Genomic DNA, 50,397 nt, shown 5'->3' on the forward strand with positions numbered 1-50,397 from the left:
GTTCTACCCGGTCTATATCTGGTGGCTGGTCGGCAGCGGGGTGGCGGCTTCGTTGTGGACGCTGTTGGCGATGCCGGCTTTCGCGGCCATCGTGCTCCTGGCCCCGCGCTATCCGCTTGTCGCGCGCGCCGGCGTGCCGGTCGTCGGCACGATCGATACCGTGCTGGCGACGAAACTGTTCGGCCCGAGCGCGGCAACGGAATTGTTTTTCGCGCCCTGCATGATGCTGGCCGCCTTGTCCTTTCATGCCGGGGAAAAATGGTGGCAGCGCGGGTTGATCGCCTTCATCTTTGTCGTCTTCGCAGTCAGCCATGGCAGGTTGGGCCTGCCGTTGCATGTCTGGAGCGACGCCGACCTTGCGACGCTTCTCAATCTCAATGCCTTCGCCGTCGCCAGCCTCATGGCCTTCATCGCCCTGCGCTGGCCGGCGGCGCGGCGATGAAATTCTGAACCAGCCTATTTCGCGGCAGGCGAATTAGTTTTATAGACATACCATTATGTCCATCGCAGCAGAGCCATCCGAAACGCGGTCCACACCCGTCAGCCCCAGATTCATCGCCCTCGTCGTCGCCCTCTCCTTCTTCATGCAGCTTCTGGATTCGACCATCGTGGTCACCTCGCTGCCGCAGATGGCGAGGTCGTTCGGTATTCAGCCGGTGGCAATGAGCGTCGGTATCACCGTGTTCATGCTGACGCTTGCCGCCTTCATTCCGGTGTCCGGCTGGCTGGGCGACCGGTTCGGGGCGCGCAATGTCTTCCTGGTGTCGAACGGCATCTTCACCATCGCTTCGCTGTTCTGCGGCCTCTCCGGCACGCTGACCATGTTCATCATTGCCCGCGCCTTCCAGGGGCTCGGCAGCGCGCTGATGAATCCGATCGGCCGCGTCATCGTCATCCGCAGCGCACCGAAATCGGAACTGGTCAGCGCCGTGGCGATGATCACCTGGCCGGTGCTGATCGCACCGGTGCTTGGCCCGGTGATCGGCAGTTTCATCACCACCTATTTCAGCTGGCACTGGAATTTCCTGATCAATGTCCCGATCGGCATTGTCAGTCTGGTCCTCAGTTGGCTGTACATTCCGGACGAGAAGGCGGACAGTGTCGGCCGGCTCGATATCATCGGCTTCATCCTGAGCGCACTCGGCATGACGCTGGTGCTTGCCGGCCTCGAACTGTTTGTCGATGGCGCGGCGGCGGCACCCTATATTGTTCTATCGCTGGTGCTCGGCACTTTGTTTTCGGTGCTTTCCGTGCTGCATTTCCGCAGGGCGAAATCGCCGCTGCTCGATCTCACGACCTTCCGCGTCCAGAGCTTTGCCATTTCCACGCTTTCGGCCGGCACGGCGCTGCGCCTGTCGATCAATGCGACGCCATTCCTGATCCCGCTGCTGTTCCAGGTCGGCTTCGGCATGAAGCCGATCGAGACCGGCGTCTATGTGCTGGTCTATTTCGCCGGCAATCTGGCGATGAAGACGGTGACGACGCCGGTGCTGCGGTATTTCGGGTTCCGCAATGTGCTGACGGTCAACGGCATGATCGCCACCGGCATGATCGCGGCCTGCGCCGTGTTGTCGCCGTCGACGCCGACGCTGATCACCTATGCGCTGCTGTTCATGGCCGGGCTGTCGCGCTCGATGCAGTTCACGGCGCTGACGACGATCGGCTTTGCCGATGTGCCGCATAGCCAGCAGAGTTCAGCCTCGACGCTGTCAAGCATGTTGCAGCAGGTTTCCATGCTGCTCGGCGTCGCCGTCGCCGCGGCTGTGCTCAATATCTCACGCATGGCCCATGGCCATGCGACGCTGACGCTTGTCGATTTCCGCTGGGCCTTCGCCATTGTCGGCGGGATCGGTATTGTTGCCTCGCTACGCTTCCTCACCCTGCCGCGCGATGCCGGCGCGGAAGTGTCGGGGCATCGGCGCTTTGCCCGGTCAGGCTGAGACTTCGGCGATCGCCTGGCGCACGAAGGCCGGCGATTGCGCCGTCGCCTGGGCGCAGGTCGTGGCATTCAACTGGCCGACGCGGATCGAATAGCCGCCACGCGCATTGGCGACGGCGAACATCGACTCATCCGTCAGGTCGTCGCCGAGCGCCAGCGGTAGCCGATCGGTGAACGGGGCTTCGCTGAGAAAACGCTCCAGCGCATCGCCCTTACTGGCGCGCGCCGGTCGCAGTTCATAGACGAATTTGCCGATCTGCAACGCCCAATGCGGGCCGGCGGCATGGGCATAATCATGCATTCGCTGGCCGAGCCGCTCCTCGAATTGCGGCGCCAGCCGATAGTGCGCGGCGACGGCGCCGCCCTTGTCCTCGATCAGCACGCCGGGCATGCTTTCCGCCTCGCGCATGAGCGCAAGCTTGAGCGCGGTGAACTCCGGCGATGGCGGCGCATGCAGTTCATATCCGTCTGGACCACGCATCTCCGCGCCGTGCAGGCCAGCAATGGGGAAACGGAACGGTTGGAACAGTTGATCGGCATAGTCCAGCGCGCGGCCGGTGACCAGCGCGACGGCGCCGCCGAGCTTTTGTGACAGCCGATCGATCTGGGCAGGCAGGGTTTCCGGCACGACGATACTGTCGGGCGTCGCCGCCAGGTCCAGAAGCGTGCCGTCAATATCGAGGAACACCGCCCATTGGCCGGGCTGTTCGAGCGCGCGTTGCAGCGCCCGCTTGGTTGTATGATCGCTGCCGACTTCGACTGTCGCGCTATTGCCTGTCTCGACTGCCACGATTTTCGCCTCCAGTGACCGGTAATGAAACGCGCCCATGAAAGCGATGGTTCCTGCGCACGGCGCGGAACAGGCGAGGCGTGGCGCGCGTTTTCATCCGGGCGCCGGCGCTCGTGATCCGGCGAGAAGGAGCTCCCATGGCAAAAGCCAATGCTGCAAAGAAATCCGATGCGAAGAGCGGCGTGCCGCTGACGCATGGCGCCGCCGATCTGCCTTCCGTAACCGTCGATGATTATAATATCGAGTTGCGCGACAAGGACGGCTTCATCGGCGACAAGGCCAGCAAATCCGCCTTCCAAGCAAGGATCGACGAATGGCGCAAGCGGGTGAAGGCCGGCGGGGAAGATCCAATGGGCGACACACCGACACATGAACTGTCCAAGAAGCAGATCGACGCCATCATGAATGGTTCCGACAAGGAGGCGTCGGCGCTGATCATCACGGCTCTGGACGACTACGCCAGGGATCTCGCAAAAGTGCTGTCGCGCTACCTTGCCCGCGAAGACTGGAAGAAGACAGAGAAGATTGCGGTTGGCGGCGGCCTGAAGGAAAGCGCCGTCGGCGAAATGGCGATTGCCCGTGCCATGGTGCTGCTCAAGGCAGAGGGGCACAAGATCGAGCTCGTGCCGATCGCGCATCACCCCGACGATGCCGGCCTGATTGGCGCTACGCATCTCATGCCGTCCTGGATGTTGAAGGGCCACCAAGCCATCCTTGCCGTCGACATCGGCGGCACCAATATCCGGGCTGGTATCGTCAAGCTCGACATTGACGAGAGGCCTGATCTTTCCAAGGCCAGCGTCTGGAAGTCCGAAATCTGGCGGCACGCGGACGATTCGCCCAAGCGTGGCGCGACGATCGAGCGCCTTTGCGAGATGATCCGCAAGCTCGTCGCCAAGGCAGAAAAAGCCGATATCGTGCCGGCGCCGGTGATCGGCGTCGCCTGCCCCGGCATCATCAAGCCGGACGGCTCGATCGATCGCGGTGGGCAGAACCTGCCCGGAGGCAATTGGGAGAGCGAGCATTTCAACCTGCCCGACGCGCTGACAAAGGGAATTCCTGATATTGCCGGCGAGCCGACCTTCGTCATCATGCACAACGATGCGGTGGTGCAGGGCCTGTCGCAGGTGCCCTTCATGCAGGATGTAAAGAGCTGGGGCGTGGTGACGATCGGGACGGGACTTGGAAATGCGCATTATACGAACAAGGGAGAGCGGAAGAAGGAGTAGCCGCAAGCTGTGCTACTCGGAAATTCCTTCACCGTCAGTCATGGCCTCATCGATGCGCCAAACAGGGAGTTCCTTAGTTCGCTCTCCTCAACTCACCTTTCAATATCGCGGAAAAGCGCGGATCGAAAGCACGACTGATTGGCTCGGCTGCGGCCCCCAGCGCCACCGACCAGGGGTCGGTCATGCCGAGTTGCAGGCGGGGCAGCGTCCGCTCGCGGCGCTCGGCATTGGACGGCAGCAGCGGCGCGATGGCCGCAATCAGCCGGCGCGCCAGTGGCGCCGGCGTGCCGCCGCAGAGTACGACCGTCTGCGGATCGAACACGGTTTCGATCATATGCACGCTCCAGCGCAGGTCAGTAGCCGCCTCGGTGATCCAGGCTTCCAGCCGAGGATCGTCGCGTTCGACCAGGAGCGATAGTTTGTCGCCGATCTGCGGATCGGCCGGATCGAGCGCGAGCTGCTGGTAGAGCGAAGCAAGCGAGGCACGGTGTTCGAGCGGCGTGGCGCCAGCCCCGGGCGACATCAGCGCCATGCCGATTTCGCCGGCATTGCCGTTGGCGCCGCGATAAAGCTCGCCACCGAGGATCAGGCCCGCGCCGATGCCGAAACCGAGATAGAGGCAGACGACGTGATCGAGGCCGTGGGCGGCACCGAGCATGCGTTCGGCCGTGGCGCAGGCGGCGGCGTCATTCTGCAGGTTGACGACGAGGCCGGTGCCGGCGGAGAGCGTCTGCACCAGCGGGAATTTCTGCCAGGCCGCCATCATCCAGGGATCGTCGTCGACGGCGTCCAGCCCGAACGGGCCGGGCATGGCAGCCCCCAGGCCCACCAGCCGCTCTTCCGATTGCGTCGACATGGCCGCCAGTTCGGCGCGGACATGGCCGATCTGGTCGAGAATGACGCGCACGCCATCCGATGGCCCGCTCAGCGGCAGGTTGGCTTCCGCCCGTGCAAGCACATTGCCGACGAGGTCGACGGCGATGGYGCGGGTCACGTAGCGGTCGATCTGCAGGCCGATGGCGAAGGCGCCCTCCGGAACAAGCCTATAGGGTGTAGAGGGCTGCCCCCTGCCCTTGCGGATCGTCTCGCCCGAAGTCACCAGCCCGTCGTGTTCTAGCTCTTCGATGATGTTGGAAACCGTCTGCTTGGTCAGCATGGTGGCGCGCGCCAGGTCGGCACGCGAGAGCGCACCGTTGACCCTGAGCGCGTCAATCATGACGCGCCGGTTATGGGCGCTTGTGCCTTCGTGATTGGTGCCGCTCTTGGCGCGGATCGGTCGGATGTCATTCATGCGCGATTACCTCTTGACAGCAATAGAATATTGAACAAGAAATAAGTCAAGACATTTGACTTAATAGGAACCAGAGAGTTCCGAGGGAACCATCACCGGCCCGAAGGGCCTGGACAGAATTGGCAGCGGCCAGCCGCTGCTTCCGAGACCGGGACAGGCGTAAAGCGCGCCGCCACGGACATGCTGACGCTCAAACTGGAGGCAAGAATGTTGAAATCGTTTAATAAACTTCTGCTGGGTGCTGCGCTCGCGAGCGCTGCCTTCGCATCGCCGGCCTGGTCGGCCACCAAGATCAACGCCCTGTTCATGGCCCAGGCTGCCTATAGCGAAGCCGATGTGCGCGCCATGACCGCCGAATTCCAGAAGGCCAATCCGGACATCGAGGTCAATCTCGAATTCGTGCCGTATGAAGGCCTGCACGACAAGACGGTGCTGGCCCAGGGCGCCGGCTCCGGCTATGACGTCGTGCTCTTCGACGTCATCTGGCCGGCCGAATATGCCACCAACAAGGTGCTGGTCGACGTCTCCGACAAGATCACGCCCGAGATGAAGAAGGGCGTCCTTCCCGGCGCCTGGACGACGTCGGTGTATGACGGCAAGTATTACGGCCTGCCTTGGATCCTCGACACCAAGTACCTGTTCTACAACAAGGACATGCTGGCCAAGGCCGGCATCAAGGAACCGCCGAAGACCTGGGAAGAGCTCAACGCCGATGCCAAGATCATCAAGGACAAAGGCATCGTCAAGCAGCCGATCGCCTGGAGCTGGTCGCAGGCGGAAGCGGCGATCTGCGACTACACCACGCTGGTCAGCGCCTATGGCGGCGAGTTCCTCAAGGACGGCAAGCCGGTGTTCCAGAGCGGCGGCGGGCTGGATGCGCTGAAATACATGGTCGACAGCTACAAGTCGGGGCTGACCAATCCGAACTCCAAGGAATTCCTGGAAGAAGATGTCCGCAAGGTGTTCGAGAACGGCGACGCCGCCTTCGCACTGAACTGGACTTATATGTACGCGATGGCCAACAATCCCAAGGACAGCAAGGTGGCCGGCAAGGTTGGCGTCGTGCCGGCTCCGGGTGTCGATGGCAAGTCCCAGGTGTCGGCCGTCAACGGCTCGATGGGCCTCGGCATCACCGCCGTCAGCCAGCACAAGGACGAAGCCTGGAAATATATCGAGTTCATGACCTCGCAGAAGGTGCAGAACGCCTATGCCAAGCTCAGCCTGCCGATCTGGGCCTCTTCCTATGACGATCCGGCTGTGACCAAGGGCCAGGAAGACCTGGTCGCCACGGCCAAGCTGGGTCTGGCCGCCATGTATGCCCGCCCGACGACGCCGAAATACCAGGAACTTTCGACCGCGCTGCAGCAGGCGATCCAGGAAGCATTGCTCGGGCAGGCTTCGCCCGAGGATGCGCTGAAGACGGCCGCGGAGAATAGCGGGCTCTGATATAGGTGGCAGATCGGAGCTTTTGCCCCTCACCCCAACCCTCTCCCCGCTTGCCCGGAGAGGGACGTCAGAGGCGCCGACAGTGCCACACACCCCTTCTCCCCGTCGCCACGGGGAGAAGGGGTCGCCCTTCGATAAACTCAGGAGGCCGGATGAGGGCAGGTCACAGCCTCTCCGATATAGTTTGTCGCCGCCGACCACATCATCAAACTAGGAACCATTCATGTCCGGCACCTGGCTCACGACGCGCGCCTGGCTTCTGATGCTGCCGCTTCTGGTCGTCATGCTTGCCGTGATCGGCTGGCCGCTTTACGACACCATTCGCCTCTCCTTCACCGACGCCCGGCTTGTCGGCACCGGCGGCGACTATGTCGGCACCGCCAATTACGTCAAGAATCTTTCCGGATCGAATTTCCAGCGCGCGCTGGTCACCACGACCTGGTTTGCCGTCGTCTCGGTGGCGCTTGAAATGGTGATCGGCGTGCTTGCCGCCCTGCTGCTCAACCAGAATTTCCATGGCCGCGGCGTGCTGCGGGCGCTGTTGATCCTGCCCTGGGCGCTGCCGACCGTCGTCAATGCCACGCTCTGGCGGCTGATCTACAATCCCGAATATGGCGCGCTGAATGCGGCGCTGACGCAACTCGGCCTGATCGATGAATATCGCTCATGGCTCGGCGAGCCGGGTTCGGCGCTGGCTGCGCTGATCATCGCCGATTGCTGGAAGAACTTTCCGCTGGTGGCGCTGATCGCGCTCGCCGCCCTGCAGGCCGTGCCGCGCGATATCACCGCCGCCTCGCTGGTCGATGGCGCCGGGCCGTTCTCGCGCTTCCGCTTCGTCATCCTGCCCTATCTCGCGGGACCGCTGATGGTGGCGCTGGTCTTGCGCACGATCGAGGCCTTCAAGGTGTTCGACATCATCTGGGTGATGACGCGCGGCGGGCCGGCCAATACGACGCGGACGCTGTCGATCCTTGTCTATCAGGAAGCCTTCTCCTTCCAGCGTGCCGGATCGGGTGCGTCGCTGGCGTTGATTGTCACGCTGCTGGTGACGCTGCTGGCGCTCGCCTATGGCGCGCTCGTGCGCAAGACCGCGGGGAGTGCCGCCTGATGGAACGCCGCAATCCCGTTTTCACCGTCTTCGTCTATATCTCCGCGATCCTGCTTGCCGCGGTCATCCTGGCGCCGCTCGCCTGGCTGTTCATCATGAGCATTTCGCCGGCCGCGGAACTGTTTGCCAAGCCGCTGCACTGGTGGCCGGATGCGGTCGATTTCTCCCGCTACGAGCAATTGTTGACGGTGGCCGAGAACAGCGCCGGCGCGGCCTTCCTCGCCGCCTTGCGCAACAGCGTCGAGGTGGCCGGCATGGCGACCATTGCCGCTATCGTGCTTGCCATTCCCGCCGGATGGGCGGTGTCGCGCACGCCGTCGGTCGGCTGGTCGCTGTCGATGGTGATCGCCACCTACATGCTGCCGCCGGTGGCGCTGGCCGTGCCGCTCTATATGAGCCTCGCCTATTTCGGCCTGCTCAACAATGTCTTCGGCCTGGCGCTGGTCTATCTGACGATCCTCGCGCCCTTCACCACCTGGCTGATGAAATCCGGCTTCGATTCCATGCCGCGCGAGATCGAATCCGCGGCGATGATCGATGGGGCCAATCTGTTGCAGACATGGCGAATCCTGACGCTGCCGCTGGCAGCACCTGTTGTCGCGACATCGGCTCTGTTCGCCTTCCTGCTCGCCTGGGACGAATTCTTCTATGCCCTGCTCTTCACCTCTAATGAGCAGGCGAAGACGCTACCGGTCGAGATCGCCGATCTCGCCGGCGGTCGCGTCTCCGACTATGGCCTGATCGCCACGGCCGGCGTGCTGGCGGCATTGCCGCCGGTGCTGGTCGGGCTGTTTACCCAGCGCGCCCTGATTTCCGGGCTCACCAGCGGCGGCGTCAAGGGATGACAATGACACCGGGAAAAACACGGCCGCTGGCCGTCATCGGCAATCTCAATGTCGACCTGATCATCGGGCCGGTCACGCCTTGGCCGAAAGCCGGCACAGAGATCAATGTCGACCATGACGAGTTGCGCGTCGGCGGCCAGGCCGGCAATTCGGCACTGGCCTGGGAAGGATTGGGTGTCGACTATGCGCTGGCCGCCAATGTCGGCGACGACCAGTTCGGCCGCTGGCTGGCGGAGCGTTTTGGCGCACATGGCGCGACCCTGCCGGTCAGCCCGGAAAAGACGACGCTGTCCGTCGGCATCACCCATCCGGACGGAGAGCGGACCTTCTTCACCACACGCGGCCACCTGCCCCGCATGAGCCTTGCGGATGTCTTTGCCGTCCTCGATGGCGAACAGTTGGCTGGTGGGTACGCGCTGCTGACAGCCGGCTTCCTCACCGACGACCTGACACAGGATTACTCCACCTTGTTCGACTGGGCCGACAGGCACGGTATCAGCGTCGCGCTCGACACCGGCTGGCCGCTCGATGGCTGGACGGAAGCCAATTGCGAAGCGACTCGCCAATGGCTGTCGCGATCGCGCATCGCGCTGTTCAACGAGATTGAAACGACGACCCTGGCTGGTCTCGCCGATCCGGTCGAAGCAGCGCGGGAACTGCGCTCCCATATGCCGGATGGCTCCGTCTTCGTCGTCAAGCGCGGACCAGAGGGAGCAATCGCTATCGATGTCGGCGGCAATGTCGTCTCCGCGACCGCGCCGCCCGTGAATGTCGTCGACACGATCGGCGCCGGCGATGTCTTCAACGCGGCCTTCCTTGCTGCGCTGGCCGAGGGCAAACCGCTCGACGCCTGCCTCGAAGCCGGTACCACCGTCGCCTCGCGCGCCATATCCACCCTTCCCCGCAGCTATGGCGGACCACTTACCGAGGAAATGCGATGAGCACGCTCGAAATCATCGATGTCCGCAAGCGCTACGCCGCTGTCGACACCCTCAAAGGCATCAACATTTCACTCGCCGATGGCGAATTTCTGGTGCTGTTGGGCGCCTCGGGCAGTGGCAAGTCGACGCTGCTCAACATCATTGCCGGCCTCGCCGAGGCCAATTCCGGCGATGTCAGGATCGGTGGCCGCTCGGTGCTCAGCGTGCATCCCAAGGACCGCGACATCGCCATGGTGTTCCAGTCCTATGCGCTTTATCCGAACCTCAACGTGCACAGGAATATCGGCTTCGGGCTGGAAATGCGCAAAGTACCGCTCGCCGAACGCGACAAGGCGGTGCGCGAAGCGGCGAAACTGCTGCAGATCGAAAATCTGCTCGAGCGCAAGCCGAGCCAGCTTTCCGGCGGCCAGCGGCAGCGCGTGGCAATCGGCCGGGCACTGGTGCGCAAGCCGGAAGTGTTTCTCTTCGACGAGCCGTTGTCGAATCTCGATGCCAAGCTTCGTATGGAGATGCGCGGCGAGCTCAAGCGCCTGCACCAGATGCTGAAGACGACGATCGTCTATGTCACGCATGACCAGATCGAGGCGATGACGCTCGCCACCCGCATTGCTGTCATGAAGGACGGCCGGATCGAACAGCTTGGCACGCCGGAAGAAATCTACAATCAGCCGGCCACGCTCTATGTCGCTACCTTCGTCGGCGCGCCGCCGATGAACCTGCTCAAGGCCAAGGTGTCAGGTGGATTGCTTGTGCTGCAGGGCGGCGAAGGGTCGCTGCCCCTGCCTGCAAGTATTGCGGCAAAGGTCGCGGAAGGCCGGTCGGTCGTCGTCGGGTTGCGGCCGGAAAGCTTCCGGCGGGATGACGAGGCGGCACTATCGATTGCCGCGCGGGTGGAAGTCGCCGAACTCACGGGTCCGGAGCTGATCGTGACCGCAATCGCGGGCGGCGAGCGCATTCTGGCAGCACTGCCGCCGCGGACGCGCGTCAACCCCGGCGAGACGCTGAGGCTCGGCTTCGATGCTGAAGCGATGCATCTCTTCGATGCCGGCAGCGGCCAGCGGCTGGCGGGTTGAGGTTCAGGCACGCTGCGCCGTCGACTGCCGCACGACCAGCTTCGGCTGGAAAGTCGTGCGCTCGCCGTTCGGCGGCATTTTGCGGCCGATTTCATCAAGCAGCGCCGTGATCGAGGTCTGGGCCATTTCCAGCACCGGTGCTGCAACCACGGTGGGTGGCGGGTTCATGATCTGGGCGAAGTCGAAATCGTCGATGCCGATCACGGAAATGTCCTGCGGCACGCGAAGCCTGAGCTCCGAAAGCGCGTTCAACGCGCCGAGCATCATCATGTTGGACAGGGCAAAAATCGCCGTCGGCGGGTTCGGCTCGCGCATCCGCCGCGCAATGCTGTCATGCGCCGTTGCCTGGTCGAAACGACCGGTGACGAGCAGGCTTTGATCGACCGGCAGGCCATGGGCTGTGTGGGCGTCGAGATAGCCCTGCAGGCGATCCTCGCCGGTGGCGATATTGCTGCGGCCGGTCGTCGCGGCAATGCGGGTGTGGCCGAGGCCGATCAGGTGCTCGGTGGCGATGCGGCCGGCGGCGACGTTGTCGAGCTTGACGACATCATAGGGAAGACCGTCGACAAAGCTGTCGAGCAGGATTGTCGGCACATGGATCTGCTTAATGATCCGCCCGCCATGTTCGGCGTCGGAACGGGTCGGGATGATGATCAACCCCTCGACCCGCTGCATGCGCATCATCCTGAGAATCTGTCGTTCGCGATCGAAATCCTCGCTGGTTGAGTAGACCGCGGCCATATAGCCGGCGTTCAGGCAGGCGGACTCGACCACCTTGGCAACCTTGGCGAAATGCGGATTGGTAATGTCGGGCAGGATCAGGCCAATCAGCCGCGACTGCCCCATTCTGAGGCTGCGCGCGCCGCCATGCGGCACATAGCCGATCTCGCGCACGGCCGCCTCGACTTTGGCGATAACCTCTTCGCTGACCGGTGCCGAGCGGCTGAGCGCCACCGACGCGGTCGACACCGCAACCCCTGCCCGCTTTGCCACATCCTTGATGGTGGCCATTCCCCCTCCGACTGTTTTTAATTACGCCCTCTTGCCAAACAGGGCTGTCTTTGCTGTTATACGAAACGTTTCGACTTGGCAAATTGACGTCGCGGGATTTGGGGAGGACCAGACCGCGATTTTTTGAGACCCGAACACGAAACGTTTCGACAATTCGAATGAATGGAAACGCGCCGGCAGAGGCGCATGGGAGGATGATATGCAGGATATTTCGCGGCGCACGCTGCTGGCTACATCTGCGGCTGCGCTCGTCGGCGCCGGCGTCGGACGTGCCTTTGCGCAATCCGATCTCTCGGCGACACTGAAAGTGCAGGGTTTCGGTGGCGACGCCGAAATGGCGGCGATGACCAATGCCATTGCCCGCTTCAACAAAAAATACCCCAACGTCAAGGTCGAACTGGCCGTCGACCCGATCTCGACCGGCTGGGGCGACTATGTGACGAAGGTGTTCGCGCAGTTCAATTCCGGGCAGCAGGCGGATGTCTACGGCACGGCGATCGAGACTTTTCGCGCTTTCTCGTCGCGCGGGATCTGGTTGCCGCTTAATGATTTCGTCAAGGCCAATTCGGGCTTTTCCGATTTCGCGCCGAGCCTGTTCGACCAGGCGAGCTATAAGGGCCAGATCAACTATATTCCGATCGGCTGGAACAACATCATGATCAACTACAATCGTGATCTGTTCGACAAGGCCGGCGTCAAATATCCCAAGGACGGCAAGTGGACCTGGGACGAGTTCCGCGGCGTGGCCAAGAAGCTGACCGTCAAGGACAATTCCGGCAATGTCAGCCAGTTCGGCTATGAAGTGCCGAACCAGAATTTCTTCATCCAGCCGTGGTTCCTGTCCAACGATACCAGCACGCTCAATGCCGACTGGACCGCGTCCAACATGCTCGATCCCAAGGTCTCGGAGAGCCTGCAGTTCCTCTACGACCTTATCCATGTCGATGGCGTGTCGCCGATCCCAGGCAAGGATACAATGGACAACCAGTTCATGGCCGGCCAGGTTGCGATGATCAGCCGCGGCCACTGGATCATCCAGAGCGCCAAGACCAACAAGGTCAACATGGACATTGCGATCCCGCCGAGCAAGCTGTCGGACACGACCGTGATCGGCTTCGGCGGTTATGCCGTGGCCAAGACGACGCAGAATGCCGACCTTGCCAAGGCGCTGGTGCTGGAAATGACCAGTGCTGAGACGCAGAAGGAAGAAGGCGAAAAGGGTGGCGGCGTGCCTGGCCGCAAGTCGGCCGCGGAAACACCCGGTTTCCTCGCTTTCCCGCCGAGTGCCGCACTCTATTACCAGACCCTGCCGCACACCAAGGCAGTGCCGTCGCCAGCGAACTTTCAGGAAGTCGAGAAGATCTTCATCCGATACTACACGGCGATGATGGCCGGCGAAGTGTCGATCGCCGATGGCGTCAAGCAGTGCGATGGCGAACTCAACGCATCCTTCGCCCGGCTGAAGAAGCAGCAGGGTGGCTGATCGTTTCCTCCCCCGGCGTCGCGTTCGGAATGCGGTGCCATGATGGCACGCGGTGTTCCGGATGCGGCGCGCGACCGGGGCTTACCCCCCTCTCGCCTGCCGGCCATCTCCCCCTCAAGGGGGGAGATTGGCAAGAGGCACGACCTCCGCCCCAAGCCAACGTCGAGTGCCGAGCACGCAGTGTTCGAGAGGTGCCGGGACAATGCCGCTCCCAATCTCCCCCCTTGAGGGGGAGATGGCCGGCAGGCCAGAGGGGGGTGCGACGACCACGATCGCAATGCGAATTATTCAAGTGATGCCATGACCACCATCGCCGAACGACGCCCATCCTCCCAGCTTGCCCGCGCGCAGGCCATGACCGGTTATCTGTTCGTGCTGCCGACGTCGGTGCTTTATCTCACCTTCGTCATTGCGCCGGTGATTGTCACGACGATCCTTGCCTTTGCCTATTACGATCCGATGATGGGCTCGCAATGGGTGGGCTTCGACAATTTCACCCGTTTCTTCACCGAGGCGCGGTCGCTGCAGATTCTATGGAACACGTTGCGCTTTGCCTTCTTTGCCGTGACTTTCAACGTCGCGATCGGGCTACTCCTGGCGCTGGCGCTCAATCGCACCATGCCAGGCTGGTTGCTCTATTTCTTCCGGCTGGCTTTCTTCCTGCCCGTCATTATCGCCGCTGCCTTCGTCTCGATCGTCTGGACTTTTTTCTACAGCGACGATCTCGGCGTCATCAATTACTACCTGCGGCTCATGGGCCTGCCCGCAGTGCGCTGGCTCACCGATGCGCATCAGGCAATGACCTCGATCATCATCATGGATGTCTGGAAGAATACCGGATTCTTCATGGTCATCTTCATCGCCGCTCTTCAGGGCGTGCCGAAGAATATCCTTGAGGCCTCCGTGATGGACGGCACGCCGGCTTGGCGGCAGTTCTTCCGCATTATCCTGCCTTATATCTCGCCGGTGGTGTTCTTCTGCATCGTCTATGCCTCGATCGGCGCGCTGCAGGTGTTCGAATCCATCATCATTCTGACCCAGGGCGGGCCGGGTGACGCGACGCGATCGCTCTCCATCGAGATCGTCGAGGAAGGCTTCGGCTCGTTCCAGCTCGGCTATGCCGCTTCGATCTCGGTGGTAATGACGGTGATCATTCTGGTCATCACCGCTATCCAGCAGATCCTGTCGCGCAAATGGGTGCAGCAATGAACGACATGATGCAGACGCGCGCGGCGAAACGCTGGGTCGACTGGTCGATCATCGCCGTCATGGTGCTGCTGGCGATCTGCATGCTGCTGCCCTTTCTGTGGCTGTTTTCCATGTCGTTCCGGCCGGTCTCGGACGCCTATAAGATGCCGCCCAGCTTCTTGCCGGCGAATTTCAACGTCACCAACTATCAGCAGGTTCTGGCCTCGCGCGTGCCCTTCCTGCAGATCTATCTCAACTCGGTGGAGATCGCCGTGATCGTCACCATCGGTCAGATGATCACCTGCACGCTCGCCGCCTTCGCCTTTGCCCGGCTGAATTTCCGCGGCCGCGATACGCTGTTCTTCATCCTGCTCGTCGGGCTGATGTTTCCGGCGCAGGTGACGATCCTGCCGATCTATCTCGGCTATGCGCATCTCGGCCTGCTCGACAAGCCGATCGGGCTGGCGCTGATGTATCTCACCTCCTCCTTCGGCGTCTTCCTGGTGCGGCAGTTCATGCTGAGCCAGCCGAAGGCGCTGGAAGAAGCCGCGCTGATGGATGGCGCCGGCTACTTCAAGATCTTCTGGCGCATCTCGCTGCCACAGCTTCGCCCGGCCCTCTCCGCACTCGGCATCATCACCTTTACCCAGACCTGGAACTATTATTTCCAGGCCAAGGTCCTGCTCAGCTCAGACACCTCGCTGACCCTGCCGCTCGCCATGGATATGCTGCGCGGCTACATGGCGCGCGGCAATCTCTCCGTGGTCATGGCGGCGATGAGCATGTCGGTGCTGCCTGTCGTCCTTCTCTTCCTCATCGCCCAGAAATTCGTGATCGAAGGCATCACGATGAGCGGCATCAAGAACTAGTCATCAGAACAGGAATACCTCAATGTGGGATGATCTCGCCTCCATCGACCCTCGTTTTGCCTATAAGGGCGCACGCACGCATTACCTCGCCTTCCCGCTCGGTGGTGTCGGCTCCGGTGGTTTCTCAGTTTCGGGAAGTGGCCGGCTGATCGACTGGTCGATCCGCAACCGGCCGGCGCTACAGGGCTATAATGGCTATTCGCACTTTGCCATCAAGGCGGAGAAGGCCGGCAAGCTCGTCGATGCGCGCGTGCTCAATGGTCCCTATGATCTGAACCCGTCCGGCGCGCCGGGCATCCGGAAGAATGCGATGTTCGACGGCTTCGGCCATGGCGCCAATCGCCAGACGATGGTCGGCGTTCCGCATTTCCGCGAGGTCGATTTCTACGGCCGTTTCCCGACCGCCGATCTCCTCTTCAAGGACGACCGGTTTCCGGGCGGCGTGCGGCTGACGGCGCTCAGCCCGTTCATTCCGCATAATGACCGCGACTCCTCCATGCCGGTCGCCATGTTCGAATGGGAGATCGTCAACGATACGCCGGACGAGCTGACCTATACGCTCGCCGGCACGCTGGGCAATTACGGCGCCAATAGCGGCGAACACATGTTCAGCCAGAAGGACGGCATCAGCAGCCTGCATCTGACATCGACGGACAAGGCCCTGCCGCTGACCCAGCGCGGCGACCTGACCATCGCCACCGATGCCGAGGCCGTCGAGCATACAGACCATCATTTCCGCGGCCAATGGTTCGACGACCTGGCCGTCTACTGGAAGGAATTCGCCCGGCCCGGCGCACTGCCCACGCGTCATTACGACCAGCCACGCGCCTCCAAACATATGGGCGAACAGCCGGAGCACGGCACGATCGGCGCGCGTTTCACCATTCCCGCCGGCGGCCGCAAGACGGTTCGTTTCGTCATTTCCTGGAATTTCCCGAACGGCGATATCTACTGGGCGTTCCGTGACAAGCCGGATGGCGCAATCCCGGACAAGCAGACCCCGAGCTGGAAGAATTACTATGCGACGCAATGGGCGGATTCGACCGCCAGCGCGACCGATGCGCTGAAGCGCTGGGACGAATTGCAGTCCGCCACCAACGCCTTCCGCGACGGCCTGTTCGGCACGACGCTGCCCTCTGAAGTCATCGACGCGGCAAGCTCGACGCTGGCGCTGCTGCGCACTGCCACCTGCATCCGTCTCGAGGGCGGCGAGCTCTGGGCCTGGGAGGGCCAGCATAAGAGCGATGGCTCCTGCGAAGGTACCTGCACCCATGTCTGGAACTATCAGCAGGCGGTATCGCATCTTTTTCCGGCGATCGAGCGGACGCTGCGCGAGACCGAATTTACCTATAACCAGCTGCCGAACGGCGGCCTGACCTTCCGCCAGAAACTGCCGCTCGGCAATGGCTTCGACATTATCGGCCCCTGCGCCGACGGCCATTTCGGCGCCATCATCAAGACCTACCGCGACTGGAAATTTTCGGGCAATCCCGACTGGCTGAAGCGCTACTGGCCAAACGTCAAGCGCGCCATGGAATATGCCTGGTCGCCGGAAAATCCCGACCGCTGGGATCCGAAAGCGTCAGGTATTCTCTCCGGCCGCCAGCACCAGACGCTCGATATGGAACTGTTCGAACCGAATAGCTGGCTGGCCTCGATGTATGTCGCTGCCCTGCTCGGCTTCTCGGAAATGGCGGCCGCACTCGGCGAAACCGCGCTCTCTGAAAAGACCGGCAAGATGGGCAAAGCGGGTGCCGATTACATCAACACCGAACTCTATAACGGCCGCTGGTTCATCCAGAAAATCGACCTTTCCGACAAGGGCGTCCTGACACCCTTCGACGTTGGCCGCAAGGCGGGCGTGCTCGCCGATGGTTTCATGGAAACCTACTGGTCCGACGAGTTCCAGGAGCTCAAATACCAGATGGGTGAAGGCTGTATTTCAGACCAGATTCTTGGCCAATGGCATGCCGAAGTGGCCGGCATCGGCGGCTTCCTCGACAAGGCCAAGGTCGAGACGGCGCTGAAATCCGTGCACGACAACAATTTCCGCTCCTCGCTTGCCGACCACTTCAACCCCTGCCGCAACTATGCCTATGAGGACGAAGCCGGCCTGCTGATCGCCACCTATCCCCAAGGCATCCGCCAGCCGATGGTCGCCGCACCCTATGCCGAGGAAGTCTGGACCGGCGTCGAATATATGTCGGCCTCGCATATGATCATGCATGGCCTGATCGAAGAGGGCCTGGATGTCGTCCGCGGCGCCCGCGACCGGCATGACGGCGCGCGCCGCAATCCGTGGAACGATATCGAATGCGGTTCCTATTACGCTCGCTCCATGTCGGCCTGGCAGTTGGTCAATGCCTTCTCCGGTCTCAATGCCGATTTCGTCAAGGGGACGCTCAGCTTCGTGCCGAAGGCTTCTGGTGACTACAAGCTCTTCTGGTCGGCCGGCACCGCATTCGGCACATTGACGAATGCGGCGGGCAAGATCACTCTCGACGTGCTGGGCGGCAAACTTACGGCCAAGCAGGTTCTGGTGAACGGCCAGGCGATCCAATTTGGAGCTCAGGCGTAATGGCCGGCATCGAACTCAAATCCGTCCGCAAGGCGTTCCAGAATCTGGAGGTCATCCACGGCATCGACCTCGTAATTGTGGACGGCTCGTTCACCGTGTTCGTCGGCCCCTCCGGCTGTGGCAAGTCGACCCTGCTCCGGATGATGGCCGGGCTCGAAGAGGTAACGTCGGGCGAGATCCGCATCGACGGCGCCCGCTGCGACCACCTGCTGCCATCGGCCCGCGGCATGGCCATGGTGTTCCAGTCCTATGCGCTCTACCCGCACATGAATGTCGAGCAGAACCTGAAATTCGGCCTCGAAAATCAAAAACTGCCGAAGACGGAAATCCAGGCGCGTGTTGCCAAGGCCGCCAATATCCTGCAGATCGAACACCTGCTTGCCCGCCGGCCAAGCCAGCTTTCCGGCGGCCAAAGCCAGCGTGTCGCCATCGGCCGCGCCATCGTCAAGGAGCCGAAAGCCTTCCTGTTCGACGAGCCGCTCTCCAATCTCGACGCCGAACTGCGTGTGAAAATGCGCGGCGAACTGATCAGCCTGCATCAACGGCTGAAATCGACCATGGTCTATGTCACGCATGACCAGGTCGAGGCGATGACCATGGCCGACCAGATCGTCGTGCTCAATGGCGGTCGCGTCGAGCAGGTCGGCGCGCCGATCGAGCTTTATGCACAGCCCGCCAACCTGTTCGTCGCCCGCTTCCTCGGCGCGCCGCCGATGAATATCTTGAAGGGTAAGGTGACGCGGATCGACAACCAGCCGGGCGTGACGCTGAATGATGGTGGCGCCATCGCGTTGCCGGGCCGCGAGATCCCGCTTGCGGATGGGGCCCCCGTGACCGTCGGCATCCGGCCAGAGCATTGCCAGATCGGCCAGGGCGTTTTCGACGTAACGGTCGGCACGACCGAAGTGCTGGGGGCGGAAACGATCATCCATACGGAAACCGCCACCGCGACGTCCTTCACTATCTCCCAGCGCGGCATCAGCCGGGCGAAACAGGGCGACAAGGTTCCGGTCAGTTTTCACGACGCTTTCGTTCATCTTTTCGATGGCGATGGGCGAACGATCGGCGCCAATGCCGACTGGCGCGGCGCCTATCTCAACTGATCAGGCGCGTTTTGCTCCAGCCTCTTTGACGAAGAAGCGGTTCTCCGGCCGCGGCAGGCCGAGATGTTCGCGCAGTGTCGTGCCTTCATAGTCCTTGCGGAAAATACCGCGACGCTGCAATTCCGGCACCAGCCGCTCGGCCACGTCGTCGACCCCTTGCGGCAGGTAAGGGAAGACGACGTTGAACCCATCCGAGCCTTCTTCCTCCAACCATTGCTGCATCTCGTCGGCCACCGATTCCGGCGTGCCGACAAAGGCGAGGCCGGCATAACCGCCGAGCCGCTGGGCGAGCTGGCGCACGGTGAGGCCTTCATCCTCGGCGAGCTTGATCGCCTGGGCACGGCCGGTCTTGCTGGCATTGGTCTCGGGAATCGGCGGCAGCGGCTTGTCGGGATCGAAGCCGGAGGCGTCGGTGCCGAGCGCGATGGAGAGCGAGGCGATGCCGCTTTCGTAATAGACGAGGCTGTCGAGCTTGGCCCGCTTCGCCTTCGCGTCCTCCACCGTGTCGCCGATGATGACGAAGGCGGCGGGCAGGATTTTGAGGTGGTCGCGGTTGCGGCCATAGGCCACCATGCGGCCCTTGATATCGGTATAGAGCGCCTTGCCGGCGGCAAGGTCGCGCGGCGCGCAGAACACGGCCTCGGCAGTTTCGGCAGCCAGTTGCCGGCCGACATCCGACTGGCCGGCCTGGACGATCACCGGCCAGCCCTGGACCGGGCGAGCGATGTTGAGCGGGCCGCGAACGGAAAGCTCCTCGCCCTTGTGGTCTAGCACATGCATCCTGTCTGGATCGAAGAAGATGCCGCTGTCGCGGTCGCGGATGAAGGCATCGTCGGCAAAACTGTCCCAGAGGCCGGTGACGACATCGTAGAATTCGCGGGCGCGCTCATAGCGCTCGTCATGCTCGCGGTGTTCGGTCATGCCGAAATTCAGCGCCGCATCGGGATTGGAGGTGGTGACGATATTCCAGCCGGCCCGTCCGCCGCTGATATGGTCAAGCGAGGCGAAACGGCGAGCAATATGGTAGGGCGCGTCGAATGTGGTCGAAGCCGTTGCCACCAGGCCGATGCGTTCGGTGACGGTGGCCAGCGCCGAGAGCAGCGTGAACGGCTCGAATGACGTGACCGTGTGGCTGCGGCGCAACGCCTCGATGGGCATGTTGAGCACGGCGAGATGATCGGCCATGAAGAAGGCGTCTAATTTCGCCGCTTCCAGCTTCTGGATGAACGACTTGATGTGGTGGAAATTGAAATTGGCGTCGGGATAGGAGCCCGGATAGCGCCAGGCGCCGGTATGAAGGCTGACGGGGCGCATGAAGGCCCCCAGATGCAATTGCCGATCTGCTGTCATTATGGTCCCCGTCGAGATGCCGATCCATCCGATATAGGGCGCTCCGGCAACCCGACAAGATCGATCAAAATTATTGAAAGCTCCGACGCGTTGCGTCCCCCGTACCGCTCGGGCATTGTCGCGCTCGTATCACAGGAGCGATCATGATCGATACATTGCTCGTGCTCAATACCGGTTCGTCGAGCCTGAAATTCCAGGTGTTTCGGCGCGATACGCTGGACGCGCTGCTCGCGGGCAAGGTCATAGGGATCGGCGAAAAGGCCGCGATCTCGGCGCGGCTAACGGGGCGTGATGAAAAGCTCGACGCACATGTCGATGGCAACGATCATGATGCGGCGCTGAAGGCGGTGATCGACCTCATCGACCGGAACGACCGTGACTGGTCGATTGCAGCGGTCGTGCATCGCATCGTGCATGGCGGGGCGGATTTTATCGAGCCGGTGATCGTCACGCCGGAAATCGCCAAGGCGCTCGAATCGCTGATTCCGCTCGCGCCACTGCACCAGCCGCAAAATCTCGCCGGCATTGCCGCCTCTGAACGGCTCGCCGCGCACGCGCCGAACATCGCCTGTTTCGATACCGCCTTCCACTCGGGACAGGCAGAGCTCTTTCATTCCTTTGCGATCGATCGGGAGTATCGCGAGCAAGGCATTCGCCGCTATGGTTTCCACGGCATCTCCTATGAGTGGATCGCCCGCGTGCTCCAGGACAAACATCCGGACTTGTTCAACGGCCGGGTGGTCGTCGGCCATCTCGGCAACGGCGCCAGCCTCTGTGCCCTGCAGAATGGCCGCAGCGTCGATACGACGATGAGCATGACGGCGCTCGATGGTATTCCCATGGGCAGCCGTAGCGGCGCCATCGATCCCGGCGCGGTGATCTATATGCTGCGGCAGCTGGGGCTAAGTGTCGATGAGGTCGAGCATGTGCTCTACGAGCAATCCGGCCTCAAGGGGCTGTCGGGGATCAGCAATGATGTCGAGACGCTACTCGCCAGTCACGATCCGCGGGCACGTTTTGCGCTCGATTATTTTGCGCTGAAGACGGCGCAATATGCAGCTGCCATGGCGGTATCGATGGGCGGGATGGATGCGTTCGTGTTCACCGGCGGGATCGGGGAGCATGCGGCGTCGGTGCGGGAAGCGATCGTCTCGCGGTTGGGGTTTCTCGGGAATTTTCGGACGCTGGTGATCCCGGCCAACGAGGAGCGGATGATGGCGGTGCATGCGAAGAGGTTGTTGGAGGATTGAGGCGCTTCGCACGCCACCTTTCTTGATGCATTCGTGCCTGCGGCTACCCCCCTCTGGCCTGCCGGCCATCTCCCCCACAAGGAGGGAGAGTGGATGGGGCGGCCGCCTCGCCCCTGCTCCACTGTCGCATTCTCGGCACCGCCTGTTTGAAGCAGTGAGCGTGCCGCGAGTCACTCTCCCCCCTTGTGGGGGAAATGTCCGGCAGGACAGAGGGGGTTCCGCCTGCGCATTCCTTGCCTTGGGGGGAAGCGCAATGAAGAAGGCACAAGGCCCGACCAATTCACTCCATCAATATCGCCATTTCCACTCCGCCACTTCCGGCATGTCCTGCCCATTCTCCCGGACGTATACCGCATGCGCCTCCAGCTTACCCCGCAGCATCGCCAACGCCTCACCCGCTTTGGCCTTCAACCCGGGCACGCGCTCGATGGCCTCGATGGCAAGATGATACCGGTCGAGTTCATTCAGCACCGTCATGTCGAAAGGCGTGGTCGTCGTGCCCTCTTCGATGAAGCCACGAACGTGGATGTTATTGTGGTTGGCGCGCTTGTAGGTCAGCCGGTGGATCAGGTAGGGATAGCCGTGATAGGCGAAGATCACCGGCCGGTCGGTGGTGAACAGTGCGTCGAAGGTCTCGTCGGCCAGGCCATGTGGATGCTGGTCGTGCGATTGCAGCGCCATCAGGTCGACGACGTTGACGACGCGGATGCGGAGCGACGGCAGCATGTCGCGCAGGAGCGACACGGCGGCCAGCGTTTCCAGGGTCGGCACGTCGCCGGCACAGGCCATGACCACATCAGGCGCCGGCGCGTCATCTTCCGTGCCCGCCCAGTTCCAGATGCCAATGCCGGCTTCGCAATGTCTCACCGCCTCATCCATGGTCAGCCATTGCTGCTCGGGCTGCTTGCCGGCGACGATGACGTTGATACGGTCATAAGTCTTCAGGCAATGGTCGCCGACCCAAAGCAGGGTATTGGCATCCGGCGGCAGGTAGATGCGGACGATGTCGGCCTTCTTGTTGGCGACGAGGTCGACGAAGCCGGGATCCTGATGCGAAAAGCCATTATGGTCCTGGCGCCAGACATGCGAGGTAAGCAGGTAATTGAGCGACGAAACGGGTTTGCGCCATTCGAGCTCGCGCGCCACCTTCACCCACTTGGCATGCTGGTTGAACATCGAATCGACGATGTGGATGAAAGCTTCGTAGCAGGAGAACAGGCCGTGGCGGCCGGTGAGCAGATAGCCTTCCAGCCATCCCTGGCAGAGATGTTCGCTCAGCACTTCCATCACCCGGCCCTGGGGCGCCAGATGGACGTCGTAAGGTTCGATCTTCTCCATCCAGACGCGATCGGTGGTCTCGAAGACGGCGCCGAGGCGGTTCGACTCGGTCTCGTCGGGGCCGAAGATGCGCAGATTTGCATTGTCGGCATTGCGCTTCAGCGCATCGCGCAGGTAGCGGCCGAGGATTTCGGTCGATTGCGCCATGACGCCGCCGCGAGCACTGGTATCGACCTGGATCGCATAGTCGCGAATAGCCGGCAGCAATAACTCCTTGCGCAGGAGGCCACCATTGGCATGCGGATTGGCGCCCATGCGGCGCGTGCCTGACGGCGCCAGTGCCCGAAGTTCAGGGCGCAGCCTTCCATCCGCATCGAACAGGTCTTCGGGGTTGTAGCTCTTCATCCAGTCTTCGAGGATTTTGCGATGGCCGTCGTCCTCGCGACAATTCGACACCGGCACCTGGTGGGCGCGCCAAAAACCTTCGACCTTCTTGCCGTCGACTTCCTTCGGCCCGGTCCAGCCCTTGGGGCTGCGGAGCACGATCATCGGCCAGCGCGGGCAGCCGTCAGGCGCCTTGCCAGCGCGGGCCTCGGCCTGGATGGCACGGATGCAGCCAAAAACCTGGTCAAAGGTCGCCGCCATCTTCTGGTGCATGTCGTGTGGCTCGAAACCCTCGACGAATAAGGGCTCGTAGCCATAGCCCTGGAACAGGTCCCGCACGTCCTCGTCGCTCGCCCGGCCAAGGATGGTCGGGTTGGCGATCTTATAGCCGTTGAGATGCAGGATCGGCAGGACCGCGCCATCGGTTGAGGGATTGAGGAATTTGTTGGAATGCCAGCTGGCGGCCAGCGGCCCGGTCTCCGCCTCGCCGTCGCCGACGACACAGGCGACGATCAGCTCCGGATTGTCGAAGGCAGCACCAAAAGCATGCACCAGGGCATAGCCGAGTTCGCCGCCCTCGTGAATCGAGCCGGGCGTTTCCGGCGCGGCATGGCTGGGAATGCCGCCGGGGAAGGAGAACTGCTTGAACAGTTTCTGCATGCCCGGGACATTTTCCGAAATGTCCGGATAGATCTCGCTATAGGTGCCTTCGAGATAGGTGTTGGCGACCATGCCCGGACCGCCGTGGCCGGGACCGCACATATAGATGATGTCGAGATCGCGGGCGCGGATGATCCGGTTGAGATGGGCGTAGATGAAGTTCAGCCCCGGCGTCGTGCCCCAGTGGCCGAGCAGCCGCGGCTTGATATGCTCGGGTTTTAGGGGCTCGCGCAGCATGGGATTGTCAAGCAGATAGATCTGGCCGACCGAGAGATAGTTCGCCGCCCGCCAGTAGCGGTCGATCAGGGCAAGTTGACTGTCGTCGAGCACTGTATGCGCAGACATTTCCACCTCCGTGAGCGTGGCGGGCCGCAGCCCTTCCTCGTTGATCCCGGCGAGGCATCACCCAGATGCCAGCCGCCGGACGGTTGATAGATCGAAATGGCGGACCGCACTTAGATCGAGATCAACTGCGATCGATGGCAGAATAAAAGGCTTTGACGACAATGATAGGTCAGGCGACAGACCAGCCTCCGTCAACCAGGAGATTGGCGCCGGTGATCAGGCTCGCCGCCGGCGAAGCCAGAAACACCACGGCACCGACCACGTCATCCGTCTCGCCAATGCGGCCAAGCGGAATGTGATCGAGCGTGTGCCGGTAATTGTCCGAATCGGAAAGGTAGGGCTTTGTTCCATCGGTGTGGATGAAGGTGGGCGACACCGTGTTGACGGTGATGTTGTAGCGCGCCCATTCCCCGGCGAGGCAGCGCGTCAGATGATTGATTGCTGCCTTGCTCATGCAATAGATCGCCTCGCCGCGCAGCGCCACGGTGCCGGCTTGCGAGCTGATGGAGATGATACGGCCCTCTTTCCGCTCGATCATGTGGCGGGCGACGGCCTGGGTCATCAGGAACGTGCCCTTGAGATTGATGTTGAGGATATCGTCGACGGCGCTTTCGTCGACCAGTTCGGCGAGATCGCCCGGCGCCACGCCGACATTGTTGACCAGCACGTCGATGCGGCCGAAGGTTCTCACCGCCTGGTCGACGGCATTGGCGATATGCGCCTTGTTCGGCAGGTCGAGTTCGACCGGCAGGACCTTGCGGCCGGTTGCTTCGATCGCGGCGACCAGTGCGCCACAGCCGGAGGGATCACGGACACCGAGCACGATGTCCGATCCCGCAGCGGCGCAGGCCTCGGCGCAAGCGCGACCGATGCCACGGCTGGCGCCGGTCACCAGAGTGACTTTGCCGGCAAGGCTGAAATCCGGCAGCTTGATCGGTGTCGACATAAATTCCTCCCTCGATCCTCGTACGTGTGAAGGGCTCACCTTGCATGAGCGAGGGAGGAACGGGAAGTCGGAAAATATAACTAGATTTCCGTCAGCATTCACTTACGAGAGAGCAACCGAAGGTGAGGCCGCGCTCACGCGCAGCTCAGACGTCCATATGCTTGCGCGGGTCATAGGCGCCGACCGGACTCCACTTTTTCACGAATTCCGTCAGCTCCGCATCCGGTACTTCGGGCAGTACGACCTTCAGCGTCACATAGACATCGCCGTGGTCGCCATTGCGCTTGCGGGCGCCTTTGCCCTTCAGCCTCAGCGTCTGGCCGCTGTTGGAGTGCGGTTTGAGCGTCATGTAGACGGCGCCCGAGGGTGTCGGCACCTTGACCTTGCCGCCCTGCACCGCTTCGGAAAGCGTAACAGGCAGGTCGAGCCGGATATCGTCACCATCACGGGTGAAAAAGGCATGCGGACGGACATGTAGTTCGATCAACGCGTCGCCGGTTTCGGCACCGCCGACCCCCTGCTCACCTTTGCCCTTCAGCCGAATGGTCTGGCCATCCTGGGTGCCGGCCGGGATCTTGACTTCGAGGGCCGTACCGCCGGGGATCTGCACGGTCGTCGTTGCCCCGTTCACCGCGTCGAGGAAATCGACCTCCATGCGGAACTGCAGGTCGGCGCCGCGCATGCGGAAACCGCCGCCCACGCCGCCGCGGCCGCCACGCCGGGAGGAGAAGAAGCTGGCAAACAGGTCTTCGGCGCCGCCCATGCCGGCGAAAGCACCCTCGCCACCATTGGCGCCGGCATATTCGCGATAGAAATTCCGCGGCGCCTGTTCCTGGCCGCTAATGTCGATCTCGCCGCGGTCGAAGCGCTTGCGCTTCTCCTCGTCGCCGAGAATCTCGTTGGCCATGGAGATTTCCTTGAAACGCTCCTCGGCCTTCTTGTCGCCGGGGTTGACGTCGGGATGGGATTTCTTGGCGAGCTTTCTGAAGGCGCCCTGGATTTCCTTCTGCGTCGCGTCCCGCTTCACACCCAATATTTCGTAAGGGTCACGGCTCATTGCTTCTTGCTCCATCTCCATTCGGCAGCACCCACACCTTTCCCGGCCCGCCGAAGCAGCGCCTGACGATTTCAAATTTCAGGAGCGAGCCGGCGCGACAGCCTGTCATGGCCGCGTGAATACGGACAATGATGACAGCCAACGCGCCAAACACCAGCCCGTAAGCCGGCGGAAGGAGCATAAACTTGGTGCCGTCGTCATAGCCATATCCTCGTCGAGCAACATGGTTACAGACTGCCGGGAGGTTACTCCCTTCCGGTCCCAATGAGGCAACCGGTTCAACTCAAATTTAGGAAGACTTTCCTTCGTTTCAAGCGCGCGATCACGGAAGACGGCTTCTTGCCTCAACTTTTCGTTATGCTGCCATTTCGGGGAATAACTGCCTCTCAGATCCAATCTTGCATGCGGGGCGCAAATGCCCGTGCCGGCGATGGCGACATCCCGGCACACCAACGCTTACGCATGAGAGAGACATGACAAATCACCTCATCAACGATCAGCAATTCTCAGAGATCGACATCGAGAGCTTTGGCGAGACCTTGCATCTCACGGCAACCGCACAAGGCCGATCTTGGTGACGTCGATTTTCTGTTCCAAGAGGCCTTGCGACAGCCGGCGCCAGGTCATCCGCGCTGGCCGAGCGCTTGCTTCCAGCGTACAGATGCTGCTTGCGTCAGAAGTGGAAATCGCCGGCCAGCAAATCAGCTTTGTGTAAGTGCTCGATGACCAAGGTGTCACCAGCAACGGAAATCCAGACATCGGCGCCGTGATTGGCAGCGTGGCTTTTGACATCACCGAAATCGGCGACCGTCTTCCAGCCCGAGAGGTCGATGCGATCGGCGCCCTTTCCGAAATCCGTGATCGTGTCCTTGCCGTAGCCGGTCTTGAAGACGAAGGTATCGCCGCCGGCGCTGCCCGTCAGCGTGTCATCGCCGGTGCCGCCATCCAGCACATCGGCCTTGCCGCCACCCAGCAAGGTATCGGCGCCACCCTTGCCGCTGACCGTTCCTCCGATCGCCGGCGCGGTCAGCGTCTCCGCGTCATTCGTGCCCATGATCGAGCCCGTGCGCGGGTCGAGGATCATGCCGAGCACGTCGGCATTGCCCTTTGTTTCGGACGTATAGGTCAGCACGAGCCGGCCATCGGAGAGTGTCGCCAGATGCGGTTGGCTGAGCGAAGCACTGCCCTGAGCCGCGAGCGTGAATTCCGCGCCCGCCTTCTTGCCGTTGGCGGTGCAGGACTGGATGTGCAGCGCGTCGCCATTGCCGTCGCTCCAGCCGACGGCGAAGCCGCCATCGTTCAGCGACGAGACCGTCGCCTCACCCTGGGCGCCGGATTTGTCGGTGTTGACATGGATAATTGCTGAGGCGAAATCGCCATTGGGCTTGACCAGCCGCATATCAATGCCGGCATTGTCGGTGCCATCGCCATTGGCATCGGTCCAGGCGACCACGAGGCTGCCATTGGAAAGCGCTGCGGCCGAGAGACCCGAGTTGGCCTTGCCGGAAGAAACCGTCACCGTGTCGATGGCGCCTGCGGCATTGGCGAGATACGCATCGATCGCGCCGGTCCGCGCATCCTCATAGGCGATCGCGAATGTCGGGTTCTTCTTTCTGTCCGACAGGATCACCAGTTGCGGATCGATCTGGTCGCCCTTGCCCGAGATATCATCATGTGCGGTCGGCGGCGTGAAACCCAAGGGGACGATCTCGTTATTGGTCACGACGTAATAGACGATGTCCTTGTTGCCGTTCGGATTGGTCTCATAGGCAAGAATATAGCCGCCAGCATAGGCAGCAATGGAGGGCGAGGTATCGTCTACATCCGGCCCTCCGGCGCCCTGCCGGAAATCGTTATCCCCAAAACTGCTTCCATCCGGATTAAAAACTGAGACGTCGACGTTCAGTCCATCGCCAAATTGCGCAGCATCCTCGCTTTGGTAGGCAACAAGATAGCCACCATTAGCTGTCGCGGCGATTGATGCATTGGTCTGGCTAAGGTCCTGGTAGGCTACGCTGCCAACAAATTCGCCGCCTGACGTCTTGCCAAGCACGCCGTAGCTCTGCCCCAGGATGTCGCTCGCGCCGAGACCGCTGGAGTGATTACTGTTGTCGTCCCAGACCGCGGTGAAACCGCCGTTCGCCAGTCCGATTACCGTCGATGTCTGCTGGTCGTTGTCATTCGGCCCGGTATCGGTCGTATTGATCTTGCCGAGTTTCTTCCAAATGGCTGGCGTGGTGGGCATGCGAAGCCTCCGAACGAAACAGTTTGGTTGAAGCTACGCTACATACCACGATCCGTGGAGAAGCAAACCATCCCAGTAAGCCGGGACTGCCATAGCAGTGCCAAACATGGCGGAAGGTTTGGAGAAAAGAGCTGGCAATGAACAGTCATTGCCAGCAAGACGCTTGCCGGAACTAGGAGTGGGCCGACAAGTTGGGAACTTCCATCGAACGTCGACGGGACTGAGATGATTCAGCCACTGACGGCGTTCAGGAGATCGTGCCGGGAAATCACGCCGACCGGTCGCTCGCCTTCGAGTACCGTGATGTCTCCGTCATGTTCCTTGGCGATCTGGAGGAGTTTTGACAATTTATCGGTTGCAAGAACCGTCGGAGCGGCGGGTGAAGGCTGGGCCGCTCCGAGCGGCTGCATCACCTTGGCGGCGGAGACCAGTTCCAGCCGGGATATGCCCTTGACGAAGTCGGCGACATAGTCATCGGCAGGTTCCGTCACGATCTGCTCCGGCGTTCCCACCTGAACGAAACGCCCGTCTTTCATGATGGCAATATGGGTTCCGAGCCGGATCGCCTCGTCGAGATCGTGGGTGATGAAGATGGTCGTCTTCCTGAGGATCTTCGACAGGTCGAGGAACTGCTCCTGGAGCTGCCGGCGGATGAGCGGGTCGAGGGCGGAAAACGGCTCGTCCATCAACAGGATCTCCGGGTCGGCCGCCATCGCTCTGGCAAGGCCGACGCGCTGCTTCATCCCGCCCGACAGTTCATCGGGGAAACGGTCGCCCCAGCCGTCCAGGCTGACCAGCTTGAGTTTGTCGGCGGCGATCTTGTGGCGCTCGGCCCGGCTCATGCCGCGTAGTTCAAGGCTGAGTGCGACATTGTCGATCACCGTGCGGTGCGGCAGCAGCGCCATGTTCTGGAAGACCATGCCGACACTCTCGGCCCGCAATTGCCTGAGTTGTGGTCCCTGGAGCGCGCTGACGTCCTGGTTGGCGACCCGGATCATACCGGCCGTCGGCTCGATGAGGCGATTGATATGCCGGACCAAGGTGGACTTTCCGGAACCGGAAAGTCCCATGATACAGAAAATCTCGCCTTTTCCGACGGTGAAGGAGACATCGGCCACGCCGATGACGCAACCGTACCGCTCCAGGATGTCTCTCTTGCTCAGTCCGTGGTCATTGATGGCCTTGTGGGCCTCCTTCGCCTTGTCGCCGAAGATCTTCCAAACGTTCCTGCATTCGATAACTGCATCGGTCATTTGTCCGCTCCTCAATTCTTGATCGCCGACGATTGCGGCAGAGCATGCCCTGCTTGCGGATTGGAAGCCGTGATAAACGAGCGCATGAGGCCAACCGGCCCGCGTGTCAGCCATTCCCCGCGCTTGCGGGGTTTTGCCAGCGCCTGCGTCAGGCGGTCCAACACGATCGCCAGGGCGACGATCCCCAGGCCGCCGACGGTCGCTATGCCGATATCGAGACGTCCGATGCCGCGCAGCACCATCTGGCCAAGGCCGCCGACGGCGATCATCGAGGCGATGACCACCATCGACAACGACATCATCAACGTTTGATTGACGCCGGCCATGATGGTCGGCAGGGCCAAGGGCAATTGCGCCTTCCACAGAAGCTGGGACTCCGTCGAACCGAAAGCACGCATGGCTTCGACCACATCGCCAGGCACCTGTTTCATGCCGAGATAGGTCAACCTGATCACCGGTGCGACCGCGAAGATGACGGTGACGATCACGCCCGGCACATTGCCGATGCCGAAGAGCATCACCACCGGAACCAAGTAGACGAAAGCAGGAATGGTTTGCATCCCGTCAAGCAGCGGCCGGAGGATCGCATAGAGCGTGTCGGAGCGAGATGCCCATATGCCGAGCGGCAGGCCGATCACGATCGAGAATAACAGCGAGGTCAGGACAATCGCCAGAGTGAGCATCGTCTCCGGCCAGACACCGATGAAGCCGACGAAAATGAGGGTGGCCGCCAGTCCGAGAGCGAGCCTGACGCCGGCGATTTGCCAGGCGACCAGAAAGACGGTGATGACGACAAGTGTCGGGGGCACGGCGCTCAATGCGGCTGAGAACGACTGCAGCATCGAGTCGATCGGACCTTTCACCGCCTGGAAGAACGGCCGGTAATTGTCCACCAGCCATCTCAGGCCAACAGTCATCCAATCCGCAAGTGGGAGCTTCCCACAGGCAAACGGGTCGAGTATTCCGCATTGAGCCATTTGTTCCCTCTTTTCTTCAGGTTTTGATTGAGGGCTGAATAACACATCGCGAATTGGTTAGCCGGCGCGAAAAAATAGACTGTCAGGTGACTTTATTTCAGCTCAGGGGTTGCCTCGCGCGACGCTGCGTTCGTCGTCGACATCAGCTCTACCATCCGGTCTACACAGATGAACTGCCAGAAGACGTGAACAAACTATTGCGGGCTGTTTCGGGTGGATTGGTCGACGGCTTCGGCATCAAGTTGACCCGGGTCAGCGGCATCTCAGCCCTGGGGACCGTTCCCCGGATATGAAGAAACTCGGCTCACCAATCCTGTCGTTTGGCTGAGCCCATCTGGTCGGGTGCGATCTTGCGCTCGTGCTCGGCAATTTCCCGCAGCCAATCGCGGAGAACGGTCGCCGCAATCGAGAGCTCGCGGCTATTGTTCCAGGTCAGATAGTAGGCGCCCGGCGCGGGGATCGTCAGATCGGTGAGGCGCACCAGCTTTCCTTCCTCGACATGATGGCGGATCAGCCGATCCCACCCCACGGCGACACCTTGATCTGCCATCGCGGCCTGCACCGCGACGCCGAATTTGCCGAACCGCCTGCCGCCGCCGTGGCCCTGAGGGATTCCGGCGCGCAGCAGGACCTCATCCCACCCGGCCCAATCGGGATCGGCCCAGTCGACATGCAGATGCGGCAGGTCCCCGAGGTCCGATGCCGTCGCGCCTTCATGTTCCCGAGCGAAACCCGGGCCGCATACCGGGTAGATGGTGTCATCGAACATCAGCTCCGCGGTTTCGTCGAGCCATGCGCCGAAACCGTAGCGTATCCTCAGTTCGACTTCGGCACGCCGATAATCCTTGGCGTTGTCGGAGATCAGATGGTCGACCGCGATGTCCGGATGTCGCCGCCAGAAGTCCGGCATTCTGGGGATCAGCCACATGGTGGCGAAGGCATCCGTACAGGCGATCGTCACATTGCGCGCCCGGTCGCCGCGCTTGATCGACCGCACCACTTCCGAAGCCTTGGAAAACCCACTGGCGAGCACGCCGTAGAGTTCCTCACCGGCAGGCGTCAGCGCGACGCCCTTGCCGAGCCGGACGAACAGCGGCACCCCCACTTCGTCTTCGATCGCCTTGATCTGACGGCTGACCGCGCCGGGCGTCACATTCAATTCGCTGGCCGCCAGCTTGAAACTCAGATGACGCGCGGACGCTTCGAACACCGCGAGCGTCGTGAGCGACGGAAGGTCATAAAACCTGCGAACCAATGTTTCCCCCCTCCCGGGCAGCAATGAACCTGAAGGCTAGCATAATAGTCAACTGACGCGTGAGACTTTTGCATTTGGTGTTTGAAACGGCCTCGGTCATTAGTCTAGTCCGTGCGCGACGTCGAGTTTCCCGCACAGTACCATCACATTTCAGGGAGAACAGGCGCTATGAACGTGCAACCCAATGCAGCAAGACGGGGCGGCCGCGACGCCCGCCGGACGCTTCGGACGACGCCGAAATTCGAGATGTTCCCGACGTTGAAGCGCGGCCTGCCGAATGTCGAGCCAATGAACGAGGAGCAGGTCGAGCGCATTCACAACGCCTCGATGGATATTCTCGAAGAAGTCGGCGTCGTGTTCCGCGATCCGATCGCGCTTGAGGATTGGAAGCGCGCTGGGGCCGACGTGCGGGGCGAGCGGGTCTATCTGGATCGCGCGCTGATCATGGATCTCATCAAGACGATCCCGCCGGAGATCAAATACTACGCCCGCAATCCGGACAACAATGTCGAACTCGGCGGCAAGAAGTCGATCTTCGTGCCGATGACCGGCGCGCCCTATATGCGCGACCTCGACGACGTCAGACGCGGCCCGACGATCGCCGATCTCGGCACGTTCCACAAACTCGCCCATATGATGCCGGCGCTGCATTCCTCGGCGCATCACATCGTCGAGCCGATGGACATCGTCGTCGCCCACCGGCATCTCCACATCACCTATTCGTCGATGAAACATTCGGACAAGATGTTCATGGGCATGACGACGTCGCCCAAGAACGCCGAAGACGTACTCGACATGTGCGCGATCCTGTTTGGCGCGGAATTCATGGAGACGCACGCCGTCGCCACCGGCAACTGCAACGGCAACTCGCCGCTGGTCTGGGACCAGACCATGCTCGGCGCCATGCGGGCCTTCAATCGCCGCAACCAGCCGGTTCTCTGCTCGCCTTTCGTGCTGGGGGGAGCAAACACGCCGGCCTCGACGGCCGCTGCGGTTGCCCAGCTCAACGCCGAAGCGCTTTCCGCGCTCGCCTATACCCAGGTGGTACGCCGCGGCTGCCCGGCGATCTACGGGCATTATCTGTCGACCGTCTCGATGCAGTCGGGTGCGCCGATGGCCGGGACGCCCGAGATTTCACTGATGAACTTCATGATCGGCCAGATGGCGCGGCACTATAATGTCCCCTGGCGCACCTCGAACCTCCTCGGCGGCGCGAAAATGTTCGATGCGCAGTCCGGCTATGAAAGCGCCATGACGATGATGGCGGTGCTGATGTCCGGCGCCAACTACATCTGGCATTCGGCCGGCTGGAACGAGGCGGGGATGCATTGCTCGATCGCCAAGTTCATGGTCGATTCCGAAGTCTGCGCCATGGGCTATCGCATGGCCGAGGGGATCAAATGGGACGACTTCGAGGAAGCGCTGTCGGCAGTGCGCGATGTCGGCCCCGGCGGCCACTATCTCGGTCATCCGCATACCCAGGCGAATTTCGAAAAGGCGTTCTTTATTCCGAAACTGTTCGACAACAACTCGGTCGAACAGTGGATCGCCGACGGCTCGAAGGACATCAAGCAGCGCGCACTGGAGCAGGCTCGCTATCTGCTGTCGGAGTATCAGGAGCCTAAGCTCGAAGAGTCCAAAGACGAGGAACTGCGCGCCTATATCGATCGCCGCAGCCGCGAAATTCCCGCCGTCGACGCATTGAACGAGGATCACTGATCCTCAGACCGTCTGCTGAAGCGCGTTGCAATCTTCGGGGTTGGCTCTCGCGCTTTAGCTCTTTGTTTTTGCGGAAGAGTACCGGGAGGCGGGACATGAGGCGAATATGGGAATGGACTGATCGTGTTGCCACAAACCTGGCGGACCAGGCGACGACGTCCGTCCCGGATGAGGCAGCGCACGACACCACCGTGATCGCGGTGCTGCTGTTTCCCGGCTTCTCGATGCTCAGCCTCTCCTCATTTCTCGCACCGTTCCAAAAAGCCAATGCGATTTTGGGTCGGCAAAAGTTCCGTTGGACTTTCGCCTGCCGGTCGGGCGTCTCCGAAACCTGCGGCCTCGGCCTTGAAATGCCGACCCAGTTCCGCTTCTCGGACGTCATGCCGAATTTGGCGTCGGCCCGGCGTGCGGACATGGTTGTGATGATCTCCGACGGGGTCACCGAGCTCAGAGCATCTCCGGAACTGACCGGATCGGTACGGCTCTGCATTCGCCAGAACATACCGGTGGTCGCTCTCGGAACGGCCACATGGTTGCTCGCGGAAATGGGAGTGCTGAAGAACACCGAATGCACCATTCATTGGCAGCAATTGGCCGCCTTTTCAGAGACGTTCAACGGACCCAAGGTGATCGACGCCATCTATACCGGCGATGGCGGCATATGGAGCTGTGCCGGTGAGACCTCGGCGTTCGATCTTGCGATAGCGCTTCTCGAGCGAACGCTCGGCACCTATCTGACGGCTGATGTCTGCAAACGCAATATTGCGGATGGGGCAAGGGACCGGACGCACCGACAGATAGGCTGGTTTCCGTGGGCCGCCCATTGCGTAAGCGACAAATTACCAGAAGCGGTCGCGATGATGGAGCGGTGCCTGGACGAGCCACTGCCGCTGCAGCGCATTGCCGCAACCCTGATGATCTCCAGGCGACAGTTGGAACGCCTGTTCGAAACCTATCTCGGCACCTCGCCGCATCGATATTATGTCAAACTGCGTCTCGACCGCGCCAGGCAGCTGGTGGAGGCCACCAACAAACCGCTCGTCGATATCGCGGTGGCCTGCGGCTTTGTGTCGGCCTCGCATTTTTCAAAGGCCTATCGCCTTCAACATGGTCGCAGTCCCCAGCAAACCAGGCATGAACGCCTGAACAGCGTGCTGGCGTCAAAAGAGACGCGCCGTGTCGCATCGCGATAAAAACGACGCGCCCGAGATTTAATTCGGGCTGGCAATCCGCTTTCATCGACCGTTGAGAATTGATCCGAAACTCCGGTCACACCGTGCCTGGGAGGGCAGAAATGTTGATTTGTCAAAAGGCAAACAACCCAGCCGGATCAGTGCATTAAAGTCACCTGACGGTCTACTTTTTTACGTTCACGACCTTCGAAATACCTGTGTTACCAACCTGTTACTCCTCGGGAGAAGAACTGGGACGCAAGCGCCAAGACGCTCGGCGCTGCGCGGTTTCGGATGGTTGAGCGTCAATCAAATGAGGGAACTGACATCATGAAGATCAAGTCCACAGCCGCCCTGTTGGCATCATTTCTGGCGATGACCAGTGTTGCGTCGGCGGCCGATCAGGTGAAGCCGGCATGGTCGGGCATCACGGAAGAACTCTTCCAGACATTCATCGTCTCGGAAGGCTTGAAAGAGCTTGGATATGACGTCGCCGATCCGACGCAAACCCAGGTGCAACTGGCCCATGTCGCCGTCGGTAACGGCGACCTTACCTTCTATGCGGCGCATTGGGAGCCTTTGCACGAGGCCTATTGGAAGGAAGCCGGCGGCGATGCGAAGCTCATTCGCCTCGGCAAACTGACGTCGAACTCGCTCCAAGGCTATCTCATCGACAAGAAGACTGCCGATGCCACCGGGATCAAATATCTCGAAGACCTGAAGGATCCGGCGAAGGCAAAGCTGTTCGACATCAACGGCAACGGCAAGGCCGACCTCTATGGCTGCGAGCCGGGCTGGGGTTGTGAACGCGTCATCGAACATCAGCTCGACGCCTATGGCCTGCGTGACACGGTCGAGCATGACCAGGGCGGCTATTTCTCCATCATTCCTGACGCCATAGAGCGGATCAAGGAAGGTAAGCCGACGCTTTACTATACCTGGACGCCGCTCTGGGTTTCTGCCGTGCTGCGGCCGGGCAAGGAAGTCGTCTGGCTGAACGTCAAGCAGACCTCGCTTCCGGATGGCAAGACGGACAACACGACGGTGCCGGGCCTAGGCAATCTCGGCTTCCCGGTCAACGACCAGATGGTCATCGCCAACACCGCCTTCGTCAACGCCAATCCTTCGGCGAAGAAATGGTTCGAGCTGGTGCAAGTTCCGATCGAAGACATCAATGCCGAGAACAAGCTCGTCAACGATGGCGAGAAGTCCAACGAGCAGATCATGAAGCACGCGACCGATTGGGTCGCCGCCCATAAGTCCGAATGGGACAAGTGGATCGCGGAAGCCAAGGCCGCAAAGTAAGACCAAAGGCGCTGCCGCTGTTGGCGGCAGCGCCTATATATGGTGCTGCATGACGCTTCTCCGACAATGCGCAGTCGAGGCAGAACGAAGGAGCCGCCGCTACCGGTTTCTTGATGCTACCGTTGAAGCGAATGGCCGTCGAATGTGGCAGCCATCCGCGATCAGACGGTGGAAGGCCTCGGTGTCAGGATCGGCCGCGATGCGCGACAGGCGAGGTCGCCTTGAATAGACGTCCCGTGTCGAGACCGATGAGACGTGCCACAGTTGCAAGGAATCCAAGCCACAGAGCATTGAGGAGGACGGCAAACGTGTTTTCCGCCCTACAGCCATATCCACTGCGTCGTATTGGTGATAACGCGGGGGTCTCACAGGAGAAACATCTTGACCCTCAATGAACAGCACCAGATTATCTTGAACGCCTTCTACAACCCACGCTTCGGCGTTTCGCCGACGGCCACGAAAGGCGCCGTCGAGAGCCATGCGCGGAAGCACCAGTTGCAGGGGGACGACTATGCAAAAGCGTTGGATAGCGCGATTGCCGCCGGGCTCGTTGTGCCGATGGCCGGTTCCAGCCTTTCTATCCGGAATGCCGGACGCAACATGCTTCCGAGGCGCTAGTCGGTCAGCCATGTACGCAACAGCCGTTGGCGCCGCAACGCATTGGCATCAACGGCTGGCGAACTTGGTGACGCGCGAAATCCGGCAGTGTGGCTCGCCTCGGGTGAAAGCGCTTTCGTTGTCGGGCAGGCTTCTGTGATTGACGGAGGCAGAACTGAAAAGCTGCTGGTCAGGGTTTCGTGATCGCACTTATCGAAGCGGATGGCACCCGAATAATGCGCTCGTCTGCGATCAGACGACGGAACGATTCAGTTCAGGATTGCCGGCGACGCAGGACAGACAAGATTGCCTCGAATCCGACCTGAACCAAGCTGCGACCACACGCCCCCGCTGATCCAGCTTTCCTTGACGGTCATTACTCCTTGGTCGGCATGCCGGAGACGTATGCAGATTGGAAAGCTTTTCTCCGAGACATTGCCTATGTCGCGGGTCCTGATCTCGATAGGGCTTGTCGCAAATCTTCCGGCTTCGGGGCGGATCTCCAGCGAGGATCCGGTGCCCCATTTTCACAGCTGCCCTGCCTTGTATTCCCCAACCAGATTGCGACAGGCGCGGATGGTCAGAGCCATCACAGTCAATGTCGTGCCTGCTATGCCGCTGCCCGGAAAGGCACTCGCATCCGTCACGATCAGGTTAGGTACGTCCCAGCTCCGATTAAATGGATTGAGCACCGAGTCCCGGCTGGATGCGCCCATCCGTGCACCGCCGGTCTCGTGGATGGCAGCGCCCATGCACATGGTCTTGCGGAACCATGTGCGGAACATGAAACGGCTGAACGGATCGGCGTCGGGGAAAGCGCCTCGGCCCATTTCGGTCAGGCCGTGCGGCGAGCCGATGAATTCGAGCTCGCCACCGACGTCGCGGACCATGTCTACCATGACCTGCTGCTGCCGGCGCAGCAGCGCGTGTTCTTCGTCATGCATGACACAGCGGATATGCGGAACGGGAATTTTCCAGGCGTCCTTGCGCTTTGGATCAAGGGTGATGCGGTTGTCGGCATAGGGCAGCATGCGGCCGAAGCCGAAAAAGGCGAGACGTGCAGGAGCATCATCCGGCGTAGGCGCACGGCCGACACTGCCTTGATAATTGAAATCGCCGCGCGTGGATGATTGCGCGTCGAAGCGCGGTATGAAGATGCCGCCGGACGGATTGTAGAAGGGATCCGCAGGCGCGGAATCATCTTCCGCCCAGCCTCTGGCTTTCGCAAAGGAGCCGAAAGCCAGGCAGGGAAGCTGGTCCATGAAATAGCGCCCGAGGGTGCCTGAACTGTTGCCCAGCCCCTGCGGATGCCGGGCCGAAGCCGAATTCAACAGCAGGCGGACACTTTCGATCGGCGAGGCCGAAAGCACGACCAGATTTGCCCGGATGGTCTCCACCCCGCCCGTGAGGCGGTCGATGAATTCGGCGCCGATGGCACGGCCACCTTGCTCGTCGGTCAATATCCGGCGCACGATCGCGTCATGGCGGATGGTCAGGCGCCCGGTGGCGAGCGCATCGCGCAAGGGCCGTGGCGTCCGCTCGGTTTCAGGCGCGATATAGCGCCAGGAGACAACGTGTCGGTCCGGCCAGCGCTCTTCCACTGCACGTTTGAAAGTCTCTTCCGCGGGCGTCAGTTTCGCCGGCTTGGCATAGACGCCGTCCGGCAGGGTCGAAACGCCATCTGCATTGCCATAAAGCCCGAGATGGGATTCGACTTCGGCATAGTATGGCTGCAGTTCATCATAGGAAATCGGCCAATCGACGCCGCTGCCGGTCAGCGTCTTGATCTTGAAATCGTCATCGGTCCAGCGCAGCAGAACGCGGCCGAAGCTGTGCAACCGTCCCCCGGCCTGACGGCCACGGATCCACAGAAATGGCGCATCCTTCTGCGTCGTATAGGGGTTCTTGCGATCATTGACGAAGAAGTGGCTGAACCGCTCGGTAAAGAACGCCGCTCGCGCCTGGATGGGCTGGCCCTTGATGGTGGCGCGGGCGCGCTCCCAGATATTGATGCTGCTGGCCGGCAGCTTCTTGCGGGTGGGATCGAAATCCCTGGTACCGACTGCCGGGCCGGCTTCGAGCAGAAGCACGGAAAGCCCCTGCGCGGTCAATTCCTTGGCCGCAAAAGATCCGGCCGCGCCGGATCCGATCACCAGCGCATCGTAAATGGTCTGAGACATCTGTCATTCCGTATGTTGTAGAGGCAGCGTCAGAGGCGCACGCCATCGGCGTCGAAAAGGGAAGCCTTGGCGATGTCCAATCCGGGTGAGATCATCTCGCCCGGCTCCAGCGTCACATCGCCCATGACCCTGAAGGAAAGGCCTTCGCCGGCCCATTCGAACCAGACCACGGTGTCCGTGCCCATTGGCTCGACGACGGAAACCACGCCCGGGATGGTCGGCAAATCTTTGGTCCTTTCGTCGGAGACGAAATGCTCCGGCCTGAGCCCGAGCGTTGCTGGGGATGCTTTCGGCTCAGTCGCGAACGGATAGGCCGAGAGATCGACCTGCAGGTCCTTGCTTTTGAACATGGGGGTGCGATCCCGGAGCACGATCTCGCCTTCGATGAAATTCATTGCCGGAGACCCGATGAAGCCGGCCACATAGCGATTGGCCGGCTGGTGATAGATCTGTTTCGGCGTGCCGAGCTGCATGATCCGGCCCTCGCGCATGACGGCGATGCGGTCGGCGAGCGTCAGCGCCTCCACCTGGTCATGGGTCACATAGATCATGGTATTGCCGAGCTGCTGGTGCAGTTTCTTGATCTCGACGCGCAATTCGTTGCGCAGCTTGGCATCGAGATTGGAAAGCGGCTCGTCGAACAGAAAGACGCTGACCTGGCGCACCAGGGCCCGGCCGATCGCCACGCGCTGGCGCTGCCCGCCGGAAAGCTGAGCAGGACGGCGGTCGAGCAGGTTTTCCAGATGCAGCAATGCAGCGGTCTTTTCGACGCGATGGGCAATTTCGGTCTTCGGCAGGCCGGCAACCCTGAGGCCGAAGGAAAGGTTCTTGCGGACGGTCATGTGCGGATAAAGGGCATAGGACTGGAAGACCATGCCGATACCGCGGTCCTTTGGTTCTTCCCAGGTTACATTGCGGCCCGAAATCCAGATTTCGCCTTCCGACGTCTCGTTGAAGCCGGCGATCGTGTTGAGAAGCGTGGATTTTCCGCAGCCGGACGGCCCGAGCAGCACCAGGAATTCGCCGACGCCGATATCCAGCGATAGCCGCTCGATGACGGTATGCGTGCCATAGGCGATCTTCAGATCGCGGATGGAAATCGATGCGTCCATAAGGTCTACCCTTTCACCGCGCCGGCGGCGATGCCACGGACGAACCAGCGCCCGGAGAAGAAATAGATGGCGAGCGGCACGAGCGCCGTGAGGATGGTGGCGGCCATGTTCACATTGTATGCGCGCTCGCCCATCGTCGTGTTGACGATATTGTTGAGCTGCACAGTCATCGGCAGGTTGTCGCGGCCGGCGAAGACGAGCCCGAGCAGGAAATCATTCCAGATGCCGGTGAATTGAAACAGCGAGGCGACGACGATCATCGGCACCGATAGCGGCAGCATGATCTCGAAGAAGATCCGCCAGAACCCAGCGCCGTCGACACGCGCGGCGCGGCAAAGCTCTTCCGGAATGTTGACGAAATAGTTGCGGAACAGGAGCGTCACCAGCGGCAGGCCGAAGATCACATGAACGAGGATGATGCCGCCAAGCGAATTGTAGAGCCTGAGGTTCGCCATCATCCTCACCATCGGGTAAAGGAAGATCTGATAGGGGATCAGGCCGCCGGCCATCAGCAGCGCGAACAGGATGCGGGCGCCCGATGACCGCCAGAAGGACAGCGCATAGCCATTCAAGGCGCCGATGAAGACGGAGATCGCCACCGCCGGAACTGTGATCTTGACCGAATTCCAGAAGCCTGCACGAACGCCGACGCATTCTATGCCCATGCAGGCGCCAGACCAGGCCGTGCTCCAGGCGCTGAGGTCGAGCTTATGGGGAAAGGCGAAAATCTGGCCGAGCCGGATTTCGTCCATGGTCTTCAGCGAGGTGACGATCATGACGAAGAGCGGCAGCAGAAAAAGCAGCGCGGCGATGAAAAGAAATGCATAGACGCCGATCCGGCCGGGTGTGAGACGAGACGGTTTCGGTCCATTCGGACGCGGGCTGTCGGTCATTGGGCACCTCCCTGGCGTCTCGTCCGCATGTGCAGCGCATAGCGGACAGGGGCGACGATGGCGATCACGGTGAGCACCAGCACGGTGGCGCCGGCCGTCGCGAGCCCGAGATTCTGCCGCTGGAACAGGCTGTCCATGATGAATTTGGCCGGCACTTCCGTCGCATAGCCCGGCCCGCCATCGGTCATGGCGACGATCAGGTCATAGGTCTTGATGACGCCCATGGCGAGCAGCATGCCGGCTGCGGCCAGCGCCGGCCCAAGCTGCGGCAGGATGATGGAAAGATAAATACGCCAGACGGGGATGCCATCGATCTGGGCGGCGCGCCACTGTTCGGTTTCGATGCCGCGCATGCCGGCGAGCGCGATCACCATGACGAGCCCGGCCCCTTGCCAGATACCGGCAATGACGACAGCGTAGATCGCCATCCTCGGGTTGACCACCCAATCGAAGGTGAAACCTTGCCAGCCAAAGGCGCGAAAGCTCGCCTGGATGCCCAGCGTGGGGTTCATCAACCATTGCCAGACGAGACCGGTCACGACGAAGGACATGGCATAGGGGTAGAGAAAGATCGTCCTGAACATACTTTCGAAGCGGACTTTCCTGTCGAGCATGGCGGCCAGCAGGAAGCCGAGGACAAGGCAGCCGGCGACGTAGAGAAGGCCAAAGACAGTGACGTTCTGCAGCGCTGCCAGCCATTTCGGCGTCGAGAACAGCTTCGCATATTGCGCGAAGCCGACATAGTTCGAGGACGGAAACAGCGTTGAATCCGTGAACGACAAGCGGATCGACCATAGCATCGTGCCGATATAGACGACGATCACCGCTGCCCAGGTCGGCAGCAGCGCCGCAGTGGCGGCATATGAACGCTTTGGCCTTCGCATCATCGAAAACTCGCTGGGGGTCAGAATCTCTTGAACCAGGCATCCATTTATTGCGTGTCAGTGCAATCGCATATGACGAAAGACCCTCTCTGGCCTGCCGGCCATCTCCCCCACAAGGGGGGAGAAGACTCGCGGCATGCTCCTTGCCTCAATTAGGGCACAGCGGAGCCGCGGGTTAAGCCCCTCCCCCTTGTGGGGAGGGATTTGGGGCGGGGTCTTCACTTCAATGCGACAGCTCTAAACTGCATACGGATGGCCGGATATTCGGACCATATTACTGGAAGATGCTCGAGAATTTGGCGGCTTCCTCGTCGATATTGGCCGAGGAGTTGCTCCAGAAGGCGTCGACATAATCCGTCAGCGCGCCGGCCTGCTGCGGCGTGAGAATGATGGCCTGGTCCGGAACGATCTTGCCGGCGCTCATCAGCTCAAGGCCCTTCTGGGCACAGACATCGAGTTGCGACTTGTCGACATCGGTGCGCATCGGGATCGAACCCTTCTTGATGCTGAATGCCACCTGCACCTTGGGGTCCATGACCACCTCCGCCAGCAGCTTCTGCGCCTTGTCCTGACTGGCATCGCCGGTCTTCGGATAGTCGAAGGAGTCGGCGACATAGACCATGCCGTCGGATTCCGGCACGATGGCGCAACCATAATCCTTGCCCGGCACCTTGCCGGCGACGATGAATTCACCCTTGGCCCAATCGCCCATGAACTGCACGCCGGCCTTGCCGGTGATCACCATGGCTGTCGCATCGTTCCAGTTGCGGCCCGGCGCGCCCTCGTCGACGTAAGCCCGCATCTTGCCAAGAATGGCCAGCGTCTTCTTGATCCCGTCGACGGATTTGGCGCTGTTATCCTTGTCGACATAGATCTTCAGGAAGCCGTCGATGCCCACCTGGGACAGGAGGATCATGTTGAACACCTTGGTTTCCTGCCATGACTGGCCGCCCCAGGCGATCGGCAGAAGGCCGGCTGCCTTCAGCTTGTCCATATCGGCGAAGAATTCGTCCCAGCTCTTCGGCTCGCCGGCAATGCCGGCCTTGGCGAACGCCTCCTTGGAATAGAACATCCAGCTCTCGCCATGAGCGCCGGTGGGGGAGAGGTAGACCTTGCCCTCATAGGAGATGAAATCGTAGATCGTCTTCGGCAGGACATCCTTCCATTTTCCCGCCGCAGCGATGTCGTCGATCGGGTTCATCAGGCCCTGCTTGATGAAATCGGCCGGATCATGGCCAATAACCACCTGCTTGGCGGTCGGCGGGTCGCCGGCGACGACGCGGTTCTGGAAAGCGGCATCCGCCGCGCCGAAGCCGGCGATCGACGAATCCTTCCATTCCCCTCCCCGCTTCTCGAATTCGCTGCGGATCACATTGAGCGCCGCTGCCTCGCCGCCGGATGTCCAGGATGTCATGACTTCCGCCTTCGGCTTATCTTCGGCCCGAGCGGGCGCGGAAACCGCAATCAGTGCGGCTCCGGCAAGCAACAGTTTCATTGCATTCTTCATCGTTCCACCTCTTAAAAGGGCCCTCTTTGCGGGGCCGTTGATCGTTCGGTCTTAGAAGTCAGCGATAGATCGGCAGCAGCGCCTGGCGGACAAGCGTCAGTCCATTGGCAATGTCGCGCACCGGATCGGGCGCTGCGTCGAGTTCGAGAATGGCCCAGCCCTCGTAGGCGCGATCGCGCAGCAGCCGGATCCAGCGCTGCCAATCAACGCGCCCCAAGCCAAAGCCGCAGAAATAGGGCTGGTGGCGCTCGTGGATCTCAGCATCGATCGGCGTATCTGATGGCATCGGCCCGAGCGCGTCCTTCCAGTGGGCGATGATCATCCGCTCATGGTGACGATCGACGAGCGGGATCGGGTCGGAGCCGGCGACGATGATGTGGGCAGTGTCGGGGCACATATGCACATAGGCCGGATCGGTGAGCAGCATCATCAGATCGACGTCACGCGCAGACGCGAAGATCGAGTGAGCCTCGGTGTGAAGCGCCAGCTTCACGCCCCTGGCGTAGAGAATAGCGCCGAGACGATTGAGGAAATCGGCGATCTTGCGGGCATTGTCGAAATCATGGAAGCGCACCGGCTGCGCGCCGAGTGTCTGGCGCAGCGGTGCGCCGATGACCATGATGTCGCTGCCGCATGCCCTCAGGAAATCGGCGTATTTCTCAGCTTTTTCGATCAGAGCGGCCTGCGCCTGAGGCTCGGTGAAATCGCCGGCCGCTTCGAGTTCGGCGAAAAAGCCGCTGCTGAGCTCGAGGCCGCGGTTTGACAGCTCGGAGGCGAAGGCTTCGACCGAGCCATAGGTCTTGATCGCATCCTGCCAGTTGAACGGCGAAAAGGTGAGCTCGACGCCGGTCACGCCAGAGGCCTGGACGCTGTCGAGAGCCTTATCCCAGAAGGCGCGCGGCTGTGCACGGGCATAGTCGGTGATCGCATCAAAGCCATCGACACCCCAGAAGCCGGGGTGAAAGAAGGTCACGAGATCGACACCGAAACGAAGCTTGTTGGCGGCAGCCATTGCTTTTCCATTTCCCACGGCACGGAACATCGTTTGCGGAGTGAGCCTCCACATCGAAAATCCGCATAAATTCCATCATGTTACGAGTGGCAATCGTTTGCCATTTCCCGATAATAGCCGTGCCGTTTGGTTATGCAAGCATTTTTTGGCAATCGTTTGCCAAATGGCCCGAATTGCCATAGCATCCGAACTGCAGGTATTCGGAGGAAAGACCAAAGCGTGAAGAAAAACAAAACCTTGCTCGGGGAGGATTCCGGCCCGTTGATGGCCGACGTTGCGCGCTACGCCGGGGTGGCGATTTCCACGGTCAGCCGCGCGCTCGCCAATCCCGCGCGCGTCAATGAGAAGACCCGCGCCAGGATCAGTGCCGCAGCCGAAGCTCTCGGCTATACGCCGAACGCCATGGCGCGCAATCTCAGAGTCGGCAAGTCCAATATCATCATGATCATCCTGCCGGGCTCGCTGCACTATGGCGCCTCGCAGATCATCCCGCAGGTGCTRCAGGCGATCAACCAGTCCTTGATCCAGAACGGCTACAATCTGATGATTGCCAACCTGGATCGCGACGAAACCTCCGAGCGGCACATTCTCAACCTTGCCTTTGGCGGCTCGGTGCGGGGGGCGATCATCCTGTCATCGAAACTGCCCGAAGTCGGCGGCCGTTCGCTCGCCGAGGCCGGGCTGCCGATCGTCTCGCTGCTTCTCGATATGAGCGAAGCTGCCGTTCCGTCCGTCGTCACCAATGATCGCAGCGCGATGGCGGAGGCCACCCGGACATTGATCCAGCTTGGCCATCGGCGCTTTTTCTATATAGCGGGACCATCCGACAATTATCACGACATCGAGCGCTTCGGCGGGGTGGTCGATGCTTTCCACGAGGCTGGGCTGGACCCAGCATCGATCATCCGCTCAGGCGGCATATTCTCCTACCAGCACGGTTTCGAGGCCGGACAGCAGGCGATCGAGGATTTTTCAGCCCTTGACGTCAAGCCAACTGCCGTTATCGCCGAGTGCGATGATATGGCGATCCCGTTCATCAGCGGGGTGCAGGCCCTCGGCTGGCGCATCCCCGAGGAACTTTCCGTCGTCTCCTTTGATGGCTCGCCGGTTTGCAAATATTGCCATCCGCCGCTGTCGACGATCGAGCAACCAGTGGAGGAGATGGGCAAGGCGGCGGTGGCGAACCTGATGCAGCAGATCGATGATGCCGAACAGGAAGCCCCGATGCGGCTGGTTGTTCCGAGCAGGCTGATCCTTCGGAGAAGTGTCTCGGCAGCTCCGCCCGTTGATCTTACGTCATAGCGATTTCCGGGTACTCGAGTCTGGTCCCGATGAGGAAGAAGGTATTAGCCCCGCGACGGGACCAATATTCCACGCTGAAACACATCAAAGTGCGCGATCCAAGTCGCGCCTACACATTCTGGTCCGGCCAGGCAATTCCTGTATAGTCGCTGCGCGCACGCACCGGGAGAATCATGACCAGCGGCCTCCACCATATCACCCTGATCACCGGAAGGATTCAGGACAATGTCGATTTCTATGCCGGTTTTCTCGGCCTGAGGTTGGTCAAGCGCACTGCAGGTTTCGAGGATGCGACGCAACTTCATCTTTTCTACGGCGATGCCGAAGCGACACCGGGATCCCTCGTTACATTTCTCGCATGGGAAAACGGCTCGCATGGCCGTGTCGGGCACGGTGCAGCCGGGGAAATCGCGTTCACCATCCACTCCGGCTCCATCGGATTCTGGCTGACCCGCGCCCTGACGTTCGGCGTCAAGGCCTCCGGCCCATCACCGGAATTCGGGGAACCGATGCTGCGGCTGACTGATCCCGACGGTGTCATCGTCAAGATCGTCGGGGTTGCCGATGTCGGAGAAACGAGACCCTGGGTGACGCCGGGAATAAGCAGCGCCGATGCGATCCAATGTCTGCACAGTGCAACGATCTTTTCCGAGAAGCCGTCCGACACCGTCGAATTTCTGACCCGGAATATGGGTTTTGCCGAGCGGACAAGAAGTGAGACGATTGTTCGCCTGGCCTCGGATTCCGGTAGCCTTGTCGATGTTCGCGATGCGTCAGGTTTCTGGACGGCGGCGCCCGGCACCGGGACCATCGACCATATCGCCCTGCGCGCACCCGATCGGAGCCATGTCGAAGACGTTGCGCGACAGCTCCAGGCGCAGGGTTACGACGCCATCAATGCCCATGACCGCAAATATTTCTACTCGCTCTATGTGCGCGAGCCGTCAGGCACGCTGATCGAACTTGCCACTGACGGCCCGGGATTTACCGTCGACGAACCGTCTGATGCTTTGGGAGAGCGACTTTTCATCCCGCCGCAGTTTTCGGACGACGACAATATTCGCGTCGTGCTGCCGCAATTCGGGCTGCCGGGCGAACCGCACACGCTCTACCGGGAACTGCCCTTCATTCACCGCATTCATGAGCCCGACCAGCCCGATGGCTCGGCAGTGATGCTGCTGCATGGCACCGGCGGAAACGAGACCAGCCTGCTGCCGCTTGGCCGGCGGCTGTTTCCGAATTCGACATTGATCGGTCTCAGAGGCCGGGCAGTCGAGGAAGGCGTCGCGCGCTTCTTCATCCGCTTCGATCCCACGACTTTCGATCAGAGGGATATTGCTGCCGAATCCATGGCCCTTGCGGCATTCGTCGAGGGTGCAACAGAAGCCTATCGCCTTGATCCGCAGCGGATCACCTTTGTCGGCTATTCCAATGGCGCCAACATGATCGGCGCCACCCTGCTGCTGCAGCCGGGTCTGGTCCATCGCGCCATATTGATCCGGCCGATGATGGTGCTGGATAGCGTGCCAGACTCCGCTCGCTCTGACGCACATGTCCTGATGTTGAGCGGCGCGAACGATCCCTATCAATCCTACGCTGCCCCATTGGAACATGCCCTTATCGCTGCCGGCGCAGTGGTGTGTCACGAGAATGTCGATGTCGGCCACGGCCTATCGGACAAGGATGAAGCGCTGGCCGCGGGATGGCTGCAAACCCGGCATTGAGACCCCTTGTCCAAGAGCTCGAGTTCGCCGGTCGCGTTGCGAATGGATACGCCACTTGGCGCGGTGGCAGCAACCGGCGGAGACGCGTCCAATAGAAGCAGAGAGGGGTTTGTGCTTGCGCTGTTTGTCGGATGGTCGCAAAGCCCTGTTGCAATGCGTGGCAATGGCCTACAACGACATCGCATTGTTTGAATTCGCTAAACGAAAGTCTATCCATGCCTACCCAGCTTTCCCTCTCGCGCGACAGAATTTCCGTGCTTCTGCTTGAAGGCATCAGCCAGAGCGCCGTGGACTATTTTTCGTCGTGCGGATACACCAACCTCGTGCATCTACCGAAAGCGCTCGACGACAAGGATCTCAAAGCCCATATCGCCGATGCGCATATCATTGGCATTCGCTCCCGAACGCAGCTGACAGACGAGATTTTCGAATCCGCCAAGAAGCTGATTGCCGTCGGCTGTTTTTCCGTCGGCACGAACCAGGTCGATCTGGAAGCGGCGCGCCGCCGCGGGATTCCGGTGTTCAACGCGCCTTATTCGAACACACGCTCGGTGGCCGAACTTGTGATCGGCGAGATCATTATGCTGACACGGCAAATCTTCCCGCGTTCGGCGTCTGCGCATCAAGGCGGATGGGAGAAATCCGCGGTCGGCAGCCGTGAGGTGCGCGGAAAAACCCTTGGCATCGTCGGCTACGGCAATATCGGCTCGCAGCTGAGTGCTCTTGCGGAAAGCATGGGCATGGTGGTGCGCTATTTCGATCTCTCTGACAGGCTGCGCCGCGGCAATTCGGAATCGATGGCTTCGCTCGGCGAGCTTCTCGAAATCTCGGACTATGTGACGATGCATGTTCCGGAGACGCCATCGACGTACAACATGATTACCGAAGCCGAGCTGCGCCGCATGAAGAAAGGTGCCATATTCATCAACAATTCTCGCGGCACTGTGGTCGATCTCGACGCGCTGGCGAAAGTCCTGAAAGACGGCCATTTGGCCGGTGCTGCAATCGATGTATTTCCCAAGGAGCCGGCATCGAACAAAGAGCGGTTCGAAACGCCGCTACAGGGCTTGAGCAATGTTATTCTGACACCGCATATCGGCGGCTCGACAGAAGAAGCCCAGGAGCGCATCGGCGGGGAAGTCTCCCGAAAGCTGGTCGAATATTCCGATATCGGCTCAACGATGGGCGCCGTCAACTTTCCGCAGGTCCAGTTGCCTGAACGCCCGAACGGTAAGCGCTTCATCCATGTTCACGAAAACCGCCCCGGCATGCTCATCCAGCTGAACGAGATCTTCTCGTCACGTGGGCTGAATATCGCCGCCGAATTCCTGCAAACCCATGGCGATACCGGTTATGTGGTCATCGAAGTCGAGGACGCGTCCCTGACAGCCGAAGACATCCTTAAGGCGTTACGGGAGATACCGGGGACGATCAGAACGCGATTGCTCTACTGACGCATCGGGCATTGGTGCATCGCCATTGCGACCGGCAGGCGCTGCACGCGCCTCTCCTATAGTGATTTTCGTATGATGTCAGTAGTTTAGGCATTTGTCTCGGATGCCATAGCTGCTTGGCGCAGATAAGAGCCATGGCCGTACTGCACGGCGGCCGACATTCTCAATTACAGGCGCGCCCCATCCGAACCGTCCCCAATTTCAGCTTGGATACCAAGCGTATAGCGCCGATTTAGATTGCGGACATCACCTGGTGGACGCGGTTTCTGAAGTTTCACGCGTTCTTGCTCGATCAAGGTGAACTCTAGGGCATCCTGGCCTTGAACTATCCTTCGCAGATTTCTCAAGAACAAGCCAACATCGCCGAAGTAATTTTGGTCTGTCCGCACCAGGTTCTCTACGCGCTAGACTTCGACAGTAACGACATTCGAGCGCGTAATACCGTTTTCAATCTGTCGCTCGATGATCGCAAGGCGCGCCTGAGGCTGCAAGACTTCCGAAAACCTCTTAACTGTCACGGCGTGATCATCGTTATTATAGATAATCAGGAAGAACTTTCCGTCGTGGTATAAGTATGTTTCGGCGTAGGTAGTTGCCGTGCGAATATTTTCCAACGTGGAGATCGCATCCAACTTCGCTTCTATCGCATTAATCTCAGCAATTCTTGACGCCCGGTCGGGCACGCCGGGCACGACCGGGCAGCCCTCGACATAGGCGAATTCGGCGGACACAAGTCTGAACAATCGGAGCCATCGTAGGCGCTGGATGAAAGGCTCACGACTGGGATGAAGATACCCCAATGGCCTGGAAAGCCGCACATTTGGGCGCACTGACAATCCTAAGCAAGCAGGACTGACAATACAACGGTCCTACTGACAAACCAAAGGAACCCTATCATCAACTGATACCATTCAGCTATTTGGGAATTCAAGAGAAACGAATGGTGCTGCCAGAGAGGATTGAACCCGGACGGTTTCAAATAGACGGTTGATTTATAAGCACAAATTACGCAGTAGGGCAACCCGTGTACATGACCGCTGTGTACGCCAGCGCTTGACCACCCGTAAGGTCGCTTCTCGTTAATGGAACGTTTGGCTTCGCTTAACTTTCCGATGGAGCGCACAAGGAGGTCAACCTTCGCGGACCACCAGTGTGTTGCCTTCGCGCAGAGCAGGCGTTTGCTCTGCCATTCTGACTAGCGAATATCTCGGCGTTTGACGATGGACACTTGGTTCGAGGGGTTTACGTCTTAAAGCGCGCGATATATGCGGTTCATAGTAACTGGGCCAGGGAGGCTATTTGATGAAATTCAATCCATTCAAGCCCAACTCAATGGCAGGCCCAGGCATGTTCAATGGTCGTTTGGAGGAGCTTAAAACTATTGAAAAGTGCTTGTTCCAGACGAGGCATGGGAACCCGCAGCATTTCTTAATAGAGGGAGAACGGGGCATTGGAAAAAGCTCGTTGTTCCTTTTTGTGCATGCACTGGCGTCAGAGCCCGATTTAAAAGTAGTTGAGCGATAACAGCAGGTTGTGATTCCCTTTTGGTGCTAAATCAAAATGGGGTTTCCGATGACCTGGACTGTTATCGCTCGGCGTGAGCATAACCGAGACGCGCTTCGTTTTCCAAGTGATTTGACAG

At 60.7% G+C, this 50,397-nt stretch carries 40 protein-coding genes; 22 read left to right on the plus strand and 18 right to left on the minus strand.

Going from position 1 to position 50,397, the window contains the following annotated elements:
- Together AC1DYF_RS33375 and AC1DYF_RS33380 are read left to right on the plus strand one after the other, a co-directional pair.
- Positions 1–442: hypothetical protein (locus AC1DYF_RS33375; protein ID WP_477882286.1), on the plus strand; the 442-nt coding region annotated here is incomplete at its 5' end.
- Positions 443–497: 55 nt separating this feature from the next.
- Complete coding sequence (locus tag AC1DYF_RS33380) at positions 498–1,940, plus strand: MFS transporter (RefSeq protein WP_477882288.1); 1,443 nt, start codon at positions 498–500, stop codon at positions 1,938–1,940.
- Here the strand turns inward: AC1DYF_RS33380 and otsB are convergent.
- Complete coding sequence (gene otsB, locus AC1DYF_RS33385; protein ID WP_477882290.1) at positions 1,932–2,729, minus strand: trehalose-phosphatase; 798 nt, start codon at positions 2,727–2,729, stop codon at positions 1,932–1,934. The two genes, AC1DYF_RS33380 and otsB, sit on opposite strands and share 9 nt — an antisense overlap.
- A 137-nt stretch (positions 2,730–2,866) precedes the next feature.
- Between otsB and AC1DYF_RS33390 the strand changes: the two genes are divergently transcribed.
- Entirely contained in the window at positions 2,867–3,958 is a 1,092-nt protein-coding gene (locus AC1DYF_RS33390) for an ROK family protein (protein ID WP_477882292.1), read from the plus strand.
- A gap of 73 nt (positions 3,959–4,031) precedes the next feature.
- Here the strand turns inward: AC1DYF_RS33390 and AC1DYF_RS33395 are convergent, their stop codons facing one another.
- The gene (locus AC1DYF_RS33395; RefSeq protein ID WP_477882294.1) at positions 4,032–5,249 is read right to left on the minus strand and encodes an ROK family transcriptional regulator; all 1,218 of its coding nucleotides are present in this window, start codon (positions 5,247–5,249) and stop codon (positions 4,032–4,034) included.
- 207 nt (positions 5,250–5,456) lie between these two features.
- On the opposite strand from AC1DYF_RS33395, the gene AC1DYF_RS33400 reads away from it, so the two are divergent.
- From AC1DYF_RS33400 to AC1DYF_RS33420, 5 genes are all read left to right on the plus strand, one after another.
- Complete coding sequence (locus tag AC1DYF_RS33400; RefSeq protein ID WP_477882296.1) at positions 5,457–6,695, plus strand: extracellular solute-binding protein; 1,239 nt, start codon at positions 5,457–5,459, stop codon at positions 6,693–6,695.
- Between the two features lie 223 nt (positions 6,696–6,918).
- Complete coding sequence (locus tag AC1DYF_RS33405) at positions 6,919–7,803, plus strand: carbohydrate ABC transporter permease (RefSeq protein ID WP_477882298.1); 885 nt, start codon at positions 6,919–6,921, stop codon at positions 7,801–7,803.
- On the plus strand, positions 7,803–8,648 hold the full coding sequence (locus AC1DYF_RS33410) for a carbohydrate ABC transporter permease (RefSeq protein ID WP_477882299.1): 846 nt from the start codon (positions 7,803–7,805) through the stop codon (positions 8,646–8,648). The genes AC1DYF_RS33405 and AC1DYF_RS33410 overlap by 1 nt, the downstream gene beginning before the upstream one ends.
- Positions 8,649–8,650: 2 nt before the next feature.
- Positions 8,651–9,589: a carbohydrate kinase family protein gene (locus AC1DYF_RS33415; protein WP_477882301.1), complete on the plus strand. Its 939-nt coding sequence runs from the start codon at positions 8,651–8,653 to the stop codon at positions 9,587–9,589.
- The gene (locus AC1DYF_RS33420; RefSeq protein WP_477882303.1) at positions 9,586–10,662 is read left to right on the plus strand and encodes an ABC transporter ATP-binding protein; all 1,077 of its coding nucleotides are present in this window, start codon (positions 9,586–9,588) and stop codon (positions 10,660–10,662) included. The genes AC1DYF_RS33415 and AC1DYF_RS33420 overlap by 4 nt, the downstream gene beginning before the upstream one ends.
- Before the next feature lie 3 nt (positions 10,663–10,665).
- On the opposite strand, the gene AC1DYF_RS33425 is transcribed toward AC1DYF_RS33420, so the two are convergent.
- Complete coding sequence (locus AC1DYF_RS33425; RefSeq protein ID WP_477882305.1) at positions 10,666–11,673, minus strand: LacI family DNA-binding transcriptional regulator; 1,008 nt, start codon at positions 11,671–11,673, stop codon at positions 10,666–10,668.
- A 199-nt stretch (positions 11,674–11,872) separates the two neighbouring features.
- On the opposite strand from AC1DYF_RS33425, the gene AC1DYF_RS33430 reads away from it, so the two are divergent.
- The 5 genes from AC1DYF_RS33430 (at position 11,873) to AC1DYF_RS33450 (ending at position 18,894) form a co-directional block, all read left to right on the plus strand.
- Entirely contained in the window at positions 11,873–13,156 is a 1,284-nt protein-coding gene (locus tag AC1DYF_RS33430; protein ID WP_477882307.1) for an ABC transporter substrate-binding protein, read from the plus strand.
- A 300-nt stretch (positions 13,157–13,456) separates the two neighbouring features.
- Positions 13,457–14,365, plus strand: a complete 909-nt coding sequence (locus AC1DYF_RS33435) for a carbohydrate ABC transporter permease (RefSeq protein WP_477882308.1) — start codon at positions 13,457–13,459, stop codon at positions 14,363–14,365.
- The gene (locus tag AC1DYF_RS33440) at positions 14,362–15,213 is read left to right on the plus strand and encodes a carbohydrate ABC transporter permease (RefSeq protein ID WP_477882310.1); all 852 of its coding nucleotides are present in this window, start codon (positions 14,362–14,364) and stop codon (positions 15,211–15,213) included. Before AC1DYF_RS33435 ends, AC1DYF_RS33440 begins: the two co-directional genes overlap by 4 nt.
- A 22-nt stretch (positions 15,214–15,235) precedes the next feature.
- Positions 15,236–17,791, plus strand: coding sequence for a GH116 family glycosyl-hydrolase (locus AC1DYF_RS33445; protein WP_477882311.1), 2,556 nt, complete (start codon positions 15,236–15,238; stop codon positions 17,789–17,791).
- Positions 17,791–18,894: an ABC transporter ATP-binding protein gene (locus AC1DYF_RS33450; RefSeq protein WP_477882313.1), complete on the plus strand. Its 1,104-nt coding sequence runs from the start codon at positions 17,791–17,793 to the stop codon at positions 18,892–18,894. The genes AC1DYF_RS33445 and AC1DYF_RS33450 overlap by 1 nt, the downstream gene beginning before the upstream one ends.
- On the opposite strand, the gene AC1DYF_RS33455 is transcribed toward AC1DYF_RS33450, so the two are convergent.
- A complete protein-coding gene (locus tag AC1DYF_RS33455) occupies positions 18,895–20,244 on the minus strand; it encodes an LLM class flavin-dependent oxidoreductase (protein WP_477882315.1) in 1,350 nt (449 codons plus the stop codon).
- Between the two features lie 143 nt (positions 20,245–20,387).
- Here AC1DYF_RS33455 and AC1DYF_RS33460 point away from each other — a divergent pair, with 143 nt between their 5' ends.
- Positions 20,388–21,494, plus strand: coding sequence for an acetate/propionate family kinase (locus AC1DYF_RS33460; protein ID WP_477882317.1), 1,107 nt, complete (start codon positions 20,388–20,390; stop codon positions 21,492–21,494).
- Positions 21,495–21,782: 288 nt separating this feature from the next.
- On the opposite strand, the gene AC1DYF_RS33465 is transcribed toward AC1DYF_RS33460, so the two are convergent.
- From AC1DYF_RS33465 to AC1DYF_RS33495, 7 genes are all read right to left on the minus strand, one after another.
- A complete protein-coding gene (locus AC1DYF_RS33465) occupies positions 21,783–24,161 on the minus strand; it encodes a phosphoketolase family protein (RefSeq protein WP_477882319.1) in 2,379 nt (792 codons plus the stop codon).
- 169 nt (positions 24,162–24,330) lie between these two features.
- On the minus strand, positions 24,331–25,107 hold the full coding sequence (locus AC1DYF_RS33470) for an SDR family NAD(P)-dependent oxidoreductase (protein WP_477882321.1): 777 nt from the start codon (positions 25,105–25,107) through the stop codon (positions 24,331–24,333).
- A 145-nt stretch (positions 25,108–25,252) separates the two neighbouring features.
- Complete coding sequence (locus AC1DYF_RS33475; RefSeq protein WP_477882322.1) at positions 25,253–26,164, minus strand: DnaJ C-terminal domain-containing protein; 912 nt, start codon at positions 26,162–26,164, stop codon at positions 25,253–25,255.
- A 673-nt stretch (positions 26,165–26,837) separates the two neighbouring features.
- Complete coding sequence (locus AC1DYF_RS33480; RefSeq protein ID WP_477882324.1) at positions 26,838–28,409, minus strand: calcium-binding protein; 1,572 nt, start codon at positions 28,407–28,409, stop codon at positions 26,838–26,840.
- Between the two features lie 230 nt (positions 28,410–28,639).
- Positions 28,640–29,662 carry a quaternary amine ABC transporter ATP-binding protein gene (locus tag AC1DYF_RS33485; RefSeq protein ID WP_477882325.1) on the minus strand — a complete coding sequence of 341 codons (1,023 nt, stop codon included), beginning with the start codon at positions 29,660–29,662 and terminating at the stop codon, positions 28,640–28,642.
- An 11-nt stretch (positions 29,663–29,673) separates the two neighbouring features.
- Positions 29,674–30,579: an ABC transporter permease gene (locus AC1DYF_RS33490; RefSeq protein WP_477882327.1), complete on the minus strand. Its 906-nt coding sequence runs from the start codon at positions 30,577–30,579 to the stop codon at positions 29,674–29,676.
- A gap of 364 nt (positions 30,580–30,943) precedes the next feature.
- Positions 30,944–31,894 carry a LysR substrate-binding domain-containing protein gene (locus tag AC1DYF_RS33495; RefSeq protein WP_477882329.1) on the minus strand — a complete coding sequence of 317 codons (951 nt, stop codon included), beginning with the start codon at positions 31,892–31,894 and terminating at the stop codon, positions 30,944–30,946.
- Positions 31,895–32,062: 168 nt separating this feature from the next.
- Between AC1DYF_RS33495 and AC1DYF_RS33500 the strand changes: the two genes are divergently transcribed.
- The 4 genes from AC1DYF_RS33500 (at position 32,063) to AC1DYF_RS33515 (ending at position 36,708) form a co-directional block, all read left to right on the plus strand.
- Positions 32,063–33,613: a trimethylamine methyltransferase family protein gene (locus AC1DYF_RS33500; protein ID WP_477882331.1), complete on the plus strand. Its 1,551-nt coding sequence runs from the start codon at positions 32,063–32,065 to the stop codon at positions 33,611–33,613.
- A gap of 95 nt (positions 33,614–33,708) precedes the next feature.
- Entirely contained in the window at positions 33,709–34,806 is a 1,098-nt protein-coding gene (locus AC1DYF_RS33505) for a GlxA family transcriptional regulator (protein ID WP_477882333.1), read from the plus strand.
- A 309-nt stretch (positions 34,807–35,115) separates the two neighbouring features.
- On the plus strand, positions 35,116–36,090 hold the full coding sequence (proX, locus tag AC1DYF_RS33510; RefSeq protein ID WP_477882335.1) for a glycine betaine/L-proline ABC transporter substrate-binding protein ProX: 975 nt from the start codon (positions 35,116–35,118) through the stop codon (positions 36,088–36,090).
- 381 nt (positions 36,091–36,471) lie between these two features.
- Positions 36,472–36,708 carry a hypothetical protein gene (locus AC1DYF_RS33515; protein WP_477882337.1) on the plus strand — a complete coding sequence of 79 codons (237 nt, stop codon included), beginning with the start codon at positions 36,472–36,474 and terminating at the stop codon, positions 36,706–36,708.
- Between the two features lie 506 nt (positions 36,709–37,214).
- Here the strand turns inward: AC1DYF_RS33515 and AC1DYF_RS33520 are convergent.
- The 6 genes from AC1DYF_RS33520 to AC1DYF_RS33545 all read right to left on the minus strand — a co-directional run bounded on the left by AC1DYF_RS33520 (position 37,215) and on the right by AC1DYF_RS33545 (position 44,275).
- Complete coding sequence (locus AC1DYF_RS33520; protein ID WP_477882339.1) at positions 37,215–38,867, minus strand: GMC oxidoreductase; 1,653 nt, start codon at positions 38,865–38,867, stop codon at positions 37,215–37,217.
- 29 nt (positions 38,868–38,896) lie between these two features.
- Complete coding sequence (locus AC1DYF_RS33525; RefSeq protein WP_477882340.1) at positions 38,897–39,979, minus strand: ABC transporter ATP-binding protein; 1,083 nt, start codon at positions 39,977–39,979, stop codon at positions 38,897–38,899.
- Positions 39,980–39,984: 5 nt separating this feature from the next.
- Positions 39,985–40,872 carry a carbohydrate ABC transporter permease gene (locus AC1DYF_RS33530; RefSeq protein ID WP_477882341.1) on the minus strand — a complete coding sequence of 296 codons (888 nt, stop codon included), beginning with the start codon at positions 40,870–40,872 and terminating at the stop codon, positions 39,985–39,987.
- Positions 40,869–41,759, minus strand: a complete 891-nt coding sequence (locus AC1DYF_RS33535) for a carbohydrate ABC transporter permease (RefSeq protein ID WP_477882342.1) — start codon at positions 41,757–41,759, stop codon at positions 40,869–40,871. Before AC1DYF_RS33535 ends, AC1DYF_RS33530 begins: the two co-directional genes overlap by 4 nt.
- A gap of 271 nt (positions 41,760–42,030) precedes the next feature.
- Positions 42,031–43,263 (minus strand): ABC transporter substrate-binding protein, encoded by a 1,233-nt coding sequence (locus tag AC1DYF_RS33540; RefSeq protein WP_477882343.1) that lies wholly within the window; start codon positions 43,261–43,263, stop codon positions 42,031–42,033.
- A 58-nt stretch (positions 43,264–43,321) separates the two neighbouring features.
- Complete coding sequence (locus tag AC1DYF_RS33545; RefSeq protein WP_477882344.1) at positions 43,322–44,275, minus strand: sugar phosphate isomerase/epimerase family protein; 954 nt, start codon at positions 44,273–44,275, stop codon at positions 43,322–43,324.
- Between the two features lie 219 nt (positions 44,276–44,494).
- Here AC1DYF_RS33545 and AC1DYF_RS33550 point away from each other — a divergent pair, with 219 nt between their 5' ends.
- The 3 genes from AC1DYF_RS33550 (at position 44,495) to serA (ending at position 48,755) form a co-directional block, all read left to right on the plus strand.
- Positions 44,495–45,577 carry a LacI family DNA-binding transcriptional regulator gene (locus AC1DYF_RS33550; RefSeq protein WP_477882345.1) on the plus strand — a complete coding sequence of 361 codons (1,083 nt, stop codon included), beginning with the start codon at positions 44,495–44,497 and terminating at the stop codon, positions 45,575–45,577.
- A gap of 173 nt (positions 45,578–45,750) precedes the next feature.
- Complete coding sequence (locus AC1DYF_RS33555) at positions 45,751–47,301, plus strand: VOC family protein (RefSeq protein WP_477882346.1); 1,551 nt, start codon at positions 45,751–45,753, stop codon at positions 47,299–47,301.
- Between the two features lie 215 nt (positions 47,302–47,516).
- Entirely contained in the window at positions 47,517–48,755 is a 1,239-nt protein-coding gene (gene serA / locus AC1DYF_RS33560) for a phosphoglycerate dehydrogenase (protein WP_477882347.1), read from the plus strand.
- A gap of 404 nt (positions 48,756–49,159) precedes the next feature.
- On the opposite strand, the gene AC1DYF_RS33565 is transcribed toward serA, so the two are convergent.
- Positions 49,160–49,498 carry a hypothetical protein gene (locus tag AC1DYF_RS33565; protein WP_477882348.1) on the minus strand — a complete coding sequence of 113 codons (339 nt, stop codon included), beginning with the start codon at positions 49,496–49,498 and terminating at the stop codon, positions 49,160–49,162.
- A gap of 559 nt (positions 49,499–50,057) precedes the next feature.
- Here AC1DYF_RS33565 and AC1DYF_RS33570 point away from each other — a divergent pair.
- The gene (locus AC1DYF_RS33570) at positions 50,058–50,279 is read left to right on the plus strand and encodes a hypothetical protein (protein WP_477882350.1); all 222 of its coding nucleotides are present in this window, start codon (positions 50,058–50,060) and stop codon (positions 50,277–50,279) included.
- Positions 50,280–50,397 lie beyond the last annotated feature (118 nt).

Source organism: Rhizobium sp. P2_G9, assembly GCF_056403475.1.

What these genes read in the sequence shown, in the direction of transcription:
- AC1DYF_RS33430 (WP_477882307.1), top strand. Translation starts at nt 11,873, where the DNA reads ATGCAGGATATTTCGCGGCGCACGCTGCTGGCTACATCTGCGGCTGCG.
- AC1DYF_RS33530 (WP_477882341.1), bottom strand. Translation starts at nt 40,872, where the DNA reads ATGACCGACAGCCCGCGTCCGAATGGACCGAAACCGTCTCGTCTCACA.
- AC1DYF_RS33405 (WP_477882298.1), top strand. Translation starts at nt 6,919, where the DNA reads ATGTCCGGCACCTGGCTCACGACGCGCGCCTGGCTTCTGATGCTGCCG.
- AC1DYF_RS33505 (WP_477882333.1), top strand. Translation starts at nt 33,709, where the DNA reads ATGAGGCGAATATGGGAATGGACTGATCGTGTTGCCACAAACCTGGCG.
- AC1DYF_RS33570 (WP_477882350.1), top strand. Translation starts at nt 50,058, where the DNA reads ATGAAATTCAATCCATTCAAGCCCAACTCAATGGCAGGCCCAGGCATG.
- AC1DYF_RS33400 (WP_477882296.1), top strand. Translation starts at nt 5,457, where the DNA reads ATGTTGAAATCGTTTAATAAACTTCTGCTGGGTGCTGCGCTCGCGAGC.
- AC1DYF_RS33555 (WP_477882346.1), top strand. Translation starts at nt 45,751, where the DNA reads ATGACCAGCGGCCTCCACCATATCACCCTGATCACCGGAAGGATTCAG.
- AC1DYF_RS33465 (WP_477882319.1), bottom strand. Translation starts at nt 24,161, where the DNA reads ATGTCTGCGCATACAGTGCTCGACGACAGTCAACTTGCCCTGATCGAC.
- AC1DYF_RS33435 (WP_477882308.1), top strand. Translation starts at nt 13,457, where the DNA reads ATGACCACCATCGCCGAACGACGCCCATCCTCCCAGCTTGCCCGCGCG.
- AC1DYF_RS33450 (WP_477882313.1), top strand. Translation starts at nt 17,791, where the DNA reads ATGGCCGGCATCGAACTCAAATCCGTCCGCAAGGCGTTCCAGAATCTG.
- AC1DYF_RS33390 (WP_477882292.1), top strand. Translation starts at nt 2,867, where the DNA reads ATGGCAAAAGCCAATGCTGCAAAGAAATCCGATGCGAAGAGCGGCGTG.
- AC1DYF_RS33410 (WP_477882299.1), top strand. Translation starts at nt 7,803, where the DNA reads ATGGAACGCCGCAATCCCGTTTTCACCGTCTTCGTCTATATCTCCGCG.
- AC1DYF_RS33480 (WP_477882324.1), bottom strand. Translation starts at nt 28,409, where the DNA reads ATGCCCACCACGCCAGCCATTTGGAAGAAACTCGGCAAGATCAATACG.
- AC1DYF_RS33540 (WP_477882343.1), bottom strand. Translation starts at nt 43,263, where the DNA reads ATGAAGAATGCAATGAAACTGTTGCTTGCCGGAGCCGCACTGATTGCG.
- AC1DYF_RS33500 (WP_477882331.1), top strand. Translation starts at nt 32,063, where the DNA reads ATGAACGTGCAACCCAATGCAGCAAGACGGGGCGGCCGCGACGCCCGC.
- AC1DYF_RS33470 (WP_477882321.1), bottom strand. Translation starts at nt 25,107, where the DNA reads ATGTCGACACCGATCAAGCTGCCGGATTTCAGCCTTGCCGGCAAAGTC.
- AC1DYF_RS33460 (WP_477882317.1), top strand. Translation starts at nt 20,388, where the DNA reads ATGATCGATACATTGCTCGTGCTCAATACCGGTTCGTCGAGCCTGAAA.
- AC1DYF_RS33445 (WP_477882311.1), top strand. Translation starts at nt 15,236, where the DNA reads ATGTGGGATGATCTCGCCTCCATCGACCCTCGTTTTGCCTATAAGGGC.
- AC1DYF_RS33420 (WP_477882303.1), top strand. Translation starts at nt 9,586, where the DNA reads ATGAGCACGCTCGAAATCATCGATGTCCGCAAGCGCTACGCCGCTGTC.
- AC1DYF_RS33380 (WP_477882288.1), top strand. Translation starts at nt 498, where the DNA reads ATGTCCATCGCAGCAGAGCCATCCGAAACGCGGTCCACACCCGTCAGC.
- AC1DYF_RS33545 (WP_477882344.1), bottom strand. Translation starts at nt 44,275, where the DNA reads ATGGCTGCCGCCAACAAGCTTCGTTTCGGTGTCGATCTCGTGACCTTC.
- AC1DYF_RS33415 (WP_477882301.1), top strand. Translation starts at nt 8,651, where the DNA reads ATGACACCGGGAAAAACACGGCCGCTGGCCGTCATCGGCAATCTCAAT.
- AC1DYF_RS33520 (WP_477882339.1), bottom strand. Translation starts at nt 38,867, where the DNA reads ATGTCTCAGACCATTTACGATGCGCTGGTGATCGGATCCGGCGCGGCC.
- AC1DYF_RS33440 (WP_477882310.1), top strand. Translation starts at nt 14,362, where the DNA reads ATGAACGACATGATGCAGACGCGCGCGGCGAAACGCTGGGTCGACTGG.
- AC1DYF_RS33455 (WP_477882315.1), bottom strand. Translation starts at nt 20,244, where the DNA reads ATGACAGCAGATCGGCAATTGCATCTGGGGGCCTTCATGCGCCCCGTC.
- AC1DYF_RS33525 (WP_477882340.1), bottom strand. Translation starts at nt 39,979, where the DNA reads ATGGACGCATCGATTTCCATCCGCGATCTGAAGATCGCCTATGGCACG.
- serA (WP_477882347.1), top strand. Translation starts at nt 47,517, where the DNA reads ATGCCTACCCAGCTTTCCCTCTCGCGCGACAGAATTTCCGTGCTTCTG.
- AC1DYF_RS33485 (WP_477882325.1), bottom strand. Translation starts at nt 29,662, where the DNA reads ATGACCGATGCAGTTATCGAATGCAGGAACGTTTGGAAGATCTTCGGC.
- AC1DYF_RS33535 (WP_477882342.1), bottom strand. Translation starts at nt 41,759, where the DNA reads ATGATGCGAAGGCCAAAGCGTTCATATGCCGCCACTGCGGCGCTGCTG.
- proX (WP_477882335.1), top strand. Translation starts at nt 35,116, where the DNA reads ATGAAGATCAAGTCCACAGCCGCCCTGTTGGCATCATTTCTGGCGATG.
- AC1DYF_RS33425 (WP_477882305.1), bottom strand. Translation starts at nt 11,673, where the DNA reads ATGGCCACCATCAAGGATGTGGCAAAGCGGGCAGGGGTTGCGGTGTCG.
- AC1DYF_RS33490 (WP_477882327.1), bottom strand. Translation starts at nt 30,579, where the DNA reads ATGACTGTTGGCCTGAGATGGCTGGTGGACAATTACCGGCCGTTCTTC.
- AC1DYF_RS33475 (WP_477882322.1), bottom strand. Translation starts at nt 26,164, where the DNA reads ATGAGCCGTGACCCTTACGAAATATTGGGTGTGAAGCGGGACGCGACG.